The 44,885-nt window shown below is 72.4% G+C and carries 47 protein-coding genes and 1 tRNA gene; 21 read left to right on the forward strand and 27 right to left on the reverse strand.

The genetic code is table 11. The features are described 5' to 3' along the window. The 6 genes from Q9S36_RS44475 to argS all read right to left on the reverse strand — a co-directional run. Positions 1-1,091 (reverse strand): Rho termination factor N-terminal domain-containing protein (locus Q9S36_RS44475; RefSeq protein ID WP_311291166.1); only part of this gene is annotated, 1,091 nt, incomplete at its 3' end. 189 nt (positions 1,092-1,280) lie between these two features. Continuing rightward, positions 1,281-2,177 (reverse strand): homoserine kinase, encoded by an 897-nt coding sequence (gene thrB, locus Q9S36_RS44480; protein ID WP_311291167.1) that lies wholly within the window; start codon positions 2,175-2,177, stop codon positions 1,281-1,283. Then, positions 2,177-3,250 carry a threonine synthase gene (gene thrC, locus Q9S36_RS44485; protein WP_311291168.1) on the reverse strand — a complete coding sequence of 358 codons (1,074 nt, stop codon included), beginning with the start codon at positions 3,248-3,250 and terminating at the stop codon, positions 2,177-2,179. Before thrC ends, thrB begins: the two co-directional genes overlap by 1 nt. Next, positions 3,247-4,545, reverse strand: a complete 1,299-nt coding sequence (locus tag Q9S36_RS44490) for a homoserine dehydrogenase (RefSeq protein WP_311291169.1) — start codon at positions 4,543-4,545, stop codon at positions 3,247-3,249. Before Q9S36_RS44490 ends, thrC begins: the two co-directional genes overlap by 4 nt. After that, positions 4,545-5,969, reverse strand: coding sequence for a diaminopimelate decarboxylase (gene lysA, locus Q9S36_RS44495; protein WP_311291170.1), 1,425 nt, complete (start codon positions 5,967-5,969; stop codon positions 4,545-4,547). The genes Q9S36_RS44490 and lysA overlap by 1 nt, the downstream gene beginning before the upstream one ends. A gap of 6 nt (positions 5,970-5,975) precedes the next feature. Then, complete coding sequence (gene argS, locus Q9S36_RS44500; RefSeq protein WP_311291171.1) at positions 5,976-7,655, reverse strand: arginine--tRNA ligase; 1,680 nt, start codon at positions 7,653-7,655, stop codon at positions 5,976-5,978. A gap of 86 nt (positions 7,656-7,741) precedes the next feature. Here argS and Q9S36_RS44505 point away from each other — a divergent pair, with 86 nt between their 5' ends. The 3 genes from Q9S36_RS44505 (at position 7,742) to Q9S36_RS44515 (ending at position 9,957) form a co-directional block, all read left to right on the forward strand. Then, the gene (locus tag Q9S36_RS44505; RefSeq protein WP_311291172.1) at positions 7,742-8,239 is read left to right on the forward strand and encodes a thioesterase family protein; all 498 of its coding nucleotides are present in this window, start codon (positions 7,742-7,744) and stop codon (positions 8,237-8,239) included. 83 nt (positions 8,240-8,322) lie between these two features. Next, positions 8,323-8,398 (forward strand) — tRNA-Arg (locus tag Q9S36_RS44510). Positions 8,399-8,547: 149 nt separating this feature from the next. Next, positions 8,548-9,957, forward strand: coding sequence for a choice-of-anchor P family protein (locus Q9S36_RS44515; RefSeq protein WP_311291173.1), 1,410 nt, complete (start codon positions 8,548-8,550; stop codon positions 9,955-9,957). Between the two features lie 72 nt (positions 9,958-10,029). Here Q9S36_RS44515 and Q9S36_RS44520 read toward each other — a convergent pair whose 3' ends face one another. Both Q9S36_RS44520 and Q9S36_RS44525 read right to left on the reverse strand, forming a co-directional pair. Beyond that, positions 10,030-10,944 (reverse strand): LCP family protein, encoded by a 915-nt coding sequence (locus tag Q9S36_RS44520; RefSeq protein WP_311291174.1) that lies wholly within the window; start codon positions 10,942-10,944, stop codon positions 10,030-10,032. After that, the gene (locus Q9S36_RS44525; protein WP_311291175.1) at positions 10,941-11,561 is read right to left on the reverse strand and encodes a hypothetical protein; all 621 of its coding nucleotides are present in this window, start codon (positions 11,559-11,561) and stop codon (positions 10,941-10,943) included. The genes Q9S36_RS44520 and Q9S36_RS44525 overlap by 4 nt, the downstream gene beginning before the upstream one ends. Before the next feature lie 175 nt (positions 11,562-11,736). Between Q9S36_RS44525 and Q9S36_RS44530 the strand changes: the two genes are divergently transcribed. Both Q9S36_RS44530 and Q9S36_RS44535 read left to right on the forward strand, forming a co-directional pair. Beyond that, complete coding sequence (locus Q9S36_RS44530) at positions 11,737-15,588, forward strand: multifunctional oxoglutarate decarboxylase/oxoglutarate dehydrogenase thiamine pyrophosphate-binding subunit/dihydrolipoyllysine-residue succinyltransferase subunit (protein WP_396653967.1); 3,852 nt, start codon at positions 11,737-11,739, stop codon at positions 15,586-15,588. A 12-nt stretch (positions 15,589-15,600) separates the two neighbouring features. Further along, positions 15,601-15,777: a DUF6104 family protein gene (locus Q9S36_RS44535; RefSeq protein WP_129453612.1), complete on the forward strand. Its 177-nt coding sequence runs from the start codon at positions 15,601-15,603 to the stop codon at positions 15,775-15,777. On the opposite strand, the gene Q9S36_RS44540 is transcribed toward Q9S36_RS44535, so the two are convergent. Beyond that, positions 15,774-16,874, reverse strand: a complete 1,101-nt coding sequence (locus Q9S36_RS44540; protein WP_311291177.1) for an acyl-CoA desaturase — start codon at positions 16,872-16,874, stop codon at positions 15,774-15,776. The genes Q9S36_RS44535 and Q9S36_RS44540 overlap by 4 nt on opposite strands. A gap of 17 nt (positions 16,875-16,891) precedes the next feature. Then, positions 16,892-17,980 carry an iron-sulfur cluster-binding domain-containing protein gene (locus tag Q9S36_RS44545; protein WP_311291178.1) on the reverse strand — a complete coding sequence of 363 codons (1,089 nt, stop codon included), beginning with the start codon at positions 17,978-17,980 and terminating at the stop codon, positions 16,892-16,894. A gap of 170 nt (positions 17,981-18,150) precedes the next feature. Between Q9S36_RS44545 and Q9S36_RS44550 the strand changes: the two genes are divergently transcribed. Continuing rightward, positions 18,151-18,801 (forward strand): TetR family transcriptional regulator, encoded by a 651-nt coding sequence (locus Q9S36_RS44550; RefSeq protein WP_311291179.1) that lies wholly within the window; start codon positions 18,151-18,153, stop codon positions 18,799-18,801. Between the two features lie 5 nt (positions 18,802-18,806). Then, entirely contained in the window at positions 18,807-19,325 is a 519-nt protein-coding gene (locus tag Q9S36_RS44555; RefSeq protein WP_311291180.1) for a nitroreductase family deazaflavin-dependent oxidoreductase, read from the forward strand. Positions 19,326-19,335: 10 nt separating this feature from the next. Here the strand turns inward: Q9S36_RS44555 and Q9S36_RS44560 are convergent, their stop codons facing one another. After that, complete coding sequence (locus Q9S36_RS44560; RefSeq protein ID WP_311291181.1) at positions 19,336-20,043, reverse strand: SDR family oxidoreductase; 708 nt, start codon at positions 20,041-20,043, stop codon at positions 19,336-19,338. Next, positions 20,040-21,008: a zinc-binding dehydrogenase gene (locus Q9S36_RS44565; RefSeq protein ID WP_311291182.1), complete on the reverse strand. Its 969-nt coding sequence runs from the start codon at positions 21,006-21,008 to the stop codon at positions 20,040-20,042. The genes Q9S36_RS44560 and Q9S36_RS44565 overlap by 4 nt, the downstream gene beginning before the upstream one ends. 69 nt (positions 21,009-21,077) lie before the next feature. Between Q9S36_RS44565 and eis the strand changes: the two genes are divergently transcribed. Beyond that, complete coding sequence (gene eis, locus Q9S36_RS44570) at positions 21,078-22,319, forward strand: GNAT family N-acetyltransferase (protein WP_311291183.1); 1,242 nt, start codon at positions 21,078-21,080, stop codon at positions 22,317-22,319. A 47-nt stretch (positions 22,320-22,366) separates the two neighbouring features. Here the strand turns inward: eis and Q9S36_RS44575 are convergent, their stop codons facing one another. Both Q9S36_RS44575 and Q9S36_RS44580 read right to left on the reverse strand, forming a co-directional pair. Beyond that, positions 22,367-23,287, reverse strand: a complete 921-nt coding sequence (locus Q9S36_RS44575) for a DUF6910 family protein (RefSeq protein WP_311291184.1) — start codon at positions 23,285-23,287, stop codon at positions 22,367-22,369. A gap of 33 nt (positions 23,288-23,320) precedes the next feature. Beyond that, entirely contained in the window at positions 23,321-24,103 is a 783-nt protein-coding gene (locus Q9S36_RS44580) for an aminoglycoside phosphotransferase family protein (RefSeq protein WP_311291185.1), read from the reverse strand. Between the two features lie 72 nt (positions 24,104-24,175). Here Q9S36_RS44580 and Q9S36_RS44585 point away from each other — a divergent pair, with 72 nt between their 5' ends. Both Q9S36_RS44585 and Q9S36_RS44590 read left to right on the forward strand, forming a co-directional pair. Next, positions 24,176-24,964: an inositol monophosphatase family protein gene (locus Q9S36_RS44585; RefSeq protein ID WP_311291186.1), complete on the forward strand. Its 789-nt coding sequence runs from the start codon at positions 24,176-24,178 to the stop codon at positions 24,962-24,964. A gap of 53 nt (positions 24,965-25,017) precedes the next feature. Next, a complete protein-coding gene (locus tag Q9S36_RS44590; protein ID WP_311291187.1) occupies positions 25,018-25,599 on the forward strand; it encodes a TIGR00730 family Rossman fold protein in 582 nt (193 codons plus the stop codon). 106 nt (positions 25,600-25,705) lie between these two features. Here Q9S36_RS44590 and Q9S36_RS44595 read toward each other — a convergent pair whose 3' ends face one another. Together Q9S36_RS44595 and Q9S36_RS44600 are read right to left on the reverse strand one after the other, a co-directional pair. Beyond that, positions 25,706-26,878 (reverse strand): NADP-dependent malic enzyme, encoded by a 1,173-nt coding sequence (locus tag Q9S36_RS44595; protein WP_311291188.1) that lies wholly within the window; start codon positions 26,876-26,878, stop codon positions 25,706-25,708. 20 nt (positions 26,879-26,898) lie between these two features. Next, the gene (locus Q9S36_RS44600; protein WP_311291189.1) at positions 26,899-27,441 is read right to left on the reverse strand and encodes a S24/S26 family peptidase; all 543 of its coding nucleotides are present in this window, start codon (positions 27,439-27,441) and stop codon (positions 26,899-26,901) included. Between Q9S36_RS44600 and sodN the strand changes: the two genes are divergently transcribed. The 4 genes from sodN (at position 27,357) to Q9S36_RS44620 (ending at position 29,945) form a co-directional block, all read left to right on the forward strand. Next, a complete protein-coding gene (gene sodN, locus Q9S36_RS44605; RefSeq protein ID WP_179620218.1) occupies positions 27,357-27,758 on the forward strand; it encodes a superoxide dismutase, Ni in 402 nt (133 codons plus the stop codon). The genes Q9S36_RS44600 and sodN overlap by 85 nt on opposite strands. 190 nt (positions 27,759-27,948) lie before the next feature. Then, positions 27,949-28,593 (forward strand): GNAT family N-acetyltransferase, encoded by a 645-nt coding sequence (locus Q9S36_RS44610; protein ID WP_311291190.1) that lies wholly within the window; start codon positions 27,949-27,951, stop codon positions 28,591-28,593. Between the two features lie 103 nt (positions 28,594-28,696). Beyond that, positions 28,697-29,110, forward strand: a complete 414-nt coding sequence (locus Q9S36_RS44615) for an anti-sigma regulatory factor (RefSeq protein WP_311291191.1) — start codon at positions 28,697-28,699, stop codon at positions 29,108-29,110. Between the two features lies 1 nt (position 29,111). Beyond that, positions 29,112-29,945 carry an RNA polymerase sigma factor SigF gene (locus Q9S36_RS44620; RefSeq protein ID WP_311291192.1) on the forward strand — a complete coding sequence of 278 codons (834 nt, stop codon included), beginning with the start codon at positions 29,112-29,114 and terminating at the stop codon, positions 29,943-29,945. Positions 29,946-29,962: 17 nt separating this feature from the next. Here Q9S36_RS44620 and Q9S36_RS44625 read toward each other — a convergent pair whose 3' ends face one another. Next, positions 29,963-30,385, reverse strand: coding sequence for a hypothetical protein (locus tag Q9S36_RS44625; protein ID WP_311291193.1), 423 nt, complete (start codon positions 30,383-30,385; stop codon positions 29,963-29,965). Between the two features lie 156 nt (positions 30,386-30,541). Here Q9S36_RS44625 and Q9S36_RS44630 point away from each other — a divergent pair, with 156 nt between their 5' ends. After that, a complete protein-coding gene (locus tag Q9S36_RS44630) occupies positions 30,542-30,793 on the forward strand; it encodes a WhiB family transcriptional regulator (RefSeq protein ID WP_056601527.1) in 252 nt (83 codons plus the stop codon). 21 nt (positions 30,794-30,814) lie between these two features. Here Q9S36_RS44630 and Q9S36_RS44635 read toward each other — a convergent pair whose 3' ends face one another. Continuing rightward, a complete protein-coding gene (locus Q9S36_RS44635; RefSeq protein ID WP_311291194.1) occupies positions 30,815-32,293 on the reverse strand; it encodes a histidine kinase N-terminal domain-containing protein in 1,479 nt (492 codons plus the stop codon). A gap of 69 nt (positions 32,294-32,362) precedes the next feature. On the opposite strand from Q9S36_RS44635, the gene Q9S36_RS44640 reads away from it, so the two are divergent. Genes Q9S36_RS44640 through Q9S36_RS44650 form a run of 3 tightly spaced genes read left to right on the forward strand, consistent with a single transcriptional unit; the run spans position 32,363 to position 35,387 of the window. Then, the gene (locus Q9S36_RS44640) at positions 32,363-33,217 is read left to right on the forward strand and encodes a DUF2785 domain-containing protein (RefSeq protein WP_311291195.1); all 855 of its coding nucleotides are present in this window, start codon (positions 32,363-32,365) and stop codon (positions 33,215-33,217) included. Positions 33,218-33,226: 9 nt separating this feature from the next. Then, positions 33,227-34,897: an acetolactate synthase gene (locus Q9S36_RS44645; RefSeq protein ID WP_311291196.1), complete on the forward strand. Its 1,671-nt coding sequence runs from the start codon at positions 33,227-33,229 to the stop codon at positions 34,895-34,897. Positions 34,898-34,907: 10 nt separating this feature from the next. Further along, on the forward strand, positions 34,908-35,387 hold the full coding sequence (locus Q9S36_RS44650) for a GNAT family N-acetyltransferase (RefSeq protein ID WP_311291197.1): 480 nt from the start codon (positions 34,908-34,910) through the stop codon (positions 35,385-35,387). A gap of 8 nt (positions 35,388-35,395) precedes the next feature. On the opposite strand, the gene Q9S36_RS44655 is transcribed toward Q9S36_RS44650, so the two are convergent. Continuing rightward, a complete protein-coding gene (locus Q9S36_RS44655; RefSeq protein WP_311291198.1) occupies positions 35,396-36,799 on the reverse strand; it encodes a hypothetical protein in 1,404 nt (467 codons plus the stop codon). Next, positions 36,796-37,302, reverse strand: coding sequence for a SigE family RNA polymerase sigma factor (locus tag Q9S36_RS44660; protein ID WP_311291199.1), 507 nt, complete (start codon positions 37,300-37,302; stop codon positions 36,796-36,798). Before Q9S36_RS44660 ends, Q9S36_RS44655 begins: the two co-directional genes overlap by 4 nt. An 87-nt stretch (positions 37,303-37,389) precedes the next feature. Here Q9S36_RS44660 and Q9S36_RS44665 point away from each other — a divergent pair, with 87 nt between their 5' ends. Both Q9S36_RS44665 and Q9S36_RS44670 read left to right on the forward strand, forming a co-directional pair. Further along, the gene (locus Q9S36_RS44665; RefSeq protein ID WP_311291200.1) at positions 37,390-37,764 is read left to right on the forward strand and encodes a thioesterase, FlK family; all 375 of its coding nucleotides are present in this window, start codon (positions 37,390-37,392) and stop codon (positions 37,762-37,764) included. Between the two features lie 156 nt (positions 37,765-37,920). Then, positions 37,921-39,492 (forward strand): alpha/beta fold hydrolase, encoded by a 1,572-nt coding sequence (locus Q9S36_RS44670; protein WP_311291201.1) that lies wholly within the window; start codon positions 37,921-37,923, stop codon positions 39,490-39,492. Positions 39,493-39,543: 51 nt separating this feature from the next. Here Q9S36_RS44670 and Q9S36_RS44675 read toward each other — a convergent pair whose 3' ends face one another. The 7 genes from Q9S36_RS44675 to Q9S36_RS44700 form a co-directional block, all read right to left on the reverse strand. Next, positions 39,544-39,723 (reverse strand): hypothetical protein, encoded by a 180-nt coding sequence (locus Q9S36_RS44675; protein ID WP_311291202.1) that lies wholly within the window; start codon positions 39,721-39,723, stop codon positions 39,544-39,546. A 76-nt stretch (positions 39,724-39,799) separates the two neighbouring features. Then, positions 39,800-39,874, reverse strand: a complete 75-nt coding sequence (locus tag Q9S36_RS51730; RefSeq protein ID WP_369759046.1) for a 50S ribosomal protein bL37 — start codon at positions 39,872-39,874, stop codon at positions 39,800-39,802. A 76-nt stretch (positions 39,875-39,950) separates the two neighbouring features. Further along, positions 39,951-40,238, reverse strand: coding sequence for a mycothiol system anti-sigma-R factor (rsrA, locus tag Q9S36_RS44680; protein WP_311291204.1), 288 nt, complete (start codon positions 40,236-40,238; stop codon positions 39,951-39,953). Further along, positions 40,235-40,981, reverse strand: coding sequence for a sigma-70 family RNA polymerase sigma factor (locus Q9S36_RS44685; protein ID WP_396653968.1), 747 nt, complete (start codon positions 40,979-40,981; stop codon positions 40,235-40,237). Before Q9S36_RS44685 ends, rsrA begins: the two co-directional genes overlap by 4 nt. 17 nt (positions 40,982-40,998) lie before the next feature. Beyond that, positions 40,999-41,658 carry an alpha/beta family hydrolase gene (locus Q9S36_RS44690; RefSeq protein WP_311291206.1) on the reverse strand — a complete coding sequence of 220 codons (660 nt, stop codon included), beginning with the start codon at positions 41,656-41,658 and terminating at the stop codon, positions 40,999-41,001. Beyond that, the gene (locus Q9S36_RS44695) at positions 41,655-42,401 is read right to left on the reverse strand and encodes an SOS response-associated peptidase (protein WP_311291207.1); all 747 of its coding nucleotides are present in this window, start codon (positions 42,399-42,401) and stop codon (positions 41,655-41,657) included. Before Q9S36_RS44695 ends, Q9S36_RS44690 begins: the two co-directional genes overlap by 4 nt. Before the next feature lie 39 nt (positions 42,402-42,440). Further along, positions 42,441-43,196, reverse strand: a complete 756-nt coding sequence (locus Q9S36_RS44700) for a hypothetical protein (protein ID WP_311291208.1) — start codon at positions 43,194-43,196, stop codon at positions 42,441-42,443. A 172-nt stretch (positions 43,197-43,368) separates the two neighbouring features. Between Q9S36_RS44700 and Q9S36_RS44705 the strand changes: the two genes are divergently transcribed. After that, the coding region (locus Q9S36_RS44705) for a sigma-70 family RNA polymerase sigma factor (RefSeq protein WP_311291209.1) at positions 43,369-44,885 on the forward strand (1,517 nt) is incomplete at its 3' end.

A 44,885-nucleotide genomic window follows, 5' to 3' on the forward strand; every position in this document is an offset into this window, starting at 1 on the left:
TGGTGCGGGTGGACCGGCACCGCGTCGGCGAAGACCGGGCGCTCCTTCGCACCCTCGGCCTCGGTGCCGTTCACGCTGTCGATGCGCACCATCGGGTTGAACTTCTCCCGGCGCTCGCCCTCGCGCGGCTGGCGTACCTGCCCGACGACGGCGTCACCGCGGCGCAGGTGGTACTTCCGCACCATCGACAGGGAGAGGTAGACGTCCTCGGGGCCCGGCAGGTAGCCCGAGGTGCGAACGAAGGCGCAGTTGTCGAGGACGTCGAGGATGCCGGCGGCGGGCACCAGGACGTCGTCCTCGAGGATCGTGGTGTCGGGCTCGTTGCGGCCGCCGGCACGGACCGTGGTCCGGTCCCGGCCGCGGCGGCGGCGGTTGCGGCGGCTGCCGCCCTCGCCGTCCTCGTCATCGTCGAGGTGCACACCCTGGCCCTGCTGCTGGCTCTGGTTCTGCTGGTTCTGCTGCTGGTTCTGCTGCTTGTTCTGGTTGGACTGCTTCTGCTGGCCCTGCTTCTGGTCGGCCTTCTGCTCGTTCAGGTCGGCCTTCTGGTCGTCCCGGGCCTCGTTCCTCTGGCCCTGCTTCTGGCCACCCTGCTTCTGACCCTGCTTCTGGCCGTCCTGCTTCTGACCGTCGTGCTTCTGGGCGTCCTGCTTCTGGGCGTCCTGCTTCTGGGCGTCCTGCTTCTGGCCGTCCTGCGGCGTCTGCTCGGCCTGGTCGGCGGACTGCTCGGCCCGCTCGGCCTGGCGCTGCTTGCGGGTGCGGGTGCGCACGGTCGTCTGCGCGGCCGGCTCGTCCGAGCGGGCTTCGGCAGCGGGCTCGCCAGCCGGCTCCGCGGCCGGCGCGGCGGCCTGCGCAGGCGCCTGCTCGGCCTTCGCGCCGCCGCCCGACTGGGCCGCCTTGATGGCGTCGACCAGCTGCGCCTTCTTCATCGAGCCGGCACCGGCGATGCCCAGCCCACCGGCCATCGACTTGAGGTCGGCGAGCAGCATCGAGCTGAGGCCGCCCGACTTCGACGCGGCCTTCTTGGCGGGCCGGGTGGTCTCGGCTGCCTCGGGGGCAGCGTTCTCCGCGGTGGCGGAGGGAGTCTCGGTCACGTGGATCCTTCGCACGTTGCGTCGCCTGCGGGACCGGTCGAGCGGCCTGCGAGGCGGAAGGTGTGTCGCCCGTGCGCCCGAGGGACGGGCGGGCCGGGGACCGGCCGGGCGAGTGCGCCGAACGGCGCGCGCTCAGGTTAGCAGGGCGACGGCGGCGCAGTGCCATCCGTCGGGAAAGCCGCGCACGGGTCAGACGAGGAGGGCGCCCGCGGGCTCGACGACGAGGTCGTGGCACGCCCAGCCGTCGGGGCAGCGGGCGGTCAGCGCCGAGGTGTCGGCGGAGCCGAACGCCAGCACCGTCGGGCCGGCTCCCGACACCACGGCCGGTACGCCGTCCGCGCGGAGGCGGCGCACGAGCGCGAGCGTCTCCGGCATCGCGGGCTCGCGCTGGTCCTGGTGGAGCCAGTCACGGGTCGCCGCCAGCAGGTGCTCGGGCTGACCGGTCAGGGCGGCCACGAGCAGCGCGGCCCGACCGGAGTTCGCGGCCGCGTCGGCGTGCGGCACGGTCGCCGGCAGCAGCCCGCGGGCGACCGACGTCTCGACCCCGGTCGGCGGGACGAAGGCGACCGCGGTGATCCGCGGGTCGACGCCGACCCGGACGGCGTACCAGTGGTCGTCCTCGCGGCCGGAGATGACGAAGCCGCCGTAGAACGCTGGCGCCACGTTGTCGGGGTGGCCCTCGAGGTCGGCGGCGAGGTCGAAGAGCGCCTCGTCGGAGGCCAGCAGCTGCCCGCCGGCCACCAGCCCGCGAGCCAGCACGACCCCCGCGACGATCGCGGCCGACGACGAGCCGAGGCCCCGCGCGTGCGGGATCACGTTGCGGCACGTGAGCCGCAGCCCGGGCGGCTGGGCGCCCATCAGGTCGAATGCCGCCCGCATCGCCCGCACGACGAGGTGCGACTCGTCGCGGGGGACGCCGTCGGCCCCGGCGCCCTCGACCTCGACGACCAGGCCCTCGGGCAGCACCTCGGCCTCGAGCTCGTCGCGCAGCGACAGCGCCAGGCCGAGCGAGTCGAAGCCGGGACCGAGGTTGGCCGAGGTCGCCGGGACGGTGACCCGGACCGGGCCGTCGACCAGCTGGGCCATCAGGCGAGCCCGGCCGCGGCCGCGGCGGCGGCCACGTCGGCGTCGACGACCGTGTCGACGATGTCGCCGCACGACTCGAGCGCGGTCGCGGTGTCCTTGAGGCCGTGGCCCGTGACCGTGATCGCGACCGTCGACCCCGCGAAGGACTCACCGCCGGCGACCGCGGCCAGCAGGCCGGCGACACCGGCCGCCGACGCCGGCTCCACGAAGACGCCGTCGTGGCGGGCGAGCTCGAGCTGGGCGGCGAGGATCTGCGCGTCGGACAGCGCGGCGAACCCGCCCTCGGACTCCTTGGCCGCCTGCTCGGCGAGGTGCCACGACGCCGGGTTGCCGACGCGGATCGCGGTCGCCTTGGTCTCCGGGTGCGGGAACGGCTCGCCGGTCACCAGCGGCGCCGCGCCCTCGGCCTGGAAGCCACGCATGCGCGGGCGCTTCGTCGCGCGGCCGAGCTCGGCGTACTGCTGGTAGCCGAGCCAGTACGCCGAGATGTTGCCGGCGTTGCCCACGGGCAGCAGGTGGACGTCGGGCGCGTCGCCGAGGAAGTCGACGATCTCGAAGGACGCGGTCTTCTGGCCCTGCAGGCGCACCGGGTTGACGGAGTTGACCAGCTCGACCGGGTAGTCCTGGGAGAGCCCGATCGCCATCGCGAGGCAGTCGTCGAAGTTGCCGCGGACCATGATGACCTGGGCGCCGTGCACCACGGCCTGGGCGAGCTTGCCGGCAGCGATCTTGCCCTCGGGGATGAGGACGAGGGGCTTGAGGCCGGCCTTGGCGGCGTAGGCCGCCATCGACGCCGACGTGTTGCCGGTCGAGGCACAGACCACGGCCTGCGCGCCGAGGTGGCGGGCGTGCGAGATCGCCGCGGTCATGCCGCGGTCCTTGAACGAGCCGGTGGGGTTGTCGCCCTCGACCTTGAGCCAGACCTCGGCCCCGGTGACGCCGGAGAGCCACGCCGAGTGCACGAGCGGGGTGCCGCCCTCGCGCAGCGTCACCGCCGCCATGCCCTCGGGCAGGTCGAGCAGGTCGCGGTACTCCTCGATGACGCCCCGCCACTGGTGGGTGTGGTGGCTCATTCGTCCCCTCCCTCGACCCGCATGACGGACGTGACCTCGCGGACGATGTCCATCTCCCGCAGCTGCTGGACCGTGGCGCTCAGCGCGGCGTCCGGGGCCGCGTGCGAGACGACGACGAGCTGGGCGTCGGCGCCGCGGCCCTCCTGCCGCACGGTCTGGATGGAGACGTCGTGGTCGGCGAAGGCGTTGGCCACCGCCGCGAGCACGCCCGCGCGGTCGTCGACGTCGATCGCGACGTGGTAGCGGGTGCGGGTCTCGCCCATCGGCTGCACGGCGCGGTCGGCGTACGCCGACTCCCCGGCGCCGCGGGTCTGCGCGAGCCGGTTGCGCGCGACCGTCACCAGGTCGCCGAGCACGGCGCTCGCCGTGGGCGCGCCGCCGGCGCCGGGGCCGTAGAACATCAGCTGGCCGGCGGCCTCGGACTCGACGAACACCGCGTTGTAGGCCTCGCGGACGCTGGCCAGCGGGTGCGAGCGCGGGATCATCGCCGGGTGCACCCGGGCGGCGACCTGGTCGCCGCGGAGCTCGCAGATGGCGAGCAGCTTGACCACCGAGCCCATGTCACGGGCGCTGGCGACGTCGGCCGCGGTGACCTCGGAGATGCCCTCGCGGTAGACGTCGGAGGCGGTCACCCGCGAGTGGAAGGCCAGGCTGGCGAGGATCGCGGCCTTGGCGGCGGCGTCGAAGCCCTCGACGTCGGCGGTCGGGTCGGCCTCGGCGTAGCCGAGCTCCTGGGCCTCCTCGAGCGCCTCGGAGAACCCGGCGCCGGAGGTGTCCATCTTGTCGAGGATGAAGTTCGTGGTGCCGTTGACGATGCCGAGCACGCGGGTCACCTTGTCGCCCGCCAGCGACTCGCGCAGCGGTCGCAGGATGGGGATGGCGCCGGCGACGGCGGCCTCGTAGTAGAGGTCGCGCTCGGCCTTGGCGGCCGCCTCGAACAGCGTGGGACCGTCCTCGGCCAGGAGCGCCTTGTTCGCGGTCACGACGCTGGCGCCGTTGTCGAGCGCGGCGAGGATCAGCGAGCGGGCGGGCTCGATGCCGCCGATGACCTCGACGACGAGGTCGACGTCGTCGCGGGCCACCAGCCCGGCGGCGTCGGTGGTCAGCAGCCCGTCGGGCACCTCGACGTCGCGCGGCGCGTCGAGACGGCGTACGGCGACCCCCACCAGCTCGACGGGAACCCCCACCCGGGCCGCCAGGTCGTCGTGCTGCTCGGTCAGCAGCCGCACCACCTGGGAGCCGACCGCCCCGCATCCGAGGACCGCCACCTTGAGCGACTTCTCACCCGAACTCATCACGAAACACCCACATCGGTCGCCAACAGGTCGGCCTCAGTCTCTCGTCGCAGGACCGTGAAGGTCTTCCCGTCCCGAACTCCGATCACCGGAGGACGCATGGCGTGGTTGTAGTTGGAGGCCATGGATCTGCAGTAGGCGCCCGTGCCGGGCACCGCGACGAGGTCGCCGGGACGGACGTCGCCGGGCAGGAACTCGTCCTTGACGACGATGTCTCCCGCCTCGCAGTGCTTGCCGACGACCCTGGCCAGCGCGGGCGCGGAGCCCGAGGCCCGGGAGGCGAGCGTGGCGGAGTAGTCGGCGTCGTAGAGGGCGGTGCGGATGTTGTCGCTCATCCCGCCGTCCACCGAGACGTAGGACCGCCGGGCGCCGCCGTCGAGGGCGACCTCCTTGACGGTGCCGACCTCGTAGACGGTGCACATGGCCGGGCCGACGATGGCGCGGCCGGGCTCGATCGACAGCCGCGGCTCGGCGATGCCGAGGGCGCGGCACTCGTGCTCGACGATCTTGGTCATCTCCGTCGCCAGCTGCGACGGGTCGGAGGGGTCGTCCTGCGTGGTGTAGGCGATGCCGAAGCCGCCGCCGAGGTCCATCTCTGGCATGTCGACGCCGACCTCCTCGCTCACGGTGGCGTGGAGCGCGAGCACCCGGCGGGCGGCGACCTCGAAGCCGGAGGTGTCGAAGATCTGGCTGCCGATGTGGGAGTGCAGCCCGAGCAGGCGCAGCCCGGGGGCCTCGTGGACGCGTCGTACGGCCTCGAGCGCGTCGCCGCTCGCGATCGAGAAGCCGAACTTCTGGTCCTCGTGGGCGGTGGCGATGTACTCGTGCGTGTGGGCCTCCACCCCTGCCGTCACCCGCACCATCACCCCGATGCCCTCGGTGGTCGAGGTGCGAGCGCCAGCGAGCCTCGCGACCACCTCGGCCAGCCGCTCGATCTCGTGGAACGAGTCGACGATCACCCGGCCGACACCGAGCTCGACGGCCCGCTCGAGCTCGCGCGGGGTCTTGTTGTTGCCGTGGAAGCCGACGCGCTCCATCGGGAAGCCCGCCCGCTCCGCGACGGTCAGCTCGCCGCCCGAGCAGACGTCGAGCGAGAGCCCCTCCTCCGCCAGCCACCGCGCGACGGTCGTGCAGAGGAACGCCTTGCCTGCGTAGTAGACGTCGTAGGCGGCGAACGCGTCACGGAAGGCGCGCGCCCGGGCCCGGAAGTCGTCCTCGTCGAGGACGTACGCCGGCGAGCCGTGCTCGCGGACCAGCTCGGGCAGCGGCACTCCCCCGACGGCCAGCACGCCGTCGGTCTTGGTGGCCGTGCGGGACCAGAGGTGCTCGACGAGGACGTTGGGGTCAGCGGGCTCGCGGAGCCAGTGGGGGCCACGCAGCGCGCCGTCCGCGTGCGCCCAGCCGGACGGGTGTGCGGTGGGCACGCCGGATCACATCCTCTCGGGAGCGGTGACGCCGAGCAGGTCGAGGCCGTTGGCCAGGACCGTCCGCGTCGCGTGGACCAGGACGAGGCGCGCCTCGTTGGTCGGGGTGACGGGCTCGTCGCCCATCGGAAGCATCCGGCACTCCTTGGTGTCGTACCACTTGTTGAAGACCGACGCCGTGTCCTCGAGGTAGCGGGCCACGCGGTGCGGCTCGCGCAGCTCGGCGGCACTGGCCACCACCCGCGGGTACTCCGCGAGCGCACGGAGCAGCTCGCCGTCGCGCTCGTGGGTGAGCAGGGCGGGGTCGAAGGCATCGCCCGGCAGCGCCATGCCGAGGTCGGTCGCGTTGCCGATCATCCGGCACGTGCGGGCGTGGGCGTACTGGACGTAGTAGACCGGGTTGTCGCTCGAGGCCCGGGTGATCTCGGCGACGTCGAGGGTCAGCGGGCTGTCGGCCGGGTAGCGCGCCAGCGAGTAGCGCAGCGCGTCGACGCCGATCTCGTCGACGAGCTCGTCGAGGGTGACGATCGTGCCCGCGCGCTTGGACAGCCGCAGCTCCTCGCCGTCGCGCATGATCTTGACCAGCTGGCCGATCATCACGTCGAGCGTGAGCTCGGGGTCGTCCCCGACGCACGCGGCCATCGCCCGCAGCCGGCCGACGTAGCCGTGGTGGTCGGCGCCGAGGAGGTAGATGCAGTGGTCGAAGCCGCGGGCCCGCTTGTTGAGGTAGTACGCCGTGTCGGAGGCGAAGTAGGTGAGCTCGCCGTTGGACCGGATCAGCACGCGGTCCTTGTCGTCGCCGAAGTCGGTCGTGCGCATCCACAGCGCACCGTCGGACTCGAAGAGGTGGCCGTTGTCCTTGAGGCTGCGCAGGGTGTCGGCGACCGAGCCGTGAGACTCGTCGGCGTGCAGGTCGCGCTCGGAGAACCACACGTCGAAGTGCGTGTTGAAGCCGTCGAGCTGGTCCTGCTGCTGCTTGAGCTGGATGGCGTAGCCGGCCTCGCGGAACGCGACCGTCCGCTCGTCGGCGGGCAGCTCGAGGATGCCGGGGTGCTGCTGGACGACCTCGGCCGCCAGGTCGGCGATGTAGGCGCCCTGGTAGCCGTCCTCGGGGATCGGCTGCCCGAGGGCGGCGGCCTCGATCGAGGCGCCGAACAGGTTCATCTGGTTGCCGCGGTCGTTGATGTAGAACTCGCGGGCGACCTTCGCGCCGGCGGCCTCGAGCACCCGGGCGATCGCGTCGCCGAGCACCGCCCACCGCGTGTGGCCGAGGTGCAGCGGGCCGGTCGGGTTCGCGGAGATGAACTCGATGTTGATCGCCTGCCCACCCATCTCCTGCGACCGGCCGTACGACGCCCCTGCCGCGACGACGTCGGCCGCGACCTGGCCCTGGGCGCCGGCCTCGACGGTCACGTTGAGGAAGCCCGGACCGGCCACCTCGACCTCGGCGATGCCGTCGGCGGCGCGCAGCCGTTCGGCGACGAGGTCGGCGAAGGCGCGCGGGTTCGTCCCTGCCTTCTTGGCCAGCTGGAGTGCGACGTTCGTCGCGTAGTCGCCGTGCCCCTTCTGCCGGGGTCGCTCCACCGTGACCTGGGCCGGCACGCCGTCGGGAAGCGTGACAGCGCCGTCGGCCACGAGGGCCGCCAGCGCATCGACGATGGTCTCGGAGAGCTGCTCGGGGTTCACCCGCCAAGCCTATCGGCGCGCCACGGTCGGGCCCGAACCGGTTTCACGCCGTGGTGCGGCTCGCGGCCTGCCCTAAGGTCCTGCCTGTGACGACGCACCCCACCTACGACCAGCTGATCGACCTCCCGGCCTACGCGGAGCAGCCCGTGCCGATGCCCTTCGAGGACATCAACGGCCACCTCAACGTCCGCCACTACATCGGCATCGCGAGCGAGGGCCTCGACGAGTCGCTGGTGGAGGTCGGCATCCCGCAGATGTGGCCGCTGACCCACGGCCACGCCTGCTTCGCGGCGGAGCACCACGTGACCTACCTGAGCGAGCTGCGCACCGGCGACACCATGTCGGCTCGCGTCCGCCTGCTCGGTCGCTCGGAGCGCGCCGCCCACGCCCTGGTCTACCTCCTCGACGAGACCAAGCAGACCGTGGCCTGCGTCGTCGAGGAGATCTTCCTGCACATCGACCTCTCGACCCGGCTCACCGCCCCCTGGCCCGACGAGGTGGCCGCGAAGCTCGACGCCCGCGTCGCCGAGCACGAGGCACTCCCCTTCCCGGCCGTGACCTCGGGCTCGCTCGCCCTGCGCTGAACCTCGGGGGAGTTTCACGACCTCGTCGTGCGACCGGTAGTCTTCACCGCGCACTGCTCCCGGGAGTCCGGGACGCATCGCACGCCTCCGTAGCTCAGGGGATAGAGCACTGGTTTCCGGTACCAGGTGCCGCAGGTTCGAATCCTGCCGGAGGCGCCACCAGCGGCGGCACCCACCAGGGTGCCGCCGCTCCTGCGTCCGGGTCGTGACCAATCCCCCACCGCGTCGTTGAGCGCACGAGGGAGCACGCGCCGGTCTGAGGGGATCGGCCCCTGGTCGGCTCCCCACGGACCTCGGGAGGGGAACCCATGCAACGCACCTTCAGGCGCCGGACCACCGCGGCGACGAGTCTCGTCCTCGCAGCAGGGCTGGCGCTCACCGGATCGCTCACCGCGCCGGCCCAGGCGGCCGGCGCCACGCAGGCCCGCGCGGACGACCGGCTGACCGACTTCGGCTACCGCGGCGACGTGTACGGCGTGAAGCTGGTGACGGACAGCGTCGAGGCGCTGAACCTCAAGGACGCGCACGCGCAGCAGCTGTGCACCCGCTCGGTGGGCCGGGTCGTCGAGCAGCAGTCCGTGGTCTCCGTGCCGGACAACCCGCTGATCCACGTCTCCGCCAGCACCAGCCGCACCGAGACCTACACCGACGGCAACACCCACGGCGTCCGCGGCACGAGCACGATCGGCGACATCAGCATCGGCGGCACCGTCGGCCCCCTGACCACCCCGAAGCTCGTCATCAAGGGCCTGCAGACCACGGCCCACGCCTTCCACACTCCGCGCGGCTACGGCCACGACGAGGGCTTCACCTTCGCCAGCATCTCCCTCGAGCTGCTGGACAACACCGTCGTGCAGAGCCTCCCTCCCGAGCTCCAGGAGCTCCTCGCGCCGCTGGACCAGGTGAGCGACACCGTCTTCACCGGCACCCAGCAGGCCGCCCAGCAGGTGTTCCAGGTGCTCAGCGACGTGACGAAGCCGATCCAGATCCCCGGCCTGGGGACCATCGCGCTGGGCTACGAGAACGGCCGGGCCAACAGCAACAACGCCCAGTCGCAGGCGTCGGCGCTGCGCATCGAGGTGACCGCCGGTGACCGCCGCCAGCTCGTCGAGCTCGGCACCGCCCGCGTGCGGATGGGCGGCCCCGCCCCCGTCGGCGTCTTCCGCTCCGGAGGCACCGCGATGGACTACCAGGCGCTCGAGGGTGCACTGAAGTTCGGCAACGTCGAGCACAAGGCACTCCCCTGCCAGGGCTCGCAGGGGAAGACGCAGACCTACCGGGTCCCCCACGCCAGCCAGCTCGTCCCGGTGCCGGTGACCCTCGACGGCGTCACCTACCAGGTGCACGGCGACCAGCTCCGCAGGAAGTCGGTGGCCAAGGGCTGGTCGCGCACCTCCATCGACACCTTCTCCGTCCCCACCGCGCAGCTCGTCGTGACCGACGTGTCCTCCCGCGCGGCCATGCGGCAGAAGACCGGCAAGCGGGTCGACTCGTTGGTCTCGACGTCGGTCGGCTCCATCACCGTGGGCGGCCAGCCGATCGCCGTACCCGAGCCGGGAGAGGTCGTGGAGCTGCCGAACGGCGTCGGCGAGATCCAGCGCCAGCTGGTCGACACCGGCTACCGGGGATCGCAAGTGATCGCGCTGCGGATCACCCTCTACTCCGAGGCCGTGGTCATCGACCTCGCCCGTACGGCGGGTCGCATCTACCCGCACTGAGGCAGGGTCTGGGTACCCTCACGATCAGCGACGCCGAGTCGGCCATGGGGTTCGACTCGGCGTCGCGTCGCGTCAGCACCTCGTGATGTGGGCGTCCGCGCGGGCGTCGCGACCCAGCCGGCGCGCCTGGGCGACGTCGGGGAAGACGACGCTGGCCGCCCCGACGAAGCCGATCCGCCCGCGGACCACGCACGTGGTGATCCGGCGCGGGTCGACCTGCGCGACGGCCTGCGCGAGCTCGTACAGCTCGCCGGGGCCGGCGTTGGTCGCCATGTGCTCCATCACGGTCATCACGCCGCGCTCGATGAAGCCCGGGCGGTCGGCCTGCGCCCGGATCCGGGCGTGGATGCCGCGCAGGGTGCGCTGCTGGTTGGCCGAGCGGTCGAAGTCGCCGCCGGCGAGGCCCTTGCGGATCCGGGAGAAGGCCATCGCGTCGTACCCGCCCAGGCGGATCCGGCCCTGCCGGAACCCCTCCTTCTTCAGGTACGGGTCGGAGAAGCGTCGCGGGTTGGTGACCGTGATGCCGCCGATGTCGTCGACCATGTCCTCGAAGAACGGGAACCGCGTCACCATGACGTAGTCGGGCTCGATGCCCACCAGGTTGCGCATCGCGCCGGCCATGCCGCGCGGACCGCCGAAGTAGAGCGCCGAGTTGATCTTCTCCCGGCCGTGGCCGGGGATGGCCACCCACGAGTCGCGGGGCACGCCGATGGCGGTGGCCGAACCGGTGCGCGTGTCGATGCCGACCAGCTGGAGGGCGTCGCCGCGGGCGCGGGTCATCTCCTGGCCCGGGCGCGCGTCGGAGCCGATCGCGAGGATCCAGACCACGTCGTCGTCCACCGAGACGCCCTGGGCGTGGCGGATCTTCACCAGGCTCACGTCGGTCGGCTGGACCGTGCCCTGGGGCACCACGAGCGCGGTCACCCCGAGCACCACCGCGAGCGCCGCGGCCCGGAGCCCGCGGACCCGGCGGACCCCGGCGGTCATCGGCGCGCTCCCTTCGAGAGGTCGTAGCCGAAGATGCGCCAGCCGCCGCGCTTCCGCACGAGGAACAGGCGTCCGCGGACCACCGTGGTGCCGGTCTTGTCGCCGGTGGTGTCGAAGCGCAGGAGGACGTGGGCGGTCACCGATCGTGCCTGCCGGCGCGTGGCCAGGACGTCGAGGGAGACCGAGCGGTGCGTGGCCTCGACGGAGTCGATGCGGTGCCCGCCCGTCTGGTTGGTCAGCAGCGCCTTGTCGGCCCGCGCACGCGCCTCGGCACCCCGGGTGAAGCCGGGGAACGCCGCCGGGAAGCTGCTGCGCGGGTAGGTGCCACCCAGGTAGGCCGCCTCCCACCAGCGGTCGACGACCTCGCCCACCTGGCGGCGTACGACCTTGCGCCTGGCGTCGGGCAGTCGCCCGAAGACGCGGTGGATCTTCGTCCTCGTCCGCGCCGGGTGCGAGGCCAGCGCCACCTGGTCGTCCCCCCGGCTCAGCCGTGCGGGCGCGGCCTCGGGGTCGGAGCCCGAGGACGAGCAGGCGGTGGCCGCGAGCGGCAGGGCGAGGACGAGCACGAGGGCCGCGAGGCGGGCCCACGGCGTGCGGCCCGGTGAGGGGCGTGACATGACGACTCCAGGCGGGGTGGGGCAGCGGGTGCGAGACGGGTCGGACCGGTTACCGGGAGGTACGGACGGGGTGTGGGCCACACCATGCCCCAAAGGGCGGGCCCGCCCCTGCATTTGCGTGCGTGTGCGACTAGCCTTGACGGCGACTTGGTGAAATTGGTCAAACCCTCGCGCGATGAGATCTGGAAGAGGCGAAACAAGCGTGGCGCAGTCCCCGAACGGGCAGTCCGGCAACCAGTCCTCGGTTGCACCGTCATCTGACCTGGGAGCCAACGAGTGGCTCGTGGAGGAGATGAAGGAGCAGTACGACAAGGATCCCGCGAGCGTGGGACCTGAGTGGGCGGCCTACTTCGGGAACGGGACGGCGCCGGCCACGACCGCCGCCCAGGCCGCGCCCGCTGCGTCCGCACCGAAGGCCGCGACCGCCACCCAGGCCCCGGCGAAGGCGCCGGCCCAGGCGCCGGCACAGGCACCGGCACAGAAGGCCGCCCCGGCACAGAAGGCCGCTCCCGCCGCGTCCGCCAAGCCTGCCGAGACCCCCGCCCCGAAGTCGACGCCGCGCCCGGCCGCCCAGGCCGACGAGCCCGCCAAGGGCACCAGCACGCCGGTCGCCAAGGAGTCCACGCCCGCCGCGCCGTCACCGGCCAGCGACGAGCCGACCTACACCGTGCTGCGCGGCGCGCCCGCCCGCACGGCGGCCAACATGGACGCCTCGCTGTCGGTCCCGACGGCGACGTCGGTCCGCTCGGTCCCGGTGAAGCTGCTGTGGGACAACCGCACCGTCATCAACAACCACCTCGCCCGCGCCCGGGGCGGCAAGGTCTCCTTCACCCACATCATCGGCTATGCCCTGGTGAAGGCGCTCAAGGCGATGCCCGAGATGAACGTCGGCTTCGAGGTCGTCGACGGCAAGCCCAACCTGATCACGCCGGCCCACATCAACCTCGGCCTCGCGATCGACATGCAGAAGTCCGACGGCACCCGCCAGCTCCTCGTCCCCAACATCAAGGGTGCCGAGACGATGGACTTCGCCGCCTTCTGGACGGCCTACGAGGACATGGTCCGCAAGGCGCGCGACGGCAAGCTGGCCGTCACCGACTTCCAGGGCACCACGATGTCGCTGACCAACCCCGGCGGCATCGGCACCGTGCACTCGGTGCCCCGGCTGATGGCCGGCCAGGGCGCGATCATCGGCGTCGGCGCCATGGAGTACCCCCCGGAGTGGCAGGGTGCCTCGGAGGAGGCGATCAACCGCAACGCCATCAGCAAGGCGATGACGCTGACCTCCACCTACGACCACCGCGTCATCCAGGGCGCCCAGTCGGGTGAGTTCCTCAAGCGGGTGCACAGCCTGCTGCTGGGCGAGGACGGCTTCTACGACGAGATCTTCCGCTCGCTGCGCATCCCCTACGAGCCGATCCGCTGGGCGCGCGACATCGTCGCCAGCCACGACGACGACATCGTCAAGCAGGCCCGCATCCTCGAGCTGATCCACGCCTACCGGGTCCGCGGCCACCTGATGGCCGACACCGACCCGCTGGAGTACCGCCAGCGCAGCCACCCCGACCTCGAGGTGGAGTCGCACGGCCTGACCCTGTGGGACCTCGACCGCGAGTTCGCCACCGGCTCGTTCGGCGGCGAGGGCCGGCGCTTCATGAAGCTGCGCAACATCCTCGGCATCCTGCGCGACTCCTACTGCCGCACCACGGGCATCGAGTACATGCACATCATGGACCCCGAGCAGCGCAAGTGGATCCAGGAGCGCGTGGAGCAGCCGCACGTGAAGCCGCCCCGTGAGGAGCAGCTGCGGATCCTGCTGAAGCTCAACCAGGCCGAGGCGTTCGAGACCTTCCTGCAGACCAAGTTCGTCGGCCAGAAGCGCTTCAGCCTCGAGGGCGGCGAGACCACGATCCCGCTGATCGACGAGATCTGCGAGGCCGCCGCCGAGACCGGCCTCGACGAGGTCACCATCGGCATGGCGCACCGCGGGCGACTCAACGTGCTCGCCAACATCGTCGGCAAGAAGTACAGCCAGATCTTCCGCGAGTTCGAGGGCAACATCGACCCGCGGACCGTGCAGGGCTCGGGCGACGTGAAGTACCACCTCGGCGCCGAGGGCGAGTTCCTGGCCGGCTCCGGCGACAAGATCAAGGTCTCCGTGGCCGCGAACCCCTCGCACCTCGAGGCGGTCAACCCGGTGCTCGAGGGCATCGCCCGCGCCAAGCAGGACATCCTCGACCAGGGCGAGAACTTCCCGGTCCTGCCTCTGCTCGTGCACGGTGACGCCGCCTTCGCCGGGCAGGGCGTGGTCGCCGAGACGCTCAACCTCTCGCAGCTGCGCGGCTACCGCACCGGCGGCACCGTGCACGTCGTGATCAACAACCAGGTCGGCTTCACCACCGCACCCGGCTCGTCGCGCTCCTCGCTCTACGCCACCGACGTGGCGCGGATGGTGCAGGCGCCGATCTTCCACGTCAACGGCGACGACCCGGAGGCGTGCATCCGCGTCGCCCGGCTGGCCTTCGACTACCGCCAGGCGTTCAACAAGGACGTCGTCATCGACCTCGTGTGCTACCGCCGCCGCGGTCACAACGAGGGCGACGACCCGTCCTACACGCAGCCGCTGATGTACGACCTGATCGAGCAGAAGCGCTCGGTGCGCAAGCTCTACACCGAGTCCCTCATCGGTCGTGGCGACATCACGATCGAGGAGGCCGAGCAGGTCCTCAAGGACTACCAGCAGCAGCTGGAGCGGGTCTTCACCGAGGTGCGCGAGGCCAGCTCGGAGGCGCCCACCGAGTGGACGACCGTCCCGGACTACCCCGACAAGCCGGCCGGCGAGTTCTCCACCGCGGTCACCCCGGAGGTCCTCAAGCGGATCGCCGACAGCTACGTCACGCCGCCGGACGGCTTCACCGTCCACCCCAAGGTGATGCCGCAGCTGCAGCGCCGCTCGGCCGCGATCACCGAGGGCCCGATCGACTGGGGCACCGGCGAGATCCTCGCCTTCGGCTCGCTGCTGATGGACGGCCGCCCGGTGCGCCTGGCCGGCCAGGACTCGCGGCGCGGCACCTTCGTGCAGCGCTTCGCCACCATCATCGACCGCACCAACGCCGACGAGTGGACCCCGCTGACCAACCTCACCGAGGACCAGGCGAAGTTCCACGTCTACGACTCCCTGCTCTCGGAGTACGCCGCGCTCGGCTTCGAGTACGGCTACTCCGTCGCCCGGCCCGAGGCGCTCGTGCTGTGGGAGGCGCAGTTCGGTGACTTCGTCAACGGCGCGCAGACCGTCATCGACGAGTTCATCTCCGCCGGCCAGACCAAGTGGCGCCAGCAGTCGGGCGTCGTGCTGCTCCTCCCCCACGGCTACGAGGGGCAGGGTCCCGACCACAGCTCGGCCCGCATCGAGCGGTTCCTGACGATGTGCGCCGAGGACGCGATGGTCGTGGCCCAGCCCTCGACCCCGGCGTCGTACTTCCACCTGCTGCGTCGCCACTCGCTGGGCGAGGAGCACCGTCCGCTGATCGTCTTCACGCCGAAGTCGATGCTCAAGCGCAAGGAGGCGGCCTCGCAGCCGGCCGACTTCGTGGGCGACACGACGTTCCGCGCCTTCATCGGCGACGACGCCGCCGACCCGGCACAGGTCGAGACGCTCATCATGTGCTCGGGCCGCGTCACCTGGGACCTCATGGTCGAGCGCTCCAAGCGCGAGGACGGGGCGAAGTTCGCCATCGGTCGCGTCGAGCGGCTCTACCCGAACCCCGTGGACGACATCAAGGCGGAGGTCGCGAAGTACCCGAACCTCAAGGCCGTGCGCTGGGTGCAGGACGAGCCGCGCAACATGGGCCCGTGGCCGCACTACCAGCTCAACGTCTGGCCGCAGCTCGACGTGGAGGTCGAGCCGGTCACGCGTCCGGCGTCCGCCTCGCCGTCGGTCGGCACCATCAAGCGCCACACCGAGGAGCAGCGGGCGCTCCTCGACGCAGCGTTCGAGTCGCCGCGCACCAGCGGCCACGACTACTGAGCCGAGGCAGCGGTGTACTTCACCGACCGCGGGATCGAGGAGCTCGAGAAGCGCCGGGGTGACGAGGAGGTCACCCTGGCCTGGCTCGCCGAGCAGCTCCAGGCCTTCGTCGACGCGCACCCCGACTTCGAGGTCCCGATCGAGCGGCTGGCCACCTGGCTGGCCCGCCTCGACGACCCGGAGGACTAGGCGGCCACGGGACGTACGGCGGCGGGCTCCGCGGGCGTCGGCCCACGGTCCGGCAGCGCCAGGCGGCAGATCTTCTTCGCCACGCTCCACAGCTGGCGGCTCAGTGGGCCGGTCGTGTACGCGATGCCGTACCGCTCGCAGATCTCCCTCACCTCGGGCGCGATCTCGGGGTAGCGCTTGGCCGGCAGGTCCGGGAACAGGTGGTGCTCGATCTGGTGGCTCAGGTTCCCCGACATGACGTGGAACAGCCTGCCTCCGGAGATGTTGGCCGAGCCGAGCACCTGCCGGTAGTACCAGTGCCCGCGGGTCTCGTCCTCGCACTCCTCCTGGCTGAAGGTCTCCGCACCGGCCGGGAAGTGGCCGCAGAAGATGATGTTGAAGGCCCAGACGTTGCGCACGAGGTTGGCTGCCGCGTTCCCGGCGAGGGTCAGCGGGAACAGCGGGCCGGTGAGCGCGGGGAACAGCAGGTAGTCCTTGAGCGCCTGGCGACGCACCTTGCGCATGATCCCGGCATGGAGCGCCTTGTTGTCCTCCATCGTGCGGGTGCCGCGGACGATGTTCTCGACCTCGAGGTCGTGCATCGCGACGCCCCACTCGAAGAAGACCATCAGGAGGAAGGCGTAGACAGGGTTGCCGAGGTAGTAGGGGTGCCACGGCTGGTCCTCGTCCATGCGGAGGATGCCGTAGCCGATGTCGCGGTCCTTGCCGAGGATGTTGGTGAAGGTGTGGTGGATGTAGTTGTGGGAGTACTTCCACTGCTCGCTGGGGCAGACGTTGTCCCACTCGTAGATGCGCGAGCTGAGGTGCGGGTCGCCCATCCAGTCGTACTGGCCGTGCATCACGTTGTGGCCGATCTCCATGTTCTCCAGGATCTTGGAGACCGACAGCGCGGCGACCGCGAGCGGCCAGGCCGGCGGGAGGTAGAACAGCGCGCGGCCGAGCACCTCCATCTGCTGCTGGCGCTTCACGACGCCGCGGATGTAGGCCGCGTCGTCCTCGCCGAGATCGGCCAGGATCCGCTGGCGGAGGTCGTCCATCTCGCGGCCGAAGGCCTCGAGCTGGTCGGGGGTGAGCTTCTGATTCGCGCTGGTGGTCATGAGTGGTCCCTTCGGGGTCACAGGTCGACGACGCAGTCGCCGACCGGGGCGGAGACGCAGATCTGGATGTCCTCGTCGGGCAGGGAGGACTCGGTGCCCGAGAGCACGTTGCGGACGGTGCCCTCGCTCTTGCGGGTGGTGCAGGAGAGGCAGATGCCCATGCGGCAGCCGAACTCGGGCGTGAGCCCGAGCGCCTCGGCCTGCTCGAGGATGGAGGCCCCGCTGTTGGCGACCTGCCGGTCGCTGCCGGTGAAGACGAGGTCGCCCTCGGCGCTGCCTGTGGTGGTGACCGGTGGCTTGAACAGCTCGAGCCGCAGCCGCGGGCTGTCGCCGTACGCCGCGCGCACGAGGTCGACCATCCCGGCCGGGCCGCAGGCCCAGGTGTCGGTGTCGCGGTAGCCGGGGACGAGGCGGCGCAGCTCCAGCTCGTTGAAGACGGCCTCGCCGTGGCGCAGGTGCACGGTCACGTCGTTGTCCTCAACGGCGATGCGGGCGAGCTCGTCGGCGTAGATCTGGTCCTGGGGCGACCTGGCGTAGTGCAGGAACGTGACGGGCCGCCCGGCCCTGCCGTCGTACCCGTCGCGGAGCAGGGTGCGCAGCATCGACATCGCGGGCGTGATGCCCGAGCCGCCGGTGATGAACAGCAGCGGGTCGATGCCCGGGGTCGCCGGGCTGACCGGCAGCGTGAAGGCGCCCTGTGCCTGCGAGAGGTGGAGCACCTGGCCGGGCTCGGCGTCGACGAGGTACTTGCTCACCTGTCCCTCGGCGTGCGCGCGGATGGTCAGGGTGATGGGCTCCCCTGGACCGGAGGCGGCCGAGGAGACGGAGAAGCACCGCGTCATGCGACGGGCGGAGCCCGGCAGGTCGAGCCCGACCTGGACGTACTGGCCGGCTCGGTGCCCGCGCCAGGTCGACGTCGGCTGGAGCGTGAGGGTGGCGACCGGGGCGCCGGGCGTGTGCGTCTCGCGGCGTACGTCGACCACGCGGGCGCGCACCTCGTGGGCGGCCCACATCGGGTTGACCCGCGCGAGGTAGTGGTCGACGCCGTGCGGCGAGGCGAGCGCCGCAACCGCGCGTGAGCGGACGATGCGGTCGAGGACGATCATCCTGACCTCCGTTCTTCGGTGAACGTCTGTTCACTCAACTATGCGTGGCCTTCCGGCCCACGTCAACGCCCATGGCCGTGATCCGACCCACGTCCGGTGAACGGTCGTCCACCACCCGCGCAGGGTGCCGGACAGCGCGGGACGCGCACTCCGTGCCCTAGGCTCGGGCCATGCCGCCGCCTCCCGACCCCGAGGACGGTGCCTCGCGCGCCGAGCGCAAGGAACGCACCCGCCGCGCGATCCTCGACGCCGCCCTCGCCCTGGCAGCGGACTCCAACCTCGCGGCCATCTCGCTGCGCCAGGTCGCCAAGCAGGTGGGTGTCGTGCCGACCGCGTTCTACCGGCACTTCGGCTCCCTGGAGCTCCTCGGCCTCGCCCTCGTCGACGAGAGCTTCAGGTCGCTGCGGCTGATGCTGCTCGACGTGTGGCGCCACGCGCCGGAGTACCGCGACTTCATCGACGGGTCCCTCCCGATCGTGGCGCAGCACGTGCGCGAGAACCGGTCCCACTACGCCTTCATCGCGCGTGAGCGGACCGCCGGTCCCCCGCGGGTCCGCGAGGCGATCCGGCACGAGATCGAGCTGATCACCCGCGAGCTGGCCACCGACATCGCCCGCAGCGGCGCCGCGCGGCAGTACTCCAGCGCCGACATCGCCCTGCTCGCGGACCTCATCGTGTCCTTCGTGGTGACGATGGCCGAGCGCCTGGTGGAGGACCCGGACTCCGAGGAGCGCACGCTCGCGCAGGCGCGTACGCAGCTGCGGATGCTGCTGGTGGGTGCGGTGAACTGGCGCTCGCGCGAGCCCGCCGAGGAGCGCTGACTTCGATGGGCCTCGCGGACGACCTCGGCTACTCGCACTCCTCGGCCAACCCGCTGCACCGGCTGGTCCGGTGGGGCGCCGGCACCCGACCCGGCGGCTGGGTGTTCTCCCGCGTGCTGCGCCACCTCGACGACGCCGTCGGCAGGCTCACGCGGGGCCGGCAGAGCGCGCCCGGCCTGCTCGCCGGGCTGGCGGTCATCGACGTCACGACGACCGGTCGCAGGTCCGGCCGGCAGCGCACGAGCCACCTCATCGCGACACCGTACGCCGGCACGCTCGCGCTGCTCGGCACCAACTTCGGCCAGCCCTCGACACCCGCGTGGGCGCTCAACCTGGAGGCCGACCCGCACGCCGTGGTGACCTACCGCGGCATCTCGCGCGCGGTGACCGCGCGGCCCGCGACGCCGGCCGAGGCGGAGGAGATCTTCGCCCTGGCCGGCGAGTTCTACCCGGGCTACCTGAGCTACCGCGAGCGGATCGGCGAGACCCGGCGGGTCCGGGCGTTCGTGCTCGAGGAGCGGTGACGCGGCACCGTCAGGTGCCCGGGCGCGGTACCACCGGCCGGACGGTGACGTCCGGGATCGTCGCGTCCGGCGGCAGGTCGACCACGTGCACGATCGTGTCGACGACCGTGTCGGCGCTGATCCAGCGCGAGGCGTCGTAGGTCCGCCCCTCCTGCTCGTGAACCTTCTCCTGCATCGGCGTGGCGGTGCGGCTGGGGTAGACCGTGCTGACGCGCACGCCGTGCTCGACCTCCTCGGCCCGCAGCGCGTCGGCGAAGGCACGCAGCCCGAACTTGGAGGCGGCGTACGCCGACCACTCGGCGCTGGCGGTCAGCCCCGCGGAGGAGTTCACGAACACGATCGTGCCGCGGCTGGTCCTCAGGTGCGGCAGGAGCTCGCGGCTCAGCACTGCGGGCGCCGTGAGGTTCACCGTGACCTGCTCCTCCCACGCAGCCAGTCGCAACCGCTCCACCCGGCCGAGGTCGACGACACCCGCGACGTGGAGCAGGGTGTCGACCCGCCCGTCGACCTGGCGGCCCAGCCCGTTGAGGGTGCCGGGCTCGGCGAGGTCCGCGACCATCACCTGGGCTCGCGGGAAGGTGTCGCGCAGCTCACCGGCACGCGCGTCGTTGCGGGCCAGCAGGACGAGGTCGTCGCCACGATCGGCGAGCCGGTGCGCGAGCGCGAGGCCGATCCCCGACCCGGCGCCCGTGAGGACGTGCCTCATCCGCTCGGTCACCGGGTGAACACGATCTTGCCGAAGACGTCGCCCCCGGCCATCGCCGCGAAGCCGTCACGCGCCTGGTCCATGGGGAGGGTGTGGTCGATCAGGGGCTTGGTGCCGGTGGCGTGGAGGAACTTCACGAGCTGGTCGAGCTCCTGCCGGGTGCCCATCGTCGAGCCGATGATCGAGAGCTGGAGGAAGAAGACCCGGGTGAGCCCGGCGTCGTCGACGTCGGGACCCGACGTGGTGCCGCTGATGACGATGCGGCCGCCCGGTCGCAGCGAGCGGATCGAGTGGCTCCAGGTGGCCTTGCCCACGGTCTCCATGACGGCATCGACCTTCACCGGCAATCGGGCACCGGACTCGAAGACCTCGTGGGCGCCGAGCTCCAGGGCGCGGGTGCGCTTCGCCTCGTCGCGGCTCGTCGCCAGCACGGTCAGGCCGGCCGCGCGGCCGAGGGTGATCAGCGCCGTGGCGACCCCGCCGCCGGCTCCCTGCACCAGCACGGTCTCGCCGGGCTGGCAGGCACCCTGGACGAACAGCATCCGGTAGGCGGTGAGCCAGGCCGTGGGCAGGCAGGCCGCCTCCTCGAACGACAACGACGCAGGCTTCGGCACGAGGTTGCGCCGCGGCACGACGACCTGGTCGGCGAAGGTGCCCTGGTGGCGCTCGGAGAGCAGCGACCGGCCGGGGTCGTCGGCCTCGTCTCCCGTCCACGCCGGGTCGCCGATCACGCCGTGCACGACGACCTCGTTGCCGTCCTCGTCCAGGCCAGCGGCGTCACATCCGAGGATCATCGGCAGCGCCTCCTCACGCAGGCCCACACCGCGCAGGGACCAGAGGTCGTGGTGGTTGAGGCTGGCTGCCTTCACGGTCACCGTGGCCCACCCGTCGGGCGCCTCCGGGGCGGGTCGCTCCCCCACCACCAGGCCGCTCAGCGGGTCGTCGGAGGAGAAGGACTCGGCGTAGACGGCGAACATCCTCCGACCCTAGCGAGTGCCGTGGTTATCGGGTTGCCCGTCCCCGACCGCGGACGATTGGCTTGCCGGGTGAGCATCGACGTACGCCCCTCGCAGGACGCGGCCAGGTTCCTCGCCACCGACCAGCTCGTGTGGTTCGGCGAGGTCACCGAGGGCGACGCCGAGCACCTGCGCCTCGGGCTCCCGGAGGACCAGCGGTTCGTGGTCGACCTCGCCGACAGCCCCGACGACCTCCACAGCGGCATCTACGGCGTACGCCCGATGGAGCTGGCGCTGCCGGGCGCCCGCCTCGTGCCGGTGGCCGGCCTGACGTGGGTCGGGGTGCACCCCGACGCGCGGCGCCGCGGCGTGCTGTCCGCGATGATGGCCGACCACCTCGCCCGCAGCCGGGACGCAGGCACCACGATCTCGGCGCTGCACGCCAGCGAGGCCTCGATCTACGGCCGCTTCGGCTACGGCCTTGCCGTCTGGACGCACCAGGTCGACCTCGGCCGGGGCACGACGTTCACCGCGCCGCACCTCGAGGAGGAGGTCGCCGGCCTCACCACGCAGCTCGTCACCATGACCGCTCCGGGCGTCGCCCAGCGGATGCGCGACTGCCAGCGCGCGCTGGCGGCCGGCTTCCCGGGCACGATCGTGGGGTCGGAGGACTTCTTCGCGCTGCTCTCGCGGGAGACCGCGGAGGAGCTGCGCGACAAGGAGCCGCGGCGCATCCTGTTCGCGCGCCGTGACGGCGAGGACATGGGCTTCGTCGGCCTGCGCCGCGCGCACAAGTGGGACAAGGCGCGACCGTCCGGCACCGTCACGGTCGGCACCTTCTGCGGCGGCCCGGCCGCACGCCTCGCGCTGGCCCGCCGCGTCGTCGACCTCGACCTGATGGGCACCACCAAGCTGGAGAACATCGGCGCCGACGACCCCCTGCTCGCCTGGGTGGGCGGCCCGCGCGGCACGAGCGACCTCAACACCTGGGACAGCACGTGGATCCGCCTCGTCGACCTCGAGGCGGCGTGGGCGCTGCGCGGCTACGAGGACGACTGCGACGTGGTCGTGGAGGTCGAGGACCGCCACGCGCCCTGGAACGCCGGACGCTGGCGGCTGAGGGCCTCGGCCGGTGCGGGCTCCGCGTCACGCACGGACGCCGCCGTCGAGGTCACGCTCGACATTGCCGTGCTCGGCGCGGGCTACCTCGGGCGCTCCGTCGCCGGCCTGCTGCGGGCCGGGGTCGTCGCCGAGCACCGCCCCGGGGCGTACGCCGAACTGGCGCGCGCGATGCGCACCCTCGTCGCCCCCGAGCCGTCGATCGGCTTCTAGCCGCCTCCGGGGCCCGCGCCGGCCGGACCTTCGCCCCTGGTGCCCGCTCAGAGGCGTACATGCAGGGTGGCGGCCCAGGACGCGGCGTCGGGATCATCGACGTCGGTGACGGCGAACAGCCTGGCCTGCGACGTGTCGGCGTCCAGCACCATGAGGCCCTCGACCTTGAGCACCCGGCCGTCGAGGCGCGGCAGCGGCACGACGTCGACGACCCGGTCCTCGCGGATGCGGGCCAGCGCCGTCGCCGTCACGGGTCCGTCGTCGCGCGGGTTGGGGCTGTCCTCGGCCGCGGCGCAGGCGAGCAGGTCACCGTCCGGGAGTGCGACCACGTCGGTGATCGCCAGGCCGACGCCGCCGGCGGACCCGAGGTCGTACTGGACCGGCCGCCCGACATCGAGGTCGGACGGAGCCGTCTCGCCCACCGCCGCAGCCAGGACCGCATCGAGGTCGAGGTCCACGCTCGCGGACGGCAGGCCGGCCGACGGCAGCCCGCGGTGGAACCACCGCAGGCTGCGCCCGACGACGCAGGCGCCCTCGAGGTTGAGCGTGTCGGGATCCAGGTCCAGCGCCGCGGCGACGCCGGCGTACACCGGCGCCATGTCGGCGACCACCACGTCAGGCGCGTCGCCTGCCGACCGGACGAGGCACCACCGCATCCGCCGCGGCGAGGAGCCGGAGCCCATCACCAGCGCGCCCGGCACGCCCTCGACGGTGACCCGGCACGCGGTCTCGAGGTCGGGCTTGAGGTGCTTGGTGCCGGACTCCTCGTCGAACACCTCGTGCCCCTCGACCGGCGGCAGCAGCCGTACGCGCGTCGCCTCCGCGCCCGGCCGGAACCAGGCCGCGTGCGTCCCGTCGTCGGACACCACCAGGCGTCCGTCGTGGAACGCCACGACCGCGGACGCGGCGCGCACCGGGGCGCCGTCCGCGAGCTGGAGACGCTCGGCTGCGGAGACTCGCACGTCCATGGCGTGATGGTCGCAGACGGGGTGGCTCGGGACCTACGGCGACAGCTCGAACAGGTGGGCGTTGTCGCGCACCCACCTGACCTCACCCGCTGCCCACTCCTGGCTGCCCTCGTCCACCCACGTGCGTTGGGGCTCGACGCCCTCGTTGGCGAGCGACAGCTCCAGAGCCATCGTCGCCTCCATCCTCAGGGCCACCGTCTCCGCGACGTCGAAGTCGGGCAGCCCGTCGCCGTAGGCATCGAGGAAGACGCGGATCCGGGCAGCACGGTCGGGCACCGCCGGGAAGTGGTGCCACGTCAGGGCCATGTCGTCGTCGCGAGTCGGCGCGAACCACTGCAACGCGTAGGCGACGTCGTCCAGCGGCGGGCCCTGGTGGAGGAAGTCCCAGTCGATCAGCCCGACGGCCTCGTGGTCGCGCCACACCACGTTCCACGGCCCGACGTCACCGTGGCACCAGACCGACGGCTCCGATCCCGCCACGACGTGCGGCGCGCGGAACGTCGCTCCGACCGGAGGCTGCCAGCCGGCCGAGGCGTCATGGATCGTCCGCAGCAGCCTTGCCGCCGACCGGAGGCCGTCGTACGAGTGCTGGTGCTGCCACCCTGCTCCGCCGGCATCGCCCTCGATCAGTGCCAACCGTTCCACGCCGCCCTCGATGCCCAGCGGCTCCGGCACGCAGGTCAGTCCCTGCGACCGGAGGTGCCGGAGGAAGGCGTGGACGGTGGGCGTCCACGTCGACGCCGGGCGCGTCACCACGCCGTCCTCGATCTCGATCGCGCGAAGAGCCTGGGACACGGAGTCGTCCGTCGGAGCCACTCACGGACCGTAGCCCGTCCAGGACGTCGCTCGCACTGGAGTTCGGACGCCCCGCCCGTGCTTCGATGAGCCGTGACCAACGAGCAGAGCGACCTGGAGGTCGCGATGGAGGCAGCCCGGGCGGGGGCCGGGGTGCTGCAGCGGATGTACGGCTCCGACCTGACCCGCGAGCCCAAGTCGGCCACCGACTTCGCGACCGAGGCGGATGGTGCGGCCGAGCGGGCGATCATGGAGGTGATCCGGGCGGCCCGGCCCGAGGACGGGTTCGTCGGGGAGGAGCTGGGCAGCGTCGGGGACATCTCCGGCTCCCGGGTGTGGCTCGTCGATCCCCTGTGCGGGACGCTGAACTTCGCGTCGGTGACTCCTCTGTACTGCGTCAACGTCGCGCTCGCCGTGGACGGCGTGAGCGTCACCGCGGCCGTCAGCCACCCGCCGACCGGCGAGCTCTACTGGGCGGACCACCGTGGGTTCGGGACGAGCCAGCCACGGTCCGCTCCCCCGACCACCCTGCTCGCCATCAACGCGGACGGGCCTCTGGACCGCCCGTTCGTGGGTGCGCGGCTCGCCGCTGATCCGGAGCTCCGCGCCCGGTTCAGCCCGAGGGTCGAGTCCACGACGCTGGCGCTGGCCTGGGTCGCCACCGGCCAGCGACTCGGCTACGTCACCGACGGCCTCCTGCGCGGCAGCGTGCACTTCGAGGCGGGCATCGCCCTGTGCCGCGCCGCCGGCCGCGTCGTCACCGACTTCGACGGGAACGACGTCCACACAGGGGCGGGCCTCATCGCCGCCGGCGACGCCGACGCCCACGCCGAGCTGCTGCGCCTGGTGTCCCGGCACCGCGCGGACCGGCACACGGCGTAGCGCGCTCGGTCGGCCGGGGACCTCACCCGCACGCCCTCCTAGACTGCGGGTCCGTGAGCCCCACGATCCGCCGCGTCGCCGTCTTCTGTGCCTCCAGCCCGGGCGTTGACCCGGGCCTGTCGCGGGCGACGTACGACGTCGGGCGGGGGCTGGCGGGCCGCGGCATCGGGCTGGTCTACGGAGGGGGCGGGCACGGCCTGATGCGCGAGGTGTCGCAGGGTGCCCTCGACGCAGGCGGCGAGGTGCTCGGTGTCATCCCGCGCTCGATGATCGAGCGTGAGTGGGGTCGTGACGACCTCACTGAGCTCCACGTCGTGGAGACGATGCACGAGCGCAAGGCGATGATGGCCGACCTCGCTGACGCCTTCCTGTGCCTGCCCGGCGGGCTCGGCACCCTGGAGGAGGTCATCGAGGTCTGGAGCTGGCGCTACATCGGCTTCAACGACGACCCGGTCGGCTTCCTCAACCTCGGCGGCACCTGGACGCCGCTCCTGGACGCGCTCGACGGACTGGCCGACGCCGGGTTCATCCGGCGCGAGGTGCTCGAGGACGTCGTCGTGGCCGAGGACCTCGACGCCGCGCTCGCCGGCCTGACCGCCCGCCTCGGCGTAACTCCCGGCGCGAAGCTGGGCTAGTCAGACCCGTCCGCCGCACGTGCGGCGGATCTGGCCCCCGGGCCCGCGGTGCAGGGGCCACAACCGCCGCACGTGCGGCGAGTCAGCGGCGCGGCCAGGGTGCACGTCAGCGGCGCGCGACCCCGTCGCGGCGAGCGGCGTCGGAGACCGCCGTACGCACGGCGCCGGGGACGCGTGGGTCGAACGGCGAGGGGATCACGAGGTCCTCGCGGAGGTCGTCGCCCACGAGCTCGGCGAGCGCGGTGGCGGCGGCGACCTTCATCCCCTCGGTGATCGCCGTGGCGTGCACGTCGAAGGCGCCGCGGAAGATGCCCGGGAAGGCCAGCACGTTGTTGATCTGGTTGGGGAAGTCGGAGCGACCGGTGGCCACGACGCGGGCGTACTTGTGCGCGAGGTCGGGGTGCACCTCCGGGGTCGGGTTGGCCAGGCCGAAGATGATCGCGTCGTCGGCCATCGAGGCCACGATCTCCTCGGGCACCTGGCCGCCCGAGACGCCGATGTAGACGTCGGCCCCGGCCATCACGTCAGCCAGCGTGCCGCGGCGGCCGAAGGTGTCGGCGGTGTCGCGGGCGAGCGCCGCCTTGACCGCGGTGAGGTCGGACCGCTCGGAGTTGAGCACGCCCTGCCGGTCGAGCACGGCGATGTCGCGCACGCCGGCCTCGAGCAGGATCCGGGCGACCGCCACGCCGGCCGCGCCGGCACCCTGCACCACCACGCGCACGGTCGCGGCGTCCCGTCCGGTGAGGCGGAGCGCGTTGGTCAGCGCGGCGAGGGCGACCACGGCGGTGCCGTGCTGGTCGTCGTGGAAGACGGGGATGTCGAGCCGCTCCTTGAGCCGGGCCTCGATCTCGAAGCAGCGGGGCGCGGAGATGTCCTCGAGGTTGATCCCGCCGAAGCTCGGCGCGAGCCGCACGACGGTCTCGATGATCTCCTCGACGTCGGTGGTGTCGAGGCAGATCGGCACGGCGTCGACGCCGCCGAACTGCTTGAACAGCACCGCCTTGCCCTCCATCACCGGCATCGCGGCGGCAGGACCGATGTCACCGAGACCGAGCACGGCGGTGCCGTCGGTGACAATGGCGACCGTGTTGGGCACCCACGTGTAGTGCTGGGTCATCGACGGGTCCGCCGCGATCGCCTCGCACACCCGCGCCACACCCGGGGTGTAGGCGAGGGACAGCTCCTCCGGCCCGGTCAGGGCGGCGGTGGAGAGGATCTCCATCTTGCCGCCGAGGTGCAGGTCGAACACCGGGTCGCCAGCGTGCGGGTGCGAAGCCATGCCGGCGATACTGGCACAGCTCAGGGGCTCCGCAGCCGCCGTCCCACGCGTGGTGAAGGCCACAGCCGCAGCCGTACGACGCCCAGCACCGCGTCGCCGCGGACCGGTCCCCGGTGCCGCGAGTCGACGCCCTCGTCGGGGTTGTCGCTGAGCAGCCACCAGCCCCGCTCCCCCGACGCCGTACGGCGCACCTCACGGGCCCGCTTGACCGTCAGCGTGCCGTCGGCGAACCGCGCGACGACGAGGTCGCCCGGCCGGGGCACGGCGCCGTACCTCACCAGCAGCAGGTCGCCCTCCTGCAGCGTCGGCAGCATCGAGCGACCCCGCACCACGGCGGTGCCGAACGGGGCTCCGGTGCGGCCACCCCTCGGGGCGAGACCCCTCTGCCGACGCCCTCGCACGCGGAGTAGTGTCCCATCCAGATGCCCATTCGCGACGGCACAGTCACGACGGCACGTCCCCGATCGAGAGGAACCTGATGCTTCGCCACCTGCTTGCCCCGACCGTCGAGGTCTCCGCCCACTGCGACCTGCCCTGCGGCGTCTACGACCCCGCCCAGGCACGCATCGAGGCCGAGTCGATCAAGGCGATCATCGCCAAGGTCGCCGACAACGACGACCCCGACTTCCGCACCCGCGCGATCCTCATCAAGGAGCAGCGCTCCGAGCTGGTCAAGCACCACCTGTGGGTGCTGTGGACCGACTACTTCAAGCCCCCGCACTTCGAGAAGTACCCCCAGCTCCACACGCTCGTGAACGAGGCCACCAAGCTGGCCGGCGCGAGCGGCACCAAGGGCGAGCTCGACGCCGGCAAGGCCGACGAGCTGCTCGCCAAGATCGACGAGATCGCCGAGATCTTCTGGGAGACGAAGAAGGCCTGATCAGGCGCGACGGAGTCGCGACTGCTCAGACCTTCTTCTGAGCAGCTTGCTGCTCCGGCTCGATCCTCGGCTCCATCGCCGAACCTCCGGACCCGGTCGCCACACCCGTGGCGGCCGGGTCCGCGGCATTTCCACGGCTCCCTCAGCGCCCGCCTGCTTGAATCGGGGCCGGGACCATCGGGAGGCGTGGATGATCGAGCAGGTCGAGCTGCCGGACGGCACGGCCGGCTTCGTGCTGCCGCTGCAGCGCACGGACCGGGCCGCACTGGTCGCCGAGTTCGAGACGCTGGCACCGGAGTCGCGGCGGCGCCGGTTCCTGGCTCCCGTGGTGCACCTGAGTGACGCGATGCTCCAGCACCTCGTCGACGACGTCGACGGCGTCGACCACGTCGCGCTGGTGCTGTGCGTGGAGACCTCCGACGACGTCTACGACCCCGTCGCGCTGGCCCGGATGGTCCGCTACGACGACGTCCCCGACGCCGCCGACCTCGCGGTCACCGTCAAGGACGAGTGGCAGGGTCGCGGCGTCGCCACCGTCCTGCTCGACGTGCTGATGCGGCACCGGCCGGCAGGGGTGGCGCGCATCGACACCGAGGTCCTCAAGGACAACCCCGCGTCGCTGCGGATGCTGCGCCGCCTCGGTCCGACCACCGTGGAGGACGAGGAGCACGGCGCCTACCGGGTCGTCGTCGAGCTGCCCACGACGGAGGTCGCGGCGCCTGCGCCGCCGAGCCGCGACGACGTACGACGTCCGGCCCCGCCGCTGCTGCTGCGCGACCCGGTGCACCGCCACACGCTGCGCACGCGGGACCAGGTCTGCCCATGGTTCCGATGAGCTGCCAGGTCCGCGCGCGACCCGCTTCGGGCGACGTCGGGCCCCGGAGGCGATGGCCTAGGGTGGGCGAGCACACACTCGGAGGACGGAGACGTTGACGCAGATGGCAGATCATCACGGGGGCCGCGCCGACGTCGAACTCCGACTTCCGGCCGAGGGTGCCTATGCCACGGTCCTGCGCACGACGGCTGCCGGCCTGGCAGCCCGCCTGGACTTCACCATCGACGACATCGAGGACCTCCGCATCGCCATCGGCGAGGCGTCGGCGCTCGCGATCCCGGAGGCCGACCCGGGCACGGACCTGGTGGCGTGCTTCTTCTTCGGGCCGGGGTCGCTGACCGTGACCCTGGAGACCGAGGCGATGGACGACCCACCGCTCGACACCGAGAGCTTCGCCTGGCAGGTGCTGGACACGATGGCGCAGGACGCTGCGGCAGGATCGGAGGGCGGCCGGTTCCGGGTCCGGTTCACGGTCACGTCGCAGGTCGCTGCGGGACGGACAGGTGCCGAGCGCTGACATGAGCGCACACACGGGGGACGAGGCGGCGGGGGCCGCCGTTGACCGCGGGTACGACGAGGTCGGACCCAGCGGCATGGAGCACGTGCGCGCCCGCAGCGCCGAGCTGTTCACGGTGCTGCGCGACGTCGAGGCGAGCGACGCCCAGCGGGCCGTCGCGCGCGACGACCTCGTCCACCTGCACCTCTCGCTGGTGGAGCACTGCGCCCGCCGGTTCCGCAACCGTGGGGAGCCGTTCGAGGACCTGGTCCAGGTCGGCACGATCGGCCTGATCAAGGCCGTGGACCGCTTCGAGACCGACCGTGGGGTCGAGTTCTCCACCTACGCCACGCCGACGGTCATCGGCGAGATCAAGCGCCACTTCCGGGACAAGGGCTGGGCGATCCGCGTGCCGCGGCGCCTGCAGGAGCTGCGGATGCAGATCGGTGGCGCCACCGGCGAGCTGACCCAGAAGCTGGGACGCTCCCCCACGCCGCGCGAACTGGCCGAGGTCATCGGTTGCACCGTGGAGGAGATCATGGAGGGCATCGAGTCCAGCCATGCCTACGCCACGTTGTCGCTCGACGCCTCGGACGACTCCGAGGACGGGCCGCCCGCGATGCTCGCGACGCTCGGCGTCGAGGACAGCAACATCGAGCACGTGGAGATCCGGGAGTCGATCAAGCCGCTGCTGGAGGGCCTCGGCGAGCGGGAGAAGCGGATCCTGCTGCTGCGCTTCTTCAAGAACATGACCCAGTCGCAGATCGCCGAGGAGATCGGCGTCTCGCAGATGCACGTCTCCCGGCTGCTGACCCGCACGCTCGCGCAGCTGCGGACCTCGCTCGAGCAGGACTGAGCAGGCCTCCCGGCCGGTCAGACCCGCGCGTCGCGCTCGAGCACCTGCGTGGTGGCGGGGTGCAGGAGCCCGGCGACCACGACCAGCGCGACGACGGCGAGGCCGGCGGAGAGCGGCTTGGTGGAGCCCGCCCAGAGGTTCCACGCGAGGCCGAGCTGGATGAGCTGGGCCATCACGACGGGCCCCCTCGCCCAGCGTCGTACGCGCCACAGGGACCACGCGCACCACGCCAGCCCGGCCGCTGCAGCGAGGAAGAACGCGGTGGTGGTGAGCCCCATGGTGAGCCTGAGCGAGCTCAGGTTGGCGAGCTCCAGCGCGCCGAGCCCGGCGAGCACGAACGCTTCCACCCCGGCCAGCGACGCGGCCACCACGAGCGGCGGCGGCGCGGCAGGGTCCGCGGGGGCTCGACCGGGGGGAACGTCGCTGGGCGTAACAGGCACTGGACAACAGTAGTTGTGACGGACACGACCAGTGTGGGGGGTTGTGTGAACGTTCAAGTCTTGCCAGTCTGGTCGCTGCGCTGTGTGGCGCCCGGGCCAGCTGAATGTCCGACAACAGCCATCGCCTGTGAATGAGAAAGAGGGATCCCCCACCCCATGGATTGGCGCAGTCGCTCTGCATGCCTCGACGAGGACCCCGAGCTGTTCTTCCCAATCGGCAACACCGGACCCGCGATCCTCCAGATCGAGGAGGCCAAGCAGGTGTGCCGACGCTGCGAGGTGCGTGAGCAGTGCCTCGCCTGGGCCCTCGAGGCCGGGCAGGACCACGGAGTCTGGGGAGGCCTCAGCGAGGACGAGCGCCGCGCGCTGAAGCGTCGCAACGCCCGCGCCCGGATCCGTACGGCCTGACCTCAGCCGGGCTCGGTCGACTCAGTCGACAGGCAGGTCGGCCTGGACGCGGGTGCCCCGCGAGCCCGGCCCGATCTCGAGCACCCCGCCGAGCTCGGACTCGACCAGCGTGCGCACGATCGAGAGGCCGAGCTGCGTCGAGGCGTCGACGTCGAAGTCGTCGGGCAGGCCGCGGCCGTCGTCCTCGACGACCACGTGAAGCCGGCCGACGATGCGGCGGGCGGTGACCACGACGCGTCCGACGCTCGGCGCCACGGCGTCCGGCAGGTCGGCGTACCCGTGCTCGACGGCGTTCTGCAGGACCTCGGTCAGCACCATCGCCAGCGGCGTCGCGGCCTCGGAGGGCAGCTTGCCGAAGGAGCCCTCGCGCACCACCCGCACGGGGACCTCCACGCCGCTGACGTCGACGACCATCGAGCCCAGCCGGTCGGCGATCTCGTCGAAGTCGACAGTCTCCTCGACGGCGTGGCTGAGCGTCTCGTGGACGATCGCGATCGAGCCGACGCGACGCACGGCCTCCTCGAGGGCGGCCTTGGCGTCCTCGGCCTGCGTACGACGTGCCTGCAGGCGCAGCAGCGCCGCCACGGTCTGGAGGTTGTTCTTCACCCGGTGGTGGATCTCGCGGATGGTGACGTCCTTGGTGACCAGCTCGCGGTCGCGCCGGCGCAGCTCGCTGACGTCGCGGACCAGCAGCAGCGCGCCGCTGCGGTCGCCCTGGGGTCGCAGCGGGATGCTGCGCACGATGAGGGTCACGTCGTCGGTCCCGACCTCCGTGGCGCGGCCGTCGCGACCGCCGAGGACGGCGCTGAGGGTCTCCTCGTCGGGACGCTTGCGGACCGGGACCAGGTCGCGCGTCAGGTCGGTGAGCACCAGCCCGGCGAGGTCGCCCTGGAGCCCGAGGCGGCGGTAGGCGGAGAGGCCGTTGGGGCTGGCGTAGACGACCCGGCCCGCGGGGTCGAGGCGCACGAAGCCGTCGCCGACGCGGGGCGAGTCGGCGTGGTCGCTGCGCTGGCCGGGGAGCGGGAAGTGGCCGTTGGCGATCATCTGGGTGAGCTCGGCCGCGGTCTGGAGGTAGCTGAGCTCGAGCCGGCTGGGCGTGCGGATGCCGAGGAGGTTGGTGTTGCGGGCGATGGTGGCGATCACCCGGCCGGCGCGGCGGACGGGGATGACCTCCACCCGCACGGGGACGGCGTCGCGCCACTCCGGATCGCCCTCGCGCACCAGGCGGCCGGAGCCGAACGCCTCGTCCAGCATGCGGCGCCGGCCGGTGGGGATGAAGGTGCCCAGGACGTCGTCCACCAGGGCCGTGGGACCGGTCGTGGGCCGCATCTGGCCACCGGCCCAGTAGCCGCGGCCCTCCCGGTCGGGCAGCCACAGCACGAGGTCGGCGAAGGAGAGGTCGGCCAGGATCTGCCAGTCCGCCATGAGCCGCTGGAGCCACGCGACGTCGTCGTCGACGAGGTCGGTGTGGGCTCGCACGAGCTCGTGGAGGGACGGCACCCGGCCAGCCTAGGGGCTGCCGTGGACCGGACTAGGGGTGTGTCGGGGATGGCTGGCAGGATGGGGATCATGTCGCTCGGGTACTGGAACCAGGTGCAAGCAGCCGGGTTCGAGGTCCCCTCGGACCGTCCGCTCGACGACCTGACCGCCGAGCTCACGACGATGCTGGGCTCGACCCGGCCCGAGGTGCGCGACGGCACCGCCTACCCCGCGCTGGTGACCTGGATCGACCGCGGGGTCTACGACGACCTGCTGGCCGGCCTCGGCGACGGCATGGTCGCCGGGCTGTCCGTCGGGCTGGGCGAGCACGGCACCGACACGGTGTTCCGCCGCAGCTTCAGCGCACTGATCCTGGGCGCGTGCCTCGAGCGCGACAACGAGCAGCACCTCCTGCCGGGCGGCAAGATCCTCGAGTGGGGCGACTGCCTGGCCACCTGGTTCCTCCGCGAGCGCGACACCCGCGGCTACGTCCTCGACAAGGGCTGGGCGCACGCGATCGCACACGGCGCCGACGCGCTCGGGGCGCTCGGGGAGTCACCGCACATCGCCGGCTCCGAGCACGCCGTGCTGCTCGACGTCGTCGCCGAGCGGCTCCTGGAGCAGCCCGCGGACGCCCCGCTCGCGGCCGGCGAGCCCGACCGGATCGCCGCCGCGGTGATGCAGATCCTGCGCCGCAACACCCTGGGCGTCGAGGCGCTCGAGCCGTGGGTCCACCGGATCGCCGCGGCCGGCAACCCCTTCCGCGGGCCCGTCGACTACGACCCCTTCGCCGTGACCTCCGCACCGCAGGCGTTCCTGCGCGCGCTGTTCCTGCACCTGTCCCTCGGGCCCGAGCCGCCCCCGGTGCGCCCCGACCTGCTGCTCGTGGTCATCGAGGCGCTCCGCCTGTCGAACGCCCCCTACCTGTCAGTAGGAACCCGCTAACCTGCGGGCATGAGCGAGATCTCCGGCCACAGCGGCGAGCTGGCCGTCCACGTCGCCCGCGCCCACGGCGTCGAGACCATGTTCACCCTCTCGGGTGCGCACGTCTTCCCGATGTACGACGGGGCGGTGCGGATCAACCAGGACGGCCAGGACCCGCAGATGCGCCTGCTCGACGTGCGCCACGAGCAGACGGCTGCCTTCGCCGCCGAGGCGACGGGCAAGCTGACGCGCGTGCCGGGCCTGGCCGTGCTCACCGCCGGCCCCGGCGTCACCAACGGCATCAGCGCGATCGCGCAGGCCCAGTTCGCCGGCTCGCCCATGGTCGTGGTCGGCGGCCGCGCCCCGCAGAACCGCTGGGGCAGCGGCTCGCTCCAGGAGCTCGACCAGCCGCCGATCATCGCGCCGGTCGCGAAGTCGGCGAAGACCCTCATGACGGCCGCCGAGGTGGCTCCCGGCATGGACGAGGCGTTCACGCTCGCCCGGTCCAGCCACCGCGGGCCGGTGTTCGTCGACGTACCCATGGACGAGTTCTTCAACTCCTCGACCGGTTCCGCGGGGTCCGGGGAGGGCGTGCGCATCGAGCCCGACGCCGACGCGATCGCCGCCGTGGCCCGACTGCTGGCCGAGGCGAGCCGTCCCGTGCTGATCCTCGGCACCGACGTCTGGGCCGACCACGCCGAGGCCGCGGCACTACGCCTCGTCGAGGACCTCGGCATCCCCACCCTGACCAACGGCATGGGCCGCGGGATCATCCCAGGCGGGCACCGCTCGCTGGTCACCAAGGCACGCGGAGCCGCGCTCGCCGGCGCGGACCTGGTGGTCGTCGTCGGCACCCCGCTGGACTTCCGCCTCGGCTACGGCGTCTTCGGCGGTCCGGACAAGAACCCCGACGGCGCCTTCGCGCGGGTGGTCCACATCGCCGACTCCCCCGGCCAGGTCTCCGGCCACGCCGAGCTCGCCGGATCGGTCTCCGGTGACCTCACCACCGTGCTCGACGGCCTGCAGGCGGCGATCGAGCGCGGCAGCAAGCCGGACTGGACGGCGTGGGCCGACCAGCTCGCCGACCAGGTGCGTGCGGCGGCCGAGCGCGACGCGCAGCTGCTCACCGCGGAGGCCGACCCCATCCACCCCGCCCGGATCTACGGCGAGCTGGTCCCGCGACTGGCCGACGACTCGGTCGTCATCGGCGACGGCGGCGACTTCGTGTCGTTCGCCGGCAAGTACGTCGAGCCGCAGCGACCGGGCGGCTGGCTCGACCCGGGCCCCTACGGCTGCCTCGGCGCAGGTCTCGGCGCGGCCATCGCTGCGCGCATCGCACGTCCCAGCGCCCAGGTGACGCTCCTGCTCGGCGACGGCGCGGCGGGCTTCTCGTTGATGGACGTCGACACCCTCGTGCGCCACGACCTGCCCGTCGTCATGGTGATGGGCAACAACTCCGCCTGGGGCCTGGAGAAGGGCCCGATGCAGATGATCTACGGCTACGACGTGGCCGCCGACCTCGCCCAGCGCACGCCGTACGACGAGGTGGTGCGGGCGCTCGGCGGCGCCGGCGAGACGGTCACCGACCCGAAGCAGATCGGGCCGGCACTCGACCGCGCCTACGCCGCAGGCGTCCCCTACCTCGTCAACGTCATCACCGACGTGGAGGCGGCCTACCCGCGCACCACCTTCGGCATCTGAGCGGGACCGCGTGGAGCTGCGCCGGATCCGACCCGACGAGCACGCCGCCGCGGGCGACGTCTGCGTCGCGGCGTACGAGCCGTTCCTGACCGGCGCCGAGGACGACTACCGCGACCGGCTCCGTGACGTGGCGCGCCGCGACGCCGAGGCCGAGGTGTGGGTCGCGGTCGAGGGCGAGCGCCTGCTCGGCAACGTCACCTTCTGCCGCCCGGGCACGCCGTGGCGCGAGATCGCCCGCGACGACGAGGGTGAGTTCCGGATGCTGGCCGTGGACCCCGCCGGGCAGGGCCTCGGGGCGGGCACCGCGCTCGCCACGCTGTGCGAGGAGCGGGCCCGTGCCGAGGGCGCGACCGGGATGGCGCTGTCGTCGCTGGCGACCATGGCGGCGGCCCACCGGGTCTACGCGCGGCTGGGCTACACCCGCGACCCGTCCCGCGACTGGTCTCCCCTGCCGGGCGTCGACCTCATCGCGTTCCACAAGGTCTTCTGAGCCGGAGGTCAGCAGCGGCGCACGGTCGACGGGTCGTCGACGTCGTCGAAGCAGACCTCGGCACCGGGGAGTGCGGCCGTCTCCGAGGGAGACACCATCTGCCAGAACCAGAGCCGCCAGGCACCGTCCTCACCGGCCACCGCGGTCACGAGCGTGCCGTCGGAGGTGAGCCAGGTGCGGTGCGTGGCGTCGTCGGTCAGCTCGACCTCGCCCACCGGTGCCAGCTCGACCAGCCGCTCACCCTCCTGCCGCAGCACGCGGACGTACGCCGGATCCCTGCCGGAGGTGACCAGCACCGAGGCGCCGTCGGAGAAGACGCGGACGGGCTGCACCGTGGCGACGCGCGGATCGCCCACCTCGAGTCCGTGGCTGATCGTCCGGCCGTCGCTGCCCTCGACCACCAGGGAGGGGTCGGCAGCGGCCTCGAGTCGTACGTCGAACGGGAATCCGTCGTCGAGCACGGCGGACTCCCCCATCCCGATCGTCGCGGTGGCCACGTCGGCGACGTCGGGCAGGTCGTCGACCGCGCCGTCCTCGCAGGGCGTGCGCGAGTCGTCCATGACGTCGTGCCGGAGGCATCCGGCGTCCACGGGCTCCAGCAGCCCCTCCTCGGACAGACGCCAGGTCCAGGCGTCCCGCACGGTGACGAGCGGCTTGACGATCGTCATGTTGGCGGAGGCGTAGGAGTTGACCGATCGGCTGGACCAGAGCGTGCCGTCCTCGATCCAGTACTCGTGCTGCCGGACCATCTCGTAGTGCTCGGTCCTCGTGCCCAGCACCGGGATGTCGCCGCGCACGAGGAGCTCGGGCTGGTCGACGACGGCCCGCAGCAGGAGACCCTCGCGCAGGTCGTAGACGAGCGGATGACCGCCACCCACGGGGTCGTCCCGGTAGAGCACGAGCTCCTGGTCGCCGTCCCGGTCGGCGTCGATGGGGGGCAGGGCGCTGACGGTCGTGGTGCCCACGTCGGCGATGCCCCACGCCTCCTCACCGGTGCTGCTGAGGGTCGCCTGCATCCGGACCCGGCCGTCGCCCCGCCTGCCGGGCTCGCCGAGGAAGTCGACCGTCTCCTTCCGACCGTCGCCGTCGAGGTCGAGACGGGCCGGCGTCGAGTAGGGCTGGGCCTGCCAGTCGCGGCCGATGTCGGCCGGCACGTCGAGCTCCACCCGCTCGTCGGGCCGTGGCGCGACGTCGTCGGACCGCTGACGCCCACCGACACCCTGGAGGACGACGCCCAGGACGAGCAGCACCACCGCGGCGGCGGCGAGCAGCACCCACGGCGACTGCCAGCGCGGACGCACCTGCACCACCGGCGCGAGCGGAGCGAGGTCCTCCGGCTGCACCAGCTCGGCGCGGGCCACCAGGGCGGCGCGCAGCCGCTCCTCGATGTCGAGCGTGTCGTGCGTGCTCATCGCTCCTCCTCCCCTGGGCTCGTGGCCAGGCTGTCCTGCAGGGCGGCCAGCGCGCGGCTGGCGGTCGACTTCACGGTCCCGGGACTGATGCCGAGGGTCCGGGCGATCTCGGCCTCGGACAGGTGGGACCAGTAGCGCAGCACCAGAACCTCCCGCTGTCGCGGGGCCAGCCGCTGCAGGGCCGCGATGACCTCGCGGTGCTCCTCCGCCAGCACCGCGGCGTCCTCGGGCGAGGGTGGGGACAGGTCGTGGGGTGGCGAGTACGCCCGCGCCGTACGTCGTCGGCGCAGCGCCGAGCGCGCGGTGTTGACCACCGCGACGCGCAGGTAGGCGAGCGCCTTCGACGGGTCCTCCAGCGCCCCTGGCCGCCGGGCCAGGGCGGCGAACGCGTCCTGCACGACGTCCTCCGCCGACGCGAAGTCGTCCACCAGCAGCACGGCCAGCCTCACGAGCGACAGCCGATGGGCAGCGTAGAGCTCGGTGATGTCCACTGACGGCTCCATCCCGAGGGTCCTCGCGCTCATGTCTGGTAGACGTGTCGGGGGCACTCAGGTTGCCTCACCGCGCCGACGAATCCCGGAAGGACCGCCATGTCGCAGCCAGAGCCCGCCACCTTGACGTTCACGGTGACCGACGACGACACGGCAGCGGCCGTCGGCAGCGGGTCACTGCCCGTGCTCGGTACGCCGCGGCTGCTGGCCTGGCTGGAGGCGGCCACCTGCGCGTGCCTGGCGCCCGTGCTCCCCCCGGGCTCGACCAGCGTCGGCACCCGGGTGCAGGTCGAGCACCTCGCCGCCAGCCCCGTGGGCGCATCGGTGGAGGTCAGCGCGTCCAGTGCGTACGTCGACGGGCGCCTGCACCGGTTCACCGTCAGCGCGCGGGACGTCGCGTCCGGCAAGGTGCTCGGCGCCGGCGAGATCACCCGCGTCGTCGTCGACGCCGAGCGCTTCCTGTCCCGGCTCTGACCCACCCCTCCCCGACCGCGACGCCGGCGGGCTAGACCGCACGCCCCACCGGGGTCGCGACTGCAGACGCCGTCGTCCGGCGCGACTAGCGTGGAGTGCTTCACCGCGCCGTCGCGCCAATCGCCCGCTCCTCGTCGAGCGAACCCGGGGGGACCGATGCCAGGGACACTGCCGATCATCTACGTGCGCGGCTTCGCCGGGGACACCAAGGGCATCAACGAGGCGGTCATCGACCCGCTCTACGGGTTCAACGCCGGGTCGACGCACGTGCGGGTCAACGGCCGGGGCGACGCGGTGTTCTACCAGTTCGAGAGCCCCGTGCTGCGCCTCATCGCCGACCACGACTACCAGCTCATCGTCCGGGGCGACCAGGAGGGCTACCTCGACTCGAGGGCGGACGGCGACGTGGAGCCCGCGACCATCTGGATCCACCGGTTCTACGACCGCTCGTCGTCGCGCTGGGGCAACACGCCCCAGGAGTTCTCGCTCGAGGGCGCCGCGCGCGACCTGCTGCGCCTGACGGAGAAGGTCCTGGCCCGGACCGGGGCGCCCCGCGTGCACCTGGTGGCGCACTCGATGGGCGGGCTCGTCGCCCGGTCCATGGTGCAGAAGATCATCCCCGAGGCCTACGGCGAGCACGGCGACGGCAGCCCGGGGCCGGGGGGTCGGCGCCTGGCCGCCGAGTTCGTGGACCGGCTCTTCACCTACGGCACCCCGCACGGCGGCATCGAGTTCGACATCGGCGGCGGCCTCCTCGAGCGGCTGCGCGACACCTTCGGCATCCACGGCGCCGACATCTTCGGGCCGCGGCGGATGCACCAGTACCTGACGCCCGGCGCCGGGCTTGACGCCGAGCCCCCGGACGACTGGGACGCCCGCGTGCTGCCGGACGACGAGAACTTCCCGCTGTCGCGCGTCTTCTGCCTGATCGGCACGAACGCGGGCGACTACACCGTGGCGGCCGGCTGGTCGGCGCGCAGCGTCGGCCCCCGCAGCGACGGCCTCGTCCAGATCGAGAACGCGCTGGTCTCCGGGCCGCGCGACGGTGCAGGCCCCCAGCGCACTGCCGACCACGCCTTCGTGCACCGCAGCCACAGCGGCATGCTGGGCATGGTGAACTCCGAGGAGGGCTACCACAACCTGTCCCGGTTCCTCTTCGGCGACGTCCGCGTCACGGGCGAGGTGGTGGGGCTGGAGCTGCCCGACGAGGAGGACCTCACGTGGCAGGCCGAGGCGCGGGTGTCGATCCGCGGCCTGCCGACCCTCATGCACGAGCGCACGGCGGCGACGTGCTCGCCGATCCTGCTGGAGCACCGGCGCCCCGAGGACCCCGCGGACCGCCCGGTGCCGGTGGTGACGACGTACCTGTCCACGCGCGAGCCGAGGCCGGCCGAGTCGCCGTACATGAGGTTCGCGCTGACGGTCCGGGTGCTGTCGCTGCGCGAGGAGGGCGGGATGTTCCGGTTCGGCGACCACATCGAGGCCACGACCGACTTCGACGACACCCTCGTGGTCGACGTCGGCGTGCAGGGCACCTCGCTCGTGGCCTGGGCCAGCTGGGCCTCCGAGATCACCGTGCCGCTGCGCGACCACCAGCCGGAGGGCGACCCGCTGCGCGACCAGGAACCCACGCCGGGCGTCTGGGTGCGCGAGGTCCCCTTCCCCCCGTCCGCCGCGTTCCTGGGGAATCGGGCCGCGCTGCGCCTCACGTGCACGTCGCACACCTGACGCGGACGGGCCCGCGTCACCCGACGCCTCCGACGATGGAGCGGCGGGCCGCTAGGTCGGGCCGACGGCTCCACCGTCGCCGCGCGGCGACGGACCGGTCCGCTCGGCGGAGTGCACGAGGAGCGCGGCCGTGCGCCACCCGTCGGGCTGTCGCACCACCAGGTAGGTGATCGTCATCCGGGCGATCTCGGCGTCGTCGGCTCCCCGTCGGGACAGCTCGGCACGATGCACGGCGGTCGTGCTGCCCCGGACGTGCAAAAGTCCCCGCCGTGGCGGGGACTTCCACGAATGACGTCGCTGGTGCGCGTCAGGCGTTGGGGCGCTTGCCGTGGTTCGCGCCCTTCTTCTTGCGAGCGCGGCGCTTGCGTCCGGTCTTGCCCATGTGGTCCTCCTGGAATCGGTGCTCGGAGCAGTCTCTCAAATCCACCGGGTCGCGGCGAATCGGCCCGCCCGGAGGGTCAGCTGCCGCCCTCGCTGATCTGGATCCTCACCTCGCGCAGCTGCAGGCGCACCCGGTCGCGCAGCGACTCGGGGGCCGACTCGGCACAGGACCGGGCGACGAGCTGCTTGACCGCCTTCTGGAGGTCGTACTTCTCCAGGCAGGGACCGCACTCGCGCAGGTGCATCTCGACGACGGCGCAGTCGGCCTGGTCGAGCTCGTTGTCGATGAGGTAGACGATGCGCTCGATGTAGTCGACGCAGTCCTCGCGTCCGTGCTCGTGGCTGTCGTGGTCGTGCGTGGTCACGATCCGCTCCCCTCGGTGGACCCCGGCAGCGAGCTGGCCGGGAGGAGGTCGTTGGCCCGGACGTAGTCAGCGAGCATGTCGCGCAGCTGGCGCCGGCCGCGGTGGAGTCGCGACATCACGGTGCCGATCGGCGTGTCCATGATCTCGGCGATCTCCTTGTAGGGGAATCCCTCCACGTCGGCGAGGTAGACCGCGAGGCGGAACTCCTCGGGCAGGCGCTGCAGCGCCTCCTTCACCTCGGAGTCGGGCAGGTGCTCCAGCGCCTCCATCTCCGCCGACCGCAGGCCCGTCGAGGAGTGCGACTCCGCGCGGGCGAGCTGCCAGTCCTCGACGTCCTCGGACATCGACTGCTGCGGCTGCCGCTGCTTCTTGCGGTAGGAGTTGATGTAGGTGTTGGTGAGGATCCGGTAGAGCCAGGCCTTGAGGTTGGTGCCGGGCTTGAACTGGTGGAAGGCGCTGTAGGCCTTCGCGAAGGTCTCCTGCACCAGGTCCTCGGCGTCGGCCGGGTTGCGGGTCATCCGCATCGCGGCGCCGTAGAGCTGGTCGAGGAACGGCAGGGCGTCGCGCTCGAAGCGCGCCGAGCGTTCGTCGTCGGACTCCGTGGCGGGGTCCACCGCGGGGGTCTCGGGGGAGGACAGCTGGTCCTCGAGCGATTCAGTCATCGCCTCCCACAGTACCGCCGTGGAAGCAGGGTCAGTACCGCGCTCTCGGGGTCGCGGTCGATCGAGGGTCAGTGACTGCACACTGGCCCAACAGCCGGCTACGCCGAGGGATTCCCGACGACCTCGCGGACCAGCCACTCGAGCGTGGACTCGACCACGATGCCCATCGCCTCCTCCTGGCTCACCTCGCCGCGCGCGGGCACCTTCAGGCCGTGGTCGCCGCCGGGTATGACCACCATGTCGAGGTCGGGCAGGTCGCCGGGGAACTCCTCGGGGCGCCCCATCGGGTCGCGCTCCCCCTGCACGACGAGGGTCGGCAGGCCCACGCCCGCCAGCTCGGGCAAACGGGTGGGCTCGGTCCGGCCCGGCTGGTGCAGCGGGAACGACAACGCCAGGCACCCCGTGGCGCCCAGGGAGCGCGCCGTACGGGCGGCGGAGCGGGCCCCGGCCGAGCGGCCGCCGACCACGAGCGGGGTGCGCACGCGCATCACGTCGGCCGCACACCGCAGCGCGGCGTCCAGGGTGGGCGGAGCGGTGGCCACCTTGCGGCCGGCGACCCGCCAGGGCTGCTCGAAGAGCACCACTGTGAAGCCCTGCGCGGGCAGGGCGTCGGCCAGCGCCCAGAGGTCGCGCGCCTCCACCCCGCCGCCGGCGCCATGGCTCAGCAGGAGGGTGGCCATCGGGCTGGTGGCCCGGCGGGTGTGCAGCCGCCCCTCGCCGTGGGGCGTGTCGACGCTGCGGACGGTCGCCTTCTTCACGAGGTCGTCTCCTCCACGGGCAGCGGCTCGACCAGCTCGGGGCCGTTGTTGCGCACGTTGCTGACCAACGGCGGCACGGCGTACGCCTCGAGCCGGCCCGGCGCGGCCGGGACGAGCAGCGAGGTGTCGCCGCCCGTGCGCGGGTCGAGCCACTCGTGCCAGCGGTCGCGCTCGACCATCAGCGGCATCCGGTCGTGGATGTGGCCGAGGGAGTCCTCGGCCTGCGTCGTGATCACCGTGCAGGTCCACCGGAACCGGTCCGGGTCGTCGTCGGCCTTGCCGGGGTCGCGCCAGATCTCGTAGAGACCTGCCATCGCCAGCACCCCGCCGTCCTTGGGACGGATGAAGAACGGCTGCTTGACCGGCTTGCCCTTGGCGTTGGTCCGGGACGTGGGGTACCACTCGAAGTACCCGTCGGCCGGCAGCAGCGCGCGGCGGGAGGCGAACGCCTTGCGGTAGGCCGGCTTCTCCGCGACGGTCTCCATCCGGGCGTTGATCATCCGGTTGCCGATCGAGGGGTCCTTCGCCCACGACGGCACCAGTCCCCAGGTCAGCACCCGGAGCTGGCGCTGGGGCGGCTCCTCGGACTCACGCGAGGGCGGCCGCTCCACCACGGCGTAGACCTCCTTGGTGGGGGCCACGTTGTAGTCGGCGGCGAGCGGACCCGCGACGCGGCTCTCCACGACCTCGAACTCCTCGACCAGGTCGTCGGGGGTCCGGGAGGAGGCGTAGCGACCACACATACGACCACCCTAGGGGGCGGCACGGACAGGGCGGGGGGGTCAGCCGCGCGCCAGCTCGTCGAGCAGCATCCCGGTGGACGGGTCCGAGTCGGGCAGGCCCTCGATCCACACCCGGACCAGCGGACCGCCCACCCGGCCCTCGACCCCCTCGAGCAACGCCCGCAGCACCCGGACGCGGCGACCCAGCCGGTCGTCGCGCCGGGCCAGGACCGCCACCCGGCGCATGCCGACCCGCGCGACGGTCTCGTCGCGCGGGAAGACGGTGCGCGCCATCTCCCCCGCCCGCGCCAGGCGCATGGCCCGGGTGAAGTGGTCGACGGGCTCCTCCGACGGGTCGTCCCCGAACGGCAGCGCGCACACGACCAGCGCGTGCCTCGCGACCGCCTCCTCGGTGGGCGGCAGGCGGTGCAGCTCGGAGAGCCGGCTGCGCAGGTGCGCCTGGCTGGCCAGGCCGGTGAGCGGGTCGTCGCAGGAGAGCTGGTGCAGGTAGCCCAGCGTCGTCTCCCCCCACGCCGTGAGCAGGGCCGACACCGCGTCGAATGGCGGATCCCCACCCGCCACCCGGTGCGCGGTGTCGCGCAGGCTGTCCAGGGCCTCCTGCATGGACGCGCCGTCGCGCGCGAGGTCCTGCCCCGCGACCGCGCACACGTCCAGGAGACCCGACCCTGAGGCGAGCGCCTCCCCCACGGCCTCGAACCGGTGCGGCAACCCCGACCGCGTCTCGGCAGACCCTGACGTGCTCACCCCAGGACCGGTCGCCGAGATCCGTCGCACGCGTGCGGCGAAGTTCTTCACGGCATACCCCTCACTGGTCGTCCTGCTACCGGTGTGACGCCGCTCATGGCACTCCATGACGCGGACCAGACCACTCTTTCCGGATTCTTTGCCTTCGCGGTGCCGGCCCGACTGCGAGGTCTAGAGTCTCCTCAGCCTGGCACCCGGTCAGGCGCGCGTCCGGAGCGTCCACATGAGCATTGCCCCCAGCGTCGAGTCACCGGGGGACGCCGAGCTGATCTCGGCGGTCCGCGGCGGGGACGTCGACGCCTACGGCACGCTCTTCGAGCGGCACGTCGAGGCGGCCCGCCGCCTGGCCCGCCAGCTGGTGCCCGCGGGTGACGTCGAGGACCTGGTCTCCGACGCCTTCATCAAGGTCCTGGGCGTCCTGCAGCGCGGGGGCGGCCCGGACATGGCGTTCCGCGCCTACCTGCTCACCGCCGTACGCCGCCTCCAGGTCGACCGCTTCCGCGCCAACGCCCGGCTGCACACCACCGACGACATGGAGGCCTTCGACCCGGGCGTGCCGTTCCGCGACACGGCCATCGAGGGCTTCGAGAACGCCGCCGCGGCGCGTGCGTTCGCCTCGCTCCCCGAGCGCTGGCAGCTGGTGCTCTGGCACACCGAGGTCGAGGGCGACAAGCCCGCCGACATCGCGCCCCTGCTCGGGATGAGCCCCAACTCGGTCTCGGCACTCGCCTACCGCGCCCGCGAGGGGTTGCGCCAGGCCTTCCTCACCCAGCACGTCACCGACCTCGAGGACGACACCTGCCGCTGGACGCACGGCCAGCTCGGCGCCTACGTCCGCAACGCCATCTCGCGCCGTGACGCCGCGAAGGTGGAGGACCACCTCGGCGGCTGCCGCTCGTGCATGGCCATCTACCTCGAGCTCACCGAGGTCAACTCCAACCTCGGCGCGATCCTCGCCCCGCTGCTCCTCGGCGGGGTCGGGGCGACGTACGTCGGTGCGGCAGCCGTGGGCGGCGCCTCGATGCCGCTCGGGATCGGCACCGTGGTCGGCCGGGTCCGCGACCTGGTCGTGGGCAACAGCGGTGCCGTCGCCGTCGCGGGCGTCGCCGCGAGCGTGACCGTGGTGGGTGGTGCCATCGCCGTCGGCCTCAACAACGCGGACCGCACCACCGCCGAGCCCCCGGCCCGCAACCCGGCCATCAGCGCTCCCGTCCAGCCCGGCGACACCGTCCTGCGCTCGGGCTCCGGTGACGGGGCCGGCTCGTCGGCCGACCGGTCGTCGGTCGACGCCGAGGGCCCTGAGGACCTCGAGGTCCCCGACGACGTGGTGGCCGACGTCCCGGCGGACGACCTGGTCGCCCCCACCACGGTGCCCACCGACGACCCGACCGAGGACCCGACCGAGGACCCGACCGACGACCCGACCGACGAGCCGACCGACGAGCCGACGGACGAGCCGACCGAGGACCCCACCTCGGACCCGACGCCCACCTCGGACCCGACGCCGACCTCCAGCGCGACACCCACGCCGACGTCGGACCCGACTGCCACGCCATCGCCTGACCCGACCCCCACCCCGGATCCCACGCCGACGCCGACGCCGGATCCCACCCCAGATCCCACCCCGACGCCGGACCCGACGCCCGACCCCACTCCAGATCCGACGCCCACCCCGGACCCGACACCGGACCCGACACCGGACCCGACACCGGACCCGACACCGGATCCCACCCCGGATCC

It is taken from the genome of Microbacterium sp. ARD31, assembly GCF_031844425.1.

What these genes read in the sequence shown, in the direction of transcription:
- Q9S36_RS44530 (WP_396653967.1), top strand. Translation starts at nt 11,737, where the DNA reads ATGAGATCTGGAAGAGGCGAAACAAGCGTGGCGCAGTCCCCGAACGGG.
- Q9S36_RS44660 (WP_311291199.1), bottom strand. Translation starts at nt 37,302, where the DNA reads ATGGAGCCGTCAGTGGACATCACCGAGCTCTACGCTGCCCATCGGCTG.
- Q9S36_RS44645 (WP_311291196.1), top strand. Translation starts at nt 33,227, where the DNA reads ATGAGCGAGATCTCCGGCCACAGCGGCGAGCTGGCCGTCCACGTCGCC.
- thrB (WP_311291167.1), bottom strand. Translation starts at nt 2,177, where the DNA reads ATGGCCCAGCTGGTCGACGGCCCGGTCCGGGTCACCGTCCCGGCGACC.
- Q9S36_RS44640 (WP_311291195.1), top strand. Translation starts at nt 32,363, where the DNA reads ATGTCGCTCGGGTACTGGAACCAGGTGCAAGCAGCCGGGTTCGAGGTC.
- Q9S36_RS44655 (WP_311291198.1), bottom strand. Translation starts at nt 36,799, where the DNA reads ATGAGCACGCACGACACGCTCGACATCGAGGAGCGGCTGCGCGCCGCC.
- Q9S36_RS44615 (WP_311291191.1), top strand. Translation starts at nt 28,697, where the DNA reads ATGGCAGATCATCACGGGGGCCGCGCCGACGTCGAACTCCGACTTCCG.
- Q9S36_RS44555 (WP_311291180.1), top strand. Translation starts at nt 18,807, where the DNA reads ATGGGCCTCGCGGACGACCTCGGCTACTCGCACTCCTCGGCCAACCCG.
- Q9S36_RS44610 (WP_311291190.1), top strand. Translation starts at nt 27,949, where the DNA reads ATGATCGAGCAGGTCGAGCTGCCGGACGGCACGGCCGGCTTCGTGCTG.
- Q9S36_RS44575 (WP_311291184.1), bottom strand. Translation starts at nt 23,287, where the DNA reads ATGGACGTGCGAGTCTCCGCAGCCGAGCGTCTCCAGCTCGCGGACGGC.
- Q9S36_RS44565 (WP_311291182.1), bottom strand. Translation starts at nt 21,008, where the DNA reads ATGTTCGCCGTCTACGCCGAGTCCTTCTCCTCCGACGACCCGCTGAGC.
- thrC (WP_311291168.1), bottom strand. Translation starts at nt 3,250, where the DNA reads ATGAGCCACCACACCCACCAGTGGCGGGGCGTCATCGAGGAGTACCGC.
- Q9S36_RS44550 (WP_311291179.1), top strand. Translation starts at nt 18,151, where the DNA reads ATGCCGCCGCCTCCCGACCCCGAGGACGGTGCCTCGCGCGCCGAGCGC.
- Q9S36_RS44620 (WP_311291192.1), top strand. Translation starts at nt 29,112, where the DNA reads ATGAGCGCACACACGGGGGACGAGGCGGCGGGGGCCGCCGTTGACCGC.
- Q9S36_RS44515 (WP_311291173.1), top strand. Translation starts at nt 8,548, where the DNA reads ATGCAACGCACCTTCAGGCGCCGGACCACCGCGGCGACGAGTCTCGTC.
- Q9S36_RS44670 (WP_311291201.1), top strand. Translation starts at nt 37,921, where the DNA reads ATGCCAGGGACACTGCCGATCATCTACGTGCGCGGCTTCGCCGGGGAC.
- Q9S36_RS44665 (WP_311291200.1), top strand. Translation starts at nt 37,390, where the DNA reads ATGTCGCAGCCAGAGCCCGCCACCTTGACGTTCACGGTGACCGACGAC.
- Q9S36_RS44630 (WP_056601527.1), top strand. Translation starts at nt 30,542, where the DNA reads ATGGATTGGCGCAGTCGCTCTGCATGCCTCGACGAGGACCCCGAGCTG.
- Q9S36_RS44695 (WP_311291207.1), bottom strand. Translation starts at nt 42,401, where the DNA reads ATGTGTGGTCGCTACGCCTCCTCCCGGACCCCCGACGACCTGGTCGAG.
- Q9S36_RS44545 (WP_311291178.1), bottom strand. Translation starts at nt 17,980, where the DNA reads ATGATCGTCCTCGACCGCATCGTCCGCTCACGCGCGGTTGCGGCGCTC.
- Q9S36_RS44525 (WP_311291175.1), bottom strand. Translation starts at nt 11,561, where the DNA reads ATGTCACGCCCCTCACCGGGCCGCACGCCGTGGGCCCGCCTCGCGGCC.
- sodN (WP_179620218.1), top strand. Translation starts at nt 27,357, where the DNA reads ATGCTTCGCCACCTGCTTGCCCCGACCGTCGAGGTCTCCGCCCACTGC.
- Q9S36_RS44490 (WP_311291169.1), bottom strand. Translation starts at nt 4,545, where the DNA reads ATGAGTTCGGGTGAGAAGTCGCTCAAGGTGGCGGTCCTCGGATGCGGG.
- Q9S36_RS44595 (WP_311291188.1), bottom strand. Translation starts at nt 26,878, where the DNA reads ATGGCTTCGCACCCGCACGCTGGCGACCCGGTGTTCGACCTGCACCTC.
- Q9S36_RS44540 (WP_311291177.1), bottom strand. Translation starts at nt 16,874, where the DNA reads ATGACCACCAGCGCGAATCAGAAGCTCACCCCCGACCAGCTCGAGGCC.
- Q9S36_RS44520 (WP_311291174.1), bottom strand. Translation starts at nt 10,944, where the DNA reads ATGACCGCCGGGGTCCGCCGGGTCCGCGGGCTCCGGGCCGCGGCGCTC.